Source organism: Roseomonas sp. OT10 (assembly GCF_020991085.1).
GTDB classification, from domain to species: domain Bacteria; phylum Pseudomonadota; class Alphaproteobacteria; order Acetobacterales; family Acetobacteraceae; genus Roseomonas; species Roseomonas cutis.
This window is the reverse complement of sequence record NZ_CP087719.1, coordinates 277,002-332,477: the sequence shown is the minus strand read 5'-3', so window position 1 is coordinate 332,477 and position 55,476 is coordinate 277,002. Positions and strand designations below refer to the sequence as shown.

At 72.6% G+C, this 55,476-nt stretch carries 51 protein-coding genes and 1 pseudogene (2 of these 52 running past the window's edge); 19 read left to right on the top strand and 33 right to left on the bottom strand.

What is annotated here, in order from left to right:
* Positions 1-59, bottom strand: partial view of a 2-isopropylmalate synthase gene (locus LPC08_RS01670; RefSeq protein ID WP_230451002.1) — the 5' end (the start) only. Its footprint begins 1,543 nt before the window's first position; 59 of the gene's 1,602 nt are visible here — the first part of the coding sequence; it begins with the start codon at positions 57-59; the stop codon falls past the left edge of the window.
* Between the two features lie 301 nt (positions 60-360).
* On the opposite strand from LPC08_RS01670, the gene LPC08_RS01665 reads away from it, so the two are divergent.
* Positions 361-1,287 (top strand): TraB/GumN family protein, encoded by a 927-nt coding sequence (locus LPC08_RS01665; RefSeq protein WP_230451001.1) that lies wholly within the window; start codon positions 361-363, stop codon positions 1,285-1,287.
* Between the two features lie 367 nt (positions 1,288-1,654).
* On the opposite strand, the gene LPC08_RS26055 is transcribed toward LPC08_RS01665, so the two are convergent.
* The 6 genes from LPC08_RS26055 to LPC08_RS01640 are packed head-to-tail and all read right to left on the bottom strand — an operon-like array spanning position 1,655 to position 7,389.
* Positions 1,655-1,780, bottom strand: coding sequence for a hypothetical protein (locus tag LPC08_RS26055; RefSeq protein WP_255702295.1), 126 nt, complete (start codon positions 1,778-1,780; stop codon positions 1,655-1,657).
* On the bottom strand, positions 1,777-2,823 hold the full coding sequence (locus tag LPC08_RS01660) for an ABC transporter ATP-binding protein (RefSeq protein ID WP_230451000.1): 1,047 nt from the start codon (positions 2,821-2,823) through the stop codon (positions 1,777-1,779). The genes LPC08_RS26055 and LPC08_RS01660 overlap by 4 nt, the downstream gene beginning before the upstream one ends.
* On the bottom strand, positions 2,820-3,875 hold the full coding sequence (locus LPC08_RS01655; RefSeq protein ID WP_230450999.1) for an ABC transporter ATP-binding protein: 1,056 nt from the start codon (positions 3,873-3,875) through the stop codon (positions 2,820-2,822). The genes LPC08_RS01660 and LPC08_RS01655 overlap by 4 nt, the downstream gene beginning before the upstream one ends.
* Positions 3,872-4,816, bottom strand: coding sequence for an ABC transporter permease (locus LPC08_RS01650; RefSeq protein ID WP_230450998.1), 945 nt, complete (start codon positions 4,814-4,816; stop codon positions 3,872-3,874). The genes LPC08_RS01655 and LPC08_RS01650 overlap by 4 nt, the downstream gene beginning before the upstream one ends.
* A 1-nt stretch (position 4,817) precedes the next feature.
* Positions 4,818-5,789 (bottom strand): ABC transporter permease, encoded by a 972-nt coding sequence (locus tag LPC08_RS01645; protein ID WP_230450997.1) that lies wholly within the window; start codon positions 5,787-5,789, stop codon positions 4,818-4,820.
* A 4-nt stretch (positions 5,790-5,793) separates the two neighbouring features.
* Complete coding sequence (locus LPC08_RS01640) at positions 5,794-7,389, bottom strand: ABC transporter substrate-binding protein (protein WP_230450996.1); 1,596 nt, start codon at positions 7,387-7,389, stop codon at positions 5,794-5,796.
* A 114-nt stretch (positions 7,390-7,503) separates the two neighbouring features.
* Here LPC08_RS01640 and LPC08_RS01635 point away from each other — a divergent pair, with 114 nt between their 5' ends.
* Positions 7,504-9,117 (top strand): ABC transporter substrate-binding protein, encoded by a 1,614-nt coding sequence (locus LPC08_RS01635; protein ID WP_230450995.1) that lies wholly within the window; start codon positions 7,504-7,506, stop codon positions 9,115-9,117.
* Positions 9,118-9,186: 69 nt separating this feature from the next.
* Here LPC08_RS01635 and LPC08_RS01630 read toward each other — a convergent pair whose 3' ends face one another.
* From LPC08_RS01630 to LPC08_RS01620, 3 genes are all read right to left on the bottom strand, one after another.
* Positions 9,187-9,651, bottom strand: coding sequence for an Lrp/AsnC family transcriptional regulator (locus tag LPC08_RS01630; protein WP_230450994.1), 465 nt, complete (start codon positions 9,649-9,651; stop codon positions 9,187-9,189).
* Between the two features lie 153 nt (positions 9,652-9,804).
* Positions 9,805-10,935, bottom strand: a complete 1,131-nt coding sequence (locus LPC08_RS01625; protein ID WP_230450993.1) for a type III PLP-dependent enzyme — start codon at positions 10,933-10,935, stop codon at positions 9,805-9,807.
* A 401-nt stretch (positions 10,936-11,336) separates the two neighbouring features.
* Complete coding sequence (locus LPC08_RS01620) at positions 11,337-12,008, bottom strand: TetR/AcrR family transcriptional regulator (protein ID WP_230450992.1); 672 nt, start codon at positions 12,006-12,008, stop codon at positions 11,337-11,339.
* A 132-nt stretch (positions 12,009-12,140) separates the two neighbouring features.
* Between LPC08_RS01620 and LPC08_RS01615 the strand changes: the two genes are divergently transcribed.
* From LPC08_RS01615 to LPC08_RS01605, 3 genes are all read left to right on the top strand, one after another.
* A complete protein-coding gene (locus tag LPC08_RS01615) occupies positions 12,141-13,298 on the top strand; it encodes an HlyD family secretion protein (RefSeq protein ID WP_230450991.1) in 1,158 nt (385 codons plus the stop codon).
* 11 nt (positions 13,299-13,309) lie between these two features.
* Positions 13,310-14,926: a DHA2 family efflux MFS transporter permease subunit gene (locus LPC08_RS01610; RefSeq protein WP_230450990.1), complete on the top strand. Its 1,617-nt coding sequence runs from the start codon at positions 13,310-13,312 to the stop codon at positions 14,924-14,926.
* A 151-nt stretch (positions 14,927-15,077) separates the two neighbouring features.
* Positions 15,078-15,836, top strand: a complete 759-nt coding sequence (locus tag LPC08_RS01605; RefSeq protein ID WP_230450989.1) for a hypothetical protein — start codon at positions 15,078-15,080, stop codon at positions 15,834-15,836.
* 496 nt (positions 15,837-16,332) lie between these two features.
* On the opposite strand, the gene LPC08_RS01600 is transcribed toward LPC08_RS01605, so the two are convergent.
* Both LPC08_RS01600 and LPC08_RS01595 read right to left on the bottom strand, forming a co-directional pair.
* Positions 16,333-17,592, bottom strand: a complete 1,260-nt coding sequence (locus tag LPC08_RS01600) for a CaiB/BaiF CoA transferase family protein (protein WP_230450988.1) — start codon at positions 17,590-17,592, stop codon at positions 16,333-16,335.
* Between the two features lie 16 nt (positions 17,593-17,608).
* Positions 17,609-18,583, bottom strand: coding sequence for a Bug family tripartite tricarboxylate transporter substrate binding protein (locus LPC08_RS01595; protein WP_230450987.1), 975 nt, complete (start codon positions 18,581-18,583; stop codon positions 17,609-17,611).
* Positions 18,584-18,817: 234 nt separating this feature from the next.
* Between LPC08_RS01595 and LPC08_RS01590 the strand changes: the two genes are divergently transcribed.
* Complete coding sequence (locus tag LPC08_RS01590; RefSeq protein WP_230450986.1) at positions 18,818-19,813, top strand: glycosyltransferase family 2 protein; 996 nt, start codon at positions 18,818-18,820, stop codon at positions 19,811-19,813.
* Positions 19,814-20,299: 486 nt separating this feature from the next.
* Here LPC08_RS01590 and LPC08_RS01585 read toward each other — a convergent pair whose 3' ends face one another.
* The 3 genes from LPC08_RS01585 to LPC08_RS01575 form a co-directional block, all read right to left on the bottom strand.
* On the bottom strand, positions 20,300-22,705 hold the full coding sequence (locus LPC08_RS01585; protein ID WP_230450985.1) for a glycosyltransferase: 2,406 nt from the start codon (positions 22,703-22,705) through the stop codon (positions 20,300-20,302).
* A 555-nt stretch (positions 22,706-23,260) separates the two neighbouring features.
* Positions 23,261-24,223 carry a bifunctional riboflavin kinase/FAD synthetase gene (locus LPC08_RS01580; RefSeq protein WP_230450984.1) on the bottom strand — a complete coding sequence of 321 codons (963 nt, stop codon included), beginning with the start codon at positions 24,221-24,223 and terminating at the stop codon, positions 23,261-23,263.
* A gap of 21 nt (positions 24,224-24,244) precedes the next feature.
* Positions 24,245-24,835 (bottom strand): LOG family protein, encoded by a 591-nt coding sequence (locus LPC08_RS01575; protein WP_441295823.1) that lies wholly within the window; start codon positions 24,833-24,835, stop codon positions 24,245-24,247.
* A gap of 214 nt (positions 24,836-25,049) precedes the next feature.
* Here LPC08_RS01575 and LPC08_RS01570 point away from each other — a divergent pair, with 214 nt between their 5' ends.
* The 4 genes from LPC08_RS01570 to LPC08_RS01555 all read left to right on the top strand — a co-directional run bounded on the left by LPC08_RS01570 (position 25,050) and on the right by LPC08_RS01555 (position 29,165).
* A complete protein-coding gene (locus tag LPC08_RS01570) occupies positions 25,050-26,003 on the top strand; it encodes a sugar-binding protein (RefSeq protein ID WP_230450983.1) in 954 nt (317 codons plus the stop codon).
* 8 nt (positions 26,004-26,011) lie between these two features.
* Entirely contained in the window at positions 26,012-27,592 is a 1,581-nt protein-coding gene (locus LPC08_RS01565) for a sugar ABC transporter ATP-binding protein (RefSeq protein WP_230450982.1), read from the top strand.
* The gene (locus LPC08_RS01560; protein ID WP_230450981.1) at positions 27,589-28,578 is read left to right on the top strand and encodes an ABC transporter permease; all 990 of its coding nucleotides are present in this window, start codon (positions 27,589-27,591) and stop codon (positions 28,576-28,578) included. The genes LPC08_RS01565 and LPC08_RS01560 overlap by 4 nt, the downstream gene beginning before the upstream one ends.
* A gap of 131 nt (positions 28,579-28,709) precedes the next feature.
* The gene (locus tag LPC08_RS01555; protein ID WP_230450980.1) at positions 28,710-29,165 is read left to right on the top strand and encodes a DoxX family protein; all 456 of its coding nucleotides are present in this window, start codon (positions 28,710-28,712) and stop codon (positions 29,163-29,165) included.
* A 93-nt stretch (positions 29,166-29,258) separates the two neighbouring features.
* On the opposite strand, the gene LPC08_RS01550 is transcribed toward LPC08_RS01555, so the two are convergent.
* Positions 29,259-29,954 carry an HAD family hydrolase gene (locus LPC08_RS01550; protein WP_230450979.1) on the bottom strand — a complete coding sequence of 232 codons (696 nt, stop codon included), beginning with the start codon at positions 29,952-29,954 and terminating at the stop codon, positions 29,259-29,261.
* Between the two features lie 150 nt (positions 29,955-30,104).
* Here LPC08_RS01550 and LPC08_RS01545 point away from each other — a divergent pair, with 150 nt between their 5' ends.
* A complete protein-coding gene (locus tag LPC08_RS01545; RefSeq protein WP_230450978.1) occupies positions 30,105-31,232 on the top strand; it encodes a M20 family metallopeptidase in 1,128 nt (375 codons plus the stop codon).
* A gap of 79 nt (positions 31,233-31,311) precedes the next feature.
* Complete coding sequence (locus LPC08_RS01540) at positions 31,312-32,178, top strand: MBL fold metallo-hydrolase (RefSeq protein ID WP_230450977.1); 867 nt, start codon at positions 31,312-31,314, stop codon at positions 32,176-32,178.
* Between the two features lie 7 nt (positions 32,179-32,185).
* Here LPC08_RS01540 and LPC08_RS01535 read toward each other — a convergent pair whose 3' ends face one another.
* The gene (locus LPC08_RS01535; RefSeq protein ID WP_230450976.1) at positions 32,186-32,971 is read right to left on the bottom strand and encodes a GntR family transcriptional regulator; all 786 of its coding nucleotides are present in this window, start codon (positions 32,969-32,971) and stop codon (positions 32,186-32,188) included.
* A 239-nt stretch (positions 32,972-33,210) separates the two neighbouring features.
* Here LPC08_RS01535 and LPC08_RS01530 point away from each other — a divergent pair, with 239 nt between their 5' ends.
* Both LPC08_RS01530 and LPC08_RS01525 read left to right on the top strand, forming a co-directional pair.
* The gene (locus LPC08_RS01530; protein WP_230450975.1) at positions 33,211-33,645 is read left to right on the top strand and encodes a type II 3-dehydroquinate dehydratase; all 435 of its coding nucleotides are present in this window, start codon (positions 33,211-33,213) and stop codon (positions 33,643-33,645) included.
* Between the two features lie 40 nt (positions 33,646-33,685).
* The gene (locus LPC08_RS01525) at positions 33,686-34,687 is read left to right on the top strand and encodes a Bug family tripartite tricarboxylate transporter substrate binding protein (protein ID WP_230450974.1); all 1,002 of its coding nucleotides are present in this window, start codon (positions 33,686-33,688) and stop codon (positions 34,685-34,687) included.
* A 53-nt stretch (positions 34,688-34,740) separates the two neighbouring features.
* On the opposite strand, the gene LPC08_RS01520 is transcribed toward LPC08_RS01525, so the two are convergent.
* Positions 34,741-35,895, bottom strand: coding sequence for an NHL repeat-containing protein (locus tag LPC08_RS01520; protein WP_230450973.1), 1,155 nt, complete (start codon positions 35,893-35,895; stop codon positions 34,741-34,743).
* Positions 35,896-36,066: 171 nt separating this feature from the next.
* Between LPC08_RS01520 and LPC08_RS01515 the strand changes: the two genes are divergently transcribed.
* On the top strand, positions 36,067-37,497 hold the full coding sequence (locus tag LPC08_RS01515) for a M20 family metallopeptidase (RefSeq protein WP_230450972.1): 1,431 nt from the start codon (positions 36,067-36,069) through the stop codon (positions 37,495-37,497).
* Between the two features lie 144 nt (positions 37,498-37,641).
* On the opposite strand, the gene ypfJ is transcribed toward LPC08_RS01515, so the two are convergent.
* Entirely contained in the window at positions 37,642-38,586 is a 945-nt protein-coding gene (gene ypfJ, locus LPC08_RS01510; RefSeq protein WP_230450971.1) for a KPN_02809 family neutral zinc metallopeptidase, read from the bottom strand.
* Positions 38,587-38,851: 265 nt separating this feature from the next.
* Positions 38,852-39,409, bottom strand: a pseudogene (locus LPC08_RS01505) (aspartate/glutamate racemase family protein); the annotation flags it as partial.
* A 130-nt stretch (positions 39,410-39,539) separates the two neighbouring features.
* On the opposite strand from LPC08_RS01505, the gene LPC08_RS01500 reads away from it, so the two are divergent.
* Positions 39,540-40,934 carry an amidase family protein gene (locus LPC08_RS01500; RefSeq protein ID WP_230450969.1) on the top strand — a complete coding sequence of 465 codons (1,395 nt, stop codon included), beginning with the start codon at positions 39,540-39,542 and terminating at the stop codon, positions 40,932-40,934.
* 83 nt (positions 40,935-41,017) lie between these two features.
* Complete coding sequence (locus LPC08_RS01495; protein ID WP_230450968.1) at positions 41,018-41,440, top strand: hypothetical protein; 423 nt, start codon at positions 41,018-41,020, stop codon at positions 41,438-41,440.
* A 539-nt stretch (positions 41,441-41,979) separates the two neighbouring features.
* Here the strand turns inward: LPC08_RS01495 and LPC08_RS01490 are convergent.
* The 3 genes from LPC08_RS01490 to LPC08_RS01480 form a co-directional block, all read right to left on the bottom strand.
* A complete protein-coding gene (locus LPC08_RS01490) occupies positions 41,980-42,504 on the bottom strand; it encodes a DUF3576 domain-containing protein (protein WP_230450967.1) in 525 nt (174 codons plus the stop codon).
* A 151-nt stretch (positions 42,505-42,655) separates the two neighbouring features.
* Entirely contained in the window at positions 42,656-44,047 is a 1,392-nt protein-coding gene (locus tag LPC08_RS01485; protein WP_230450966.1) for a porin, read from the bottom strand.
* Between the two features lie 130 nt (positions 44,048-44,177).
* Positions 44,178-44,771, bottom strand: a complete 594-nt coding sequence (locus LPC08_RS01480; RefSeq protein WP_230450965.1) for a thiamine phosphate synthase — start codon at positions 44,769-44,771, stop codon at positions 44,178-44,180.
* Positions 44,772-44,869: 98 nt separating this feature from the next.
* On the opposite strand from LPC08_RS01480, the gene LPC08_RS01475 reads away from it, so the two are divergent.
* On the top strand, positions 44,870-45,553 hold the full coding sequence (locus LPC08_RS01475) for a YggS family pyridoxal phosphate-dependent enzyme (RefSeq protein ID WP_230450964.1): 684 nt from the start codon (positions 44,870-44,872) through the stop codon (positions 45,551-45,553).
* Between the two features lie 452 nt (positions 45,554-46,005).
* Here the strand turns inward: LPC08_RS01475 and LPC08_RS01470 are convergent, their stop codons facing one another.
* Positions 46,006-46,374, bottom strand: coding sequence for a hypothetical protein (locus tag LPC08_RS01470; RefSeq protein WP_230450963.1), 369 nt, complete (start codon positions 46,372-46,374; stop codon positions 46,006-46,008).
* Between the two features lie 104 nt (positions 46,375-46,478).
* Here LPC08_RS01470 and LPC08_RS01465 point away from each other — a divergent pair, with 104 nt between their 5' ends.
* Positions 46,479-47,732, top strand: coding sequence for an aminopeptidase (locus LPC08_RS01465; protein ID WP_230450962.1), 1,254 nt, complete (start codon positions 46,479-46,481; stop codon positions 47,730-47,732).
* A 69-nt stretch (positions 47,733-47,801) separates the two neighbouring features.
* Here the strand turns inward: LPC08_RS01465 and LPC08_RS01460 are convergent, their stop codons facing one another.
* From LPC08_RS01460 to lpdA, 9 genes are all read right to left on the bottom strand, one after another.
* Positions 47,802-48,170 (bottom strand): HesB/IscA family protein, encoded by a 369-nt coding sequence (locus LPC08_RS01460; RefSeq protein WP_230450961.1) that lies wholly within the window; start codon positions 48,168-48,170, stop codon positions 47,802-47,804.
* A 12-nt stretch (positions 48,171-48,182) separates the two neighbouring features.
* Positions 48,183-48,494 carry an SUF system Fe-S cluster assembly protein gene (locus LPC08_RS01455; protein ID WP_230452953.1) on the bottom strand — a complete coding sequence of 104 codons (312 nt, stop codon included), beginning with the start codon at positions 48,492-48,494 and terminating at the stop codon, positions 48,183-48,185.
* A gap of 121 nt (positions 48,495-48,615) precedes the next feature.
* Positions 48,616-49,089 (bottom strand): Fe-S cluster assembly sulfur transfer protein SufU, encoded by a 474-nt coding sequence (gene sufU / locus LPC08_RS01450; RefSeq protein WP_230450960.1) that lies wholly within the window; start codon positions 49,087-49,089, stop codon positions 48,616-48,618.
* A 24-nt stretch (positions 49,090-49,113) separates the two neighbouring features.
* Positions 49,114-50,364: an aminotransferase class V-fold PLP-dependent enzyme gene (locus LPC08_RS01445; protein WP_230450959.1), complete on the bottom strand. Its 1,251-nt coding sequence runs from the start codon at positions 50,362-50,364 to the stop codon at positions 49,114-49,116.
* Entirely contained in the window at positions 50,364-51,665 is a 1,302-nt protein-coding gene (gene sufD, locus LPC08_RS01440; RefSeq protein WP_230450958.1) for a Fe-S cluster assembly protein SufD, read from the bottom strand. Before sufD ends, LPC08_RS01445 begins: the two co-directional genes overlap by 1 nt.
* Positions 51,662-52,411: a Fe-S cluster assembly ATPase SufC gene (sufC, locus tag LPC08_RS01435; protein ID WP_230450957.1), complete on the bottom strand. Its 750-nt coding sequence runs from the start codon at positions 52,409-52,411 to the stop codon at positions 51,662-51,664. Before sufC ends, sufD begins: the two co-directional genes overlap by 4 nt.
* 4 nt (positions 52,412-52,415) lie before the next feature.
* Positions 52,416-53,912: a Fe-S cluster assembly protein SufB gene (gene sufB / locus LPC08_RS01430; protein WP_230450956.1), complete on the bottom strand. Its 1,497-nt coding sequence runs from the start codon at positions 53,910-53,912 to the stop codon at positions 52,416-52,418.
* 10 nt (positions 53,913-53,922) lie between these two features.
* A complete protein-coding gene (locus LPC08_RS01425; RefSeq protein WP_370643279.1) occupies positions 53,923-54,435 on the bottom strand; it encodes an RrF2 family transcriptional regulator in 513 nt (170 codons plus the stop codon).
* 260 nt (positions 54,436-54,695) lie between these two features.
* Positions 54,696-55,476, bottom strand: the 3' portion of a protein-coding gene (gene lpdA, locus LPC08_RS01420) for a dihydrolipoyl dehydrogenase (protein ID WP_230450954.1). It continues 611 nt past the right edge of the window; the window shows 781 of its 1,392 coding nt (coding positions 612-1,392); the start codon falls outside the window, past its right edge; it ends in the stop codon at positions 54,696-54,698.

The window sequence follows — 55,476 nt, the reverse complement described above, 5'->3', positions numbered from 1 at the left end:
TCGAAGAAGATGATGCGGTCGTCCGGCAGGGTGCCGAAGGAAGGGTGCTGGATGGTCATGGGTCTTGTCCCGACTTGATCTGGCCGTGTGACGGGCCCGCGCGGCAGCGCGCGGGCGGAAGGGCTCAGTGTCCCCTGAACGCGACCGGCAGCGACGCCGGGGCTACGCCCAGGGGCCGATAAGTCGAAGGAGGAGGCGCGCGCCGCCAAGGCCCGGATGGGCCTGCGGAAGAGCAGCGAGGGTGCCGCGCGCGGTCATGTCGGCCTCGTAGCAGCCCCGGCCGACGGCCGCAACCGCTTCCTGGCGGATGTTTCCGGAACGGGGCGTGACCCGCCGTGCCCATGCTGTAGAGCATGGCGGATGCTGCCGCGCCGCGCCCTGCTCGCCCTCGCCGCCTCGCCTGTCCCGCTGGCCCGGGCCGCCGCGCCGGACGGCCTCGACGTCCGCGCCGGGGTGTTGGTCTTCCGCCTGACGCCGCCGGGCGGCCGCGGGACGCCCAGCCTGCTGTTCCCCTCCTCCCATGCGCCCGATCCGAGGCTGCTGCGGCTGTCCACGGAGTCGCTGCTCGGCGGGGCGCGGCGCGTGCTGATCGAGACGGATGCCGGGCCGGAGGGCATCCCGCGCGAATGGCTCACCCTGCCGCCCGGGGAGTTCCTGGACCTGCCCGCCCTGCTCGGCCCGGCCGGGCTGCGCCGGCTGCGGACGCAGCTTCTCTGCCTCGACGGGGCGCATCCGCCGGTCCGCGATCCCCTCCCCGGCGCCGCGCGGATGCGGGCCTTCCAGCTCGCCTCCCTCGCCATGCAGCCCTGCCCCGCCCCGCCGCAACGCCAGCCCGCCTCGCCCGAAGCCTGGCTGATGGGCTCGGCCCAGGCGCTGGGCATCCCCGTCTCCGCGCTGGAGACGGTGGAGGAGGCGTTCGGCGCCCTCCTCGCCCTGCCCGACGCCCTGTGGCTCGCCGGCCTCCAGGCCGCGATCCTGGACCCCGCGCGGCAGGCGGCGATCGAGCAGGCGTCGCAGCGGGCCTACGAGGCGGGCGACCTCGACGTGCTGCGCCAGCTCACCGCCGCCGCCGTCACCCCCTCGCCCGAAGGCCAGGCGATGTTCGACGCGGAGGTCATCGTCGCCCGCAATGCCCGGATCGCACCGCGGCTGGCCGAGCGGGCGCGCGCGGGAAAGGTCGTCGCCGTGCTGGGCGCGGCCCACCTGCCCGGGCCGGATGGCGTGGCCGAGCGGCTGCGGTCAGACGGGTTCGGGGTGGAGACGGTGCGGTTCCGCGGGGTGGGGTGAGGCGGGGGCGCCCGTGGCCCGGGGGAGGCTCCGCCTCGCCCCGATACCCCCTCCGCCGGGGGCGAGCCGGCCCCCGGACCCCGGCAGGCGTTTGGCGCTGCGTGGCGAAGGGGTGGCCTGGGGGCTGATAGCACGGAACGCGTGGCCAGGCGGGGCCTGAAGAAGACTCGAAAGACGCTGTCAGCAAACGAGGCGGCCGATCCCGCCGGAGGTCATCGACCTCTGGCGACGCGACCCCGGCGCAGACAGCCGCGCGGCAGTGCCCCCTGGGTCCAGGGCCTCCAAAGGGGATCAGCGGGTCCTGGCGGATGGGGGGTATCGGGGATCGACGCACTGCGTCGATGGCAGCGCCTTCCCCCCGGGTCATTCAGCGCAGGTTCACCCCGACATTCCCGCCGACATAGCCGCCCACCTGCGGCGTCAGCCCGCCATCCCGCCCCCGCTCCGCGCAGGCCGCGAAGAGGAGGGCGGCGATGACCAGCGCCACCCTCACGCGCGCGGGCCGTCGTTCAGGTGGCAGCGCGACATGTGCCCCGGCGCGATCTCCTTCAGCGCCGGCACCTCGACCCGGCAGCGGTCGAAGGCGTGCGGGCAGCGCGGGTTGAAGTGGCAGCCCGAAGGCGGGTTCAGCGGCGAGGGAATCTCGCCCTGCACCGTCACGAAGGCCTTCTTGCGCGCCTCGATGCGCGGCACGGCGCCCAGCAGCGACTGGGTGTAGGGGTGGTTCGGGCGGGCGAAGACCTCCTCGGAGGGGGCGGATTCCACCACCCGGCCGAGATACATGATCACCACCCGGTCGGAGAGGTGCTCCACCACGCCCAGGTCGTGGCTGATGAAGAGGTAGGTGAGGTCCAGCTCCTGCCGCAGCCGCATGAACAGGTTCAGCACCTGCGCCTGGATGGAGACGTCCAGCGCGGCCACGGATTCGTCACAGACCAGGAATTCCGGCTGCACCGCCAGCGCGCGGGCGATGCCGATGCGCTGCCGCTGCCCGCCCGAGAACTGGTGCGGGTAGCGCCGCTTGAAGGAGGGGTCGAGCCCGGCGCGCCGCATCTGCTCGTCCACATAGCCGTCCAGCTCGCCGCGCTTCGCGAGGCCATGCACCAGCGGCGCCTCGCCCACGATGTCCGCGACCCGCAGGCGCGGGTTCAGCGAGGACATCGGGTCCTGGAAGATCATCTGCGCCTGGAGCTTGGCGGCGCGGGCTTCCCGGCCGGAGAGGCTGGCGCGGTCCTGCCCCTTCCACAGGATGTCGCCCTCGCTCTGCGGCAGGATGCCCGCCACCATGCGGCCCAGCGTGGACTTGCCGCAGCCGGATTCGCCGACCAGCCCGACCACCTCGCCCTTGCGGACGGTGAGGTCCACCTTGTCGACCGCGTGCACCACCTCCTCGCGCACCGGGGCGCCGAGCTTCTTCGCGATCCTGCCCGCGAAGTCGAGCGTCTTGGCGAAGCGGCGCGACACCCCGCGCAGCTCCACCATCGGCGTGCCCTGGCGCGCCGGGGACGGGACAGGGCGTTCGAGCGTGGCGCTCATGCGGCATACTCCGCCTGGCCGGATTGGGGACGGCTGAAATCCGGCGCTTCCAGGTGCGGGAAGAAGCAGCGCGCCCACTGGCCGGGGCGCTTCTCCTCCATCGGCGGGTCCTCTTGGCACTCCGCCCGCGCCCGCGGGCAGCGCGCCTGGAAGGGGCAGCCGGGCGGCAGCGACAGCAGGGAGGGCGTCATGCCCGGGATCTGGCGCAGCGGCTCGCCGCGCTTGTTGCGGCTGGGCACGGAGCCGAGCAGCCCGACCGTGTAGGGATGCAGCGGCAGATCGAGCACGGGGCCGACCTCCCCCTGCTCCACGATGCGGCCGGCGTACATCACCGCGATCTCGTCGGCGAGGCCGGCGACCACGGAGAGGTCGTGGGTGATCCAGATCAGCGAGGTGCCGGTGGTGGCCGCCAGCTTCTGCACCTCGGCCAGGATCTGGCCCTGGATGGTGACGTCGAGCGCCGTGGTGGGCTCGTCCGCCACGATCAGCTCCGGCCGGTGCAGCAGGGCGATGGCGATCGCCACGCGCTGGCGCATGCCGCCCGAGAACTGGTGCGGATAGGCCAGCAGCCGCTCGTCCGGGCTGGGGATGCCCACCATGCCCAGCGTGTCGCGGGCGCGCTGCCGCGCCGCCTCGCGCGAGACCTTCTCGTGCGCCTGCACCGTCTCGATCATCTGGGTGTCGATGCGCAGCACGGGGTTCAGCGTCATCATCGGGTCCTGGAAGATCATCGCGATCTTCGAGCCCCGGAGCTGGCGCATCTCCTCCTCGGACAGCTTCGCGAGGTCGCGGCCCTGGAACAGGATCGAGCCGCCCACGATGCGCCCCGGCGCGTCCACCAGCCGCATCACGGAGAAGCCGGTGACCGACTTGCCGGAGCCGGATTCGCCGACGAGGCCCATGACGTGGCCGCGCTTCACGGTGAAGGAGACGTCGTCCACCGCCTTCACCACGCCCGCGCGGGTGAAGAAGTGGGTCCGGAGGTTGCGCACCTCCAGCGTCGGCGCCGCGGCGGTGGCGGCCATGGCGGGTGCCGTCATCGTCGCGCTCATTTCTGGAGCCTCGGGTTCAGCACGTCGCGGAGCTGGTCGCCCACCAGGTTGATGGAGACGATGGTGATCAGCAGGGCGATGCCCGGGTAGAAGGAGATCCAGTACTTGCCCGAGAGCATGTACTCGTAGCCGTTGGAGATCAGCAGCCCCAGCGAGGGCTCCGTGATCGGCACGCCCAGGCCGAGGAAGGAGAGCGTCGCCTCCAGCGCGATAGCGCGCGCCACCTGCATGGTGCCGACCACGATCAGCGGCGGCAGGCAGTTGGGCAGCAGGTGGCGGAAGATGATGCGGTGCGTCGGCAGGGCGAGGCACTGCGCCGCCTCGATGTATTCCCGCCGCCGCTCCACCAGCGCGGTGCCGCGCACGGTGCGGGCGTAGTAGGCCCATTCCACCACGACGAGGGCGATGACGACGTTCATGATGCCCTTGCCGAGGAAGGCCAGGATCATCAGCGCCGCCAGGATCGCGGGGAAGGAGAGCTGGAGGTCGACGAGCCGCATGATGACCGTGTCGGTCCTGCCCCCGGCATAGGCGGCGAGCATGCCGAGCGAGGCGCCGACCAGGGCGGCGACGATGGCCGAGCCGGCGCCCACGATGAGCGAGATTCGCAGCCCGTAGAGGATGCCGGAGAGCATGTCGCGCCCCTGGTCGTCCGTCCCCAGCCAGTAGGTCATGCTGCCGTCGCCGCTCTGCGAGCCCGGCTCCAGCCGGCCGTCCATGATGTCGAGCTGGGCGAGGTCGTAGGGGTTCTGCGGCGCGATCAGGGGCGCGAAGATGGCGAGCAGGGCGATGATCACGAAGACCACGAGCCCGAACATCGCCAGCTTGCTGGCGGCGAAGTCGGCGACGAAGCGGCGCAGCGGCGTCTCGACCTTCGGCGCCTTCTTCGGGGCCCCCTGGGCGGCGGGGACGGGTGCCCCGCCGGCGGTGGTGACGCTCATCTCACTTGCCCTCCAGCCGGACGCGGGGATCGAGCACCGAGTAGAGCAGGTCGACCGTCAGGTTGATGATGATGAACATGAAGACGATGATCATCAGGTAGGCGACGATCACCGGCCGGTCGAGCACGTTGATGCTGTCGATGATCAGCTTGCCCATGCCCGGCCAGGCGAAGACGCTCTCCGTCACCACGGAGAAGGCGATGGTCGAGCCCAGCTCCAGCCCGACCACGGTGACGACCGGGATCAGGATGTTCTTGAAGACGTGCACGCCGATGACGCGCTGGGGCGTGAGGCCCTTGGCGCGGGCGAACTTCACGAAGTCCATCAGCATCGTCTCGCGCACGCCCGCGCGGGTCAGGCGGATGACGAGGCTGATCTTGAACAGCGCGAGGTTCAGCGCCGGCATGGCGAGGTGGGCCAGCCCGTCGCGGGTGAGGAAGGACCAGCGCATCCCCAGGATGCTGGCCGTCTCGCCCCGCCCGGTGGAGGGCAGCCAGCCGAGCTGCACGGCGAAGACCATGATCAGCATCAGCCCGACCCAGAAGGTCGGCAGCGAGAAGCCCAGGATGGAGCCCGCCATGATCGCCTGGCTGAGCTTCCCGTTCGGCTTCAGCCCGGCATAGAGGCCGAGCGGGATGCCGACCAGCAGCGCCAGGAAGGTCGCGCCGAGCGCCAGCTCCAGCGTCGCGGGCATGCGCTGCAGGATGAGCTGGAGCGCCGGTTCGTTGAAGACGAAGCTGCGGCCGAGGTCGCCGCGCAGCGCGTTGCCGAGGAAGTAAGCGTATTGCTGCCACAGCGGCAGGTCGAGGCCGAGCGCCCGGATGGCGCGCTCGCGCTCCGCCTGGTCGGCGTCCGGGGAGATCAGGATCTCCACCGGGTCGCCGATGGCATAGACGCCGATGAAGACGATCACGGACATGGCCAGCATGACCAGCGCCGCCTGGATCAGGCGGCGCAGCAGGTAGACGGCCACGCGCTCAGCCCCCGGCCGCCGCCGGGCGGACGTCCTGGGCGCGGGTCAGCTCGTCCGCCCGTGCCTCGTGGGCCAGGCCGCGGCGCATCGCCCAGATGTTCTTCTGGATGTGGATCGGGATGATCGCCACGTCCTCCAGCGCGAGGCGGCTCGCCTCCTGGAGGATGCGCTCGCGCTGGGCGTCGTCGAGCGTGCGCAGCGCCTCGCCCAGCTTCGCGTCCACCGCCGGGTTGGCGTAGCGGCCGCGGTTGGAGCCGCCCCAGCCGCGCTCGGTGGAATAGGTGGCGATCAGGGCGCGCAGCGGCGAGGTCGCCTCGCCCGAGGAGATGCCCCAGCCCAGCAGGAAGGCGCTGAACTCCTGTCGCCCGGCGCGGGCGACGTAGGCAGCCCAGGGCTGGCCCTCCACCTGGGTGCGGACCCCCGCGCGGGTCCACATCTGCCCGATCGCCTGGATGATCCGGGCGTCGTTCATGTAACGGTCGTTGGGGCCGTGCAGGGTGATGCGGAAGCCATTGGGGAAGCCCGCCTCGGCCAGCAGCGCCTTAGCCCGGTTCGCGTCGGGCCGCAGCGCCGGCATGTCGGGCAGGCTGCTGTAGGAGCCGATGGAGAGGAACTGCGCGGTGGGCGAGGCGGCGCCCTCCATCACCCGCTCGGCGATGGCCGGCCGGTCGACGGCGAGGTTCAGCGCCTGCCGCACCCGCAGGTCGCGCAGGGGGTTGCGGGCGATCGGCTTGCCGTCGTTGTCCGTGACGAATGGCGTGGCGCCGTCGCGCGAATGGTCGAGTGCGAGGAAGATCAGCCGCAGCCCGTCCGCCTCGCTCAACGTCACCCGGTTCTCGCGGCGCAGCTTGGCGATGTCGCTGGTCGGCACCTGGTCGATGAAGTCCACGTCGCCCGCCAGCAGCGCCGCGGTGCGCCCGGCGTCGTTGGTGATCATGCGGTAGTTCACCCGCTCCCAGGCGGGCCTGTCGCCGAAGTAGCTGTCGTTGCGGGCGTATTCGATGCGGTCGCCGTTGCGGTGCGAGATCATGCGGAAGGGGCCGGTGCCGATCGCGACCTTGCCGCTGTTGAAGTCCTCGGTCGCCGCGCCGCGGTGGATCTTCGCGCTCAGCATCTGGACCTGGGCGAGGTCGGTGGCCAGCAGCGGATAGGGGCCGTCCGTGTGCAGGCGGACCGTCAGCGGATCGACGATCTCCACCCGCTTCACCGCGCGCGTGTAGATCCCGTAGGAGGAGGGGCTGTTCGGGACGGTGGGCACACGCTCGATGGTGAAGGCCACGTCCTCGGCGGTGAAGGGCGTGCCGTCGTGGAAGGTGACGTTGGGGCGGAGCTTGAACTCCCACACGCTCTCCGAGATCGGCCGCCAGCTCTCCGCCAGCCGCGGCTGCAGGCGCGCCTTGGCGTCGAAGGTGGTCAGGCTGTCGAACAGCATGTCCGCCACGGCGTAGTTGGGCGAGAGCGCGTGGTAGTGCGGGTCCAGCGAGGTGACGGGTGCGCCGACGGCCAGATTCAGCGTCTGCGCCACCGCCGGGCTGCCCCCGGGAATGGCAAATGCCGAAAAAGCGGCCAGCGCAGCCGCGATGGCACGGGAGAGATGCATGGTCCGGAGCCCCTTACAGCCGCTTCTGCGGTCTTTCGACGTCCGTCTTCTAGCAGCCGGCATGCCGAATCGCTAGCTTTCGGGCCAATGCAAGGCAAAAGGGAGCCGGGAGCCATGACTGTTACTCAAGCCAAACCAACCCACCGAGCGGGGCTGGCCCTGCGGCTGCTGGGCGGCGCCGCCCTGGCCGTCCCGCTGGCGGCAACACCCGCCACGGCGCAGACGGTCACCATCGCCATCGGCGGCTCGGTCACCTCGCTCGACCCGCATTTCTACAACGCCTCGCCGAACCACAGCGTGGCGGCGCATTTCTTCGACAAGCTCGTGGAATTCACCGGCCGCACCCAGATGGTGCCGCAGCTCGCGGAATCCTGGCGCCCGATCTCGGACACGGTCTGGGAGTTCAAGCTGCGGCCCGGCGTGAAGTGGCACGACGGGCGTGACTTCACCGCCGAGGACGTGGCCTTCACCATCCAGCGCGCGCCGGACGTGCCCAACAGCCCCGGCGGCTTCGGCTCCTTCGTCCGCGCCATCCAGAAGGTGGAGATCGTCGACCCGCTGACGATCCGCTTCCACACCCCGGGGCCCTACCCGCTGCTGCCGACGGACTTCACCTCCGTCTACGTCATCTCGCGCCATGCGGGCACCGGCGCCAGCACGGAGGACTACAACAGCGGCAAGGCGGTGGTCGGCACCGGCCCCTACCGCTTCGGCAGCTACTCCCCCGGCACGCGCGTGCAGATGACGCGCAACGACGCCTACTGGGAGGGCAGGCCGTCCTGGGAGCGGGTGGACTTCCGCATCATCTCCTCGCCCCCCGCCCGCACCGCGGCCATCCTCTCGGGCGACGTGGACATCATCGACACCGTCCCCTCCTCCGACCTCGCGCGGCTGCGCGGCGACCAGCGGGTGCGGCTCTCCTCCATCCAGGGGCTGCGGCTGATCTACATGGCGCCGGACCGCTCCCGCACGGCGGACCCGATCTTCGTCACCGACAACGACGGCAAGCCGCTGGCGCAGAACCCGTTCAACGACCTGCGGGTGCGCCAGGCGCTCAACATCGCCATCGACCGCCAGGCCATCACCCAGCGCGTCATGGAGGGTACGGCCACGCCGAACGGGCAGTGGCTGCCGCCGGGGACCTATTCCTACAACCCCGACGTGCAGCCGCCGGCCTATGACCCGAACCGCGCCAAGGCGCTGCTGGCCGAGGCGGGCTTCCCCAACGGCTTCCGCATGACGCTGCACACGCCCAACGACCGCTATCCCAACGATGCCCGCACCGCCCAGGCGGTGGCGCAGATGTGGACGCGCGTCGGCGTGCAGACCCAGGTGGAGGCGCTGCCCTGGAGCGCCTTCTCCGTCCGCAGCGCGCGGCAGGAGTTCGGGATGCGGCTGCTCGGCTGGGGCTCGCCCACCGGCGAGGCCTCCTACGCGCTGGTGGGCATCCTCAACACCTTCGATGCCGCGAAGCGCACCGGCCCCAACAACACCGGCCGCTATTCCAACCCGCAGCTCGACGCCCTGACCGAGCGCGCCACCGCGACGCTGGACGACGGCGCGCGCGAGGCGCTGTTGCGCCAGGCGGTGAAGATGGCCATGGACGACGTGGCGATCATCCCGCTGCACCAGCTCACCAACACCTGGGCGGTGCGCGGCGGGCTGCAGCACGAGCCGCGCGCCGACGAGCGGACCCGGGCGATGGACCTGAAGCCGGGCAACAGCTAGCGCGGCGCCACCGGGAGGGAAGCCGCTTCCCTCCCGGACCCTGCCCCGGGCCCCCAGGCCCGGGGCCGACTATTCCTCGTCCGCCTCGGCCACCGGCAGGATCGAGGTCTCCTTGGCCGAGGCGATGGCCAGGATGGTTTCCGTCCGTTCCACCCCCGGCTGGCCGCGCACCTCGGCGGCGACGAAGCGTTCCAGCGTGGCGAGGTCCGGCAGGCGCAGCTTGAGCAGGCAGGACCAGGGGCCGGTGACGGCGTGGCACTCCAGCACGGGCTCCATGCGGTTCATCGCCTTGCGGAAGGCGGCGTCGTCGCGGCCGGGGCGAAGCTGCACGAAGACGAAGGCCAGCAGGGGGCAGCCGATGGCGGCCGGGTCCAGGTCCGCGCGCCAGCCGCGGATGGTGCCGCGCTCCTCCAGCCGCTTCACCCGCTCCGCCGTCGCCGAGACGGAGAGCCCCGCCACCTTCGCCAGGTCCGCCAGCCCCGCCGCCCCGTCCTGCTGGAGGGCGATCAGGATGTTGCGGTCGATCTCGTCCATGGGCGGAGAGTAGGGCGGGACCGGCCGATCCGGAAACCGTCACGATGCGCCCGCGGCGCGCGGCGACGGACCCACGAAAGCGAACGGCCCGGCGCGGGGTCCGCGCCGGGCCGTTCCGGAAGGCCGCCGGGGGGCTGTCCCCGGCGTCCTGCCTTAGACGTAATGCTCGGCCAGCGGGGCGAAGCCGTTGAAGCGCTGGCTGGCGTAGGTGGTCACATAGGCCCCCGTCGCCAGCAGCTCGATCCGGTCGCCCGAGTCCAGCGCCAGCGGCAGGCGGTAGTTGGACTTCTCGTACAGCGTGTCGGTGCTGTCGCAGGTGGGGCCCGCGATGGTCACCGGACCCTCCGCCTCGCCGTCATGCGGCGTGCGGAAGGCGTACTTGATCGACTCGCCCTCGGTCTCCGCCAGCCCGCCGAAGCGGCCGATGTCGAGGTAGACCCAGCGCACCGGATCCTCCTCGCCCTTGCGGGAGACCAGCACCACCTCGGAGGAGACGACGCCGGCATCGCCCACGATGAAGCGGCCCGGCTCGATCACCATCTCCGGCAGCGCGTTGCCGAAGGCCCGCGCCATGGCGCCCATGATGGCGTCGCCGATCTCGTCGATCTGCGGCACCTCGGAGCGGTAGCGCACGGGGTAGCCGCCGCCCAGGTTGACCATGCGCAGCTTCACCCCCGCCTCCTGGAGGTCGGTGAACAGCATGCCGACCTTGGCGATCGCCGCCTCGTAGGCCGCGGTGCGGGTCTGCTGGCTGCCGACGTGGAAGGAGATGCCGTAGGGGTCGAGGCCCAGCTCGCCCGCCTGCACCATCAGCTTCGCCGCCATCTCGACCTCGCAGCCGAACTTGCGGCTGAGCGGCCATTCGGCGCCGTCATTGCCCACCAGGATGCGGCAGTAGACGCGCGCGCCCGGCGCCGAGCGGGCGAGCTTCCGCAGCTCCCCCTCGGAGTCGAAGGCGAACATCCGCACGCCGTGGCCGAAGGCGGCCCTGATGGCGCTCTCCTTCTTCACGGTGTTGCCGAAGGAGATGGACTCCGCGCGCGCACCGGCGGCGAGGCACATCTCCACCTCCTCCAGCGAGGCGGCGTCGAAGGCGGAGTCGAGCCCGACCAGCCGCTCCAGGATCGGCGCGGCGGGATTGGCCTTCACGGCGTAGTAGATGCGGGCGAGCGGCAGCGCGGCCGACAGGCGCCGGTAGTTCTCCTCGACCCGGTCCACGTCCAGGACCAGGCAGGGGGTGGCCGGCTCGGCCTCGCGAAGGAAACGGGCGATCTTGGGGGTCATGGTGCCACCCTCCGAAGATGCGACAAGGCATCCCTTTGGAGGGGACGGCCCTGTCAGTGTTGACGAACGGTCGAACGAACCAGCGACCAGAGGTTGCCAGAACGCTTGACGTCGTTGCCTAACCACCCAGGGCCAGAGGCACGTGCGTACTGCGTCTTGGCGGTGCAGATAGCGTCCCGTCCCGGCCGGGACAAGGGCTTTCTGCCCCCTGCCCGGGATTTTTTTCGCCACCCTCGCGAATGCCCGGAAACCTCCGGGATGACCCACCCCTGGAAGCGGCTTTTTCACCGGCCGAAGTCGGATTTGGCCGGGAGTATTCCGGCGCGGGTGGGCTGCCATGCGGGGGTCGGGGATCACCCGGCCCCTCTCCTCCGCAGGGCGGGGCGGCGCGCCCGGACCGCTCAGCCCGCCGCGGCCGGGGTGCCGTAGGCGCGCAGGAACAGGTCCACGGCCGCCAGCACGGCCGCCTCGATCGCCGCCTCCATCTCGTCCGGCGGGAAGCCCAGCGCCACGTCCAGGTAGAGCTCGCCACGCAGCAGGGCGCCGAACTGGCCGGCCATGGCCTTCGGATCGGCCTCCGCCAGCAGCTCGCCACGCTGCTGGGCCAGGGCCATCCAGCCGGCGAGCCAGACGCGGCCGCGCTTCGGCCCCGCCTCGTGGAAGGCGCGGGCGAGGTCGGGAAAGCGCCCGCCCTCCGCCATCACCACCCGGTGGATGGCCATGGAGGCGGGGCGCAGGATGAAGCCCAGCCAGGAGCGCCCGACCTCGCACAACGCCTGGCGGATCGGCAGGGCGGGGTCGACCAGGGCGTTGGTCTGCTCGGCCATGGCGACGCAGCGCTCGCCGACGATGGCTCCGAACAGCGCATCCTTGCCGGCGAAATGCGCGTAGAGCGTGGCCTTGGACACGCCGGCGGCCCGCGCCACCGCATCCATCGACACCGCCGCGTAGCCCTGGTCCATGAAGAGCTTGCCCGCCGCATCGAGGATGGCACGGCGCTTGGGCGACGTCTCGGCGGCCTCGCTCGGCGCGGTGGGCTCCGGGTCGGTCAGGGGCAGCAGGGCGGCGGACATGGGCGGCAATCTGGCGGCGTCACCTCACGCAAACAAGACGGAAACGGCACTGAACTGAACGGTTCAGTTTGTCGTTGACGGGGGCAGTCCGCGACCCTATCTCGCCGCCGCACTGAACGGTTCAGTCCAGCCATGAACGCACAGACCCCCAGCCGCCCCGAGACGGCCGACCAGGCCACCGCCACGCCCCCCGCGGAGAGCGCGAAGCGCCGCGTCTGGCGTCGCGTGCGGCCCGTCCTGGCCGTGCTCGTCCTGTCCGGGGCCGCCCTGGGCGGGAACTGGTGGTGGCAGGTCGGCCGTTTCCAGCAGAGCACGGACAACGCCTACGTGCAGGCGGACATCGCCGTCCTGTCCTCCCGCATCGACGGCGAGGTCGCGCAGATCCTGGTGGAGGACAACCAGGCGGTCACCGCCGGCCAGGCGCTGATCCGGATCGACGACCGCGACTGGCGGGCCCGGCGCGATTCGGCCGCCGCCGACCTCGCCCAGGCGGAGGCCGCCATCGCCACCGTCCAGGCCCAGCTCGAGCAGCAGCGGGCGCAGATCGCCGCCGCGGACGCGCAGGTCGCCCAGGCGGAGGCGGAGCGGGTCCGCGCCGTCGCCAATGCCGACCGCGCCGGCTCGCTGGTGCGCAGCGGCTACACCAGCCGCGAGGCGGGGGACCAGGCCGTCGCCGACCGCCGCAAGGCGGAGGCCGCGGTGAGCGCCGCCCAGGCCAACCTCGCCGCCGCCCGCGCCGCCCTGCCGGTGCTGGAGGCGCAGGGCCGCTCCGCCGAGGCGCGCCGCGATGCCGCCCGGGCCGGGCTGGACCTGGCCGAGAGCAACCTCGCCCATGCGGTCATCCGCGCGCCCTTCGACGGGATGGTGGGCAACCGCGCCGCCCAGCTCGGCCAGCATGTCGGGGTGGGGCAGTCGCTGATCGCCGTCGCCCCGCCGCCGTCGCGGCAATACGTGGTCGCCAACTTCAAGGAGACCCAGGTGAAGCGCATGCGCCCCGGCATGCCCGTGACGCTCTCCCTGGACGTGGGCACGGAGCTGCACGGGGTGGTGGCCAGCCTGGCCCCGGCCACCGGCTCCCAGTTCAGCCTGCTGCCGCCGGAGAACGCCACGGGCAACTTCACCAAGGTCGTGCAGCGCGTCCCGGTGCGCATCGCCATCGCACCGGGGCAGGACACCGCCCTGTTGCGCCCGGGCCTGTCGGTCGAGGCGGAGGTGGACACGCGCGCCGACCCGCATGCCCCGCGCGGCGTCCTGGCCGCCGCCGCGGCCAGCCTGCACCTGGCGCGCTAGGGCCTTCCGCCATGTCCGCCAGCGCGGGCACCGCCCCGGCCCCCCGTGCCGCCGCGCCGCAGGCCCCCGCCCATCAGGGCATGGCCAACCAGGGCCTGACCACCCGCCAGTGGCTCGGCTTCATGAGCATGGTGCTGGGCATGTTCATGGCGATCCTGGACATCCAGATCGTCTCGGCCAGCATGGCGGAAATCCAGGCCGGGCTCTCGGCGAGCCCGGACGAGGCCTCCTGGGTCCAGACCTCCTACCTGATCGCGGAGATCGTGATGATCCCGCTCTCGGGCTTCCTTTCCCGCCTGCTCTCCACCCGGGTGCTGTTCACCGCCTCGGCCGTGGGCTTCACCATCGCCTCGCTGGCCTGCGCCTTCGCTACCTCCCTGCCGGTGATGGCGATGCTGCGCGCGGTGCAGGGCTTCGTCGGCGGCGCGATGATCCCGACCGTCTTCGCCACCACCTTCCTGCTCTTCCCCGGCAACCGGCGCACCCAGGCCAGCGTGCTGATCGGCCTGACCGCGACGCTCGCCCCCACGGTCGGCCCGACCCTGGGCGGGATGCTGACGGACGCGCTGTCCTGGCACTGGCTGTTCCTGATCAACGTGCCGGTGGGCGCGCTGGTCGCCTTCTCCGTCTGGCGCACCATCGACATCGACCGCGGCGACCGCCGGCTGCTTGCCCATTTCGACTGGTGGGGGCTGATCGCCATGGCGGCCTTCCTCGGCTGCCTGGAATACGCGCTGGAGGAGGGGCCGCGCTGGGACTGGCTGGACGACCCCACCGTCGCCGCCTGCGCCGCCATCGCCGTGGTGGCGGGGGCGCTGTTCTTCCACCGCGCCCTGACCCGGCCGGAGCCGATCGTCGACCTGCGCGCCTATACCGACCGCAACTTCGCCATCGGCAGCCTCTTCGCCTTCCTGGTCGGCATCGCGCTCTATGGCGCCGTCTACCTGATCCCGCTCTTCCTGGGCCGGATCCGCGGCTACAACGCCATGCAGATCGGCGAGACCATGTTCGTCACCGGGCTCGCCATGTTCTTCGCCTCCCCCATCATCGGGCGCCTGGTCCGGGCCTTCGACATCCGGGTCATCCTGGCCGCCGGCATGGGGATCATGGCGGTCTCGCTCTGGCTGACCGCGCGGCTCACGGCGGATTCCGCCCTGCCGACCCTCTGGTTCCCGCTGGCCCTGCGCGGCGTCGGGACGATGATGGTGATGGTGCCGGTCAACCAGGTGGCGCTGGGCACCCTGCCGCCGCAGCGCGTGAAGAACGCCGCCGGGCTGTACAACCTGATGCGCAACCTCGGCGGCGCCTTCGGCCTCGCCTTCATCAACACGCTGGTGATCGACCGCGGCGCCTTCCACCGCCAGCACCTGGCCGAGGCCGCCGGCTGGGGCAACGACGCCGCCGTGCAGTGGCTGGACAAGGTGGCCCAGGGCATGGCCGCCCACATGGACACGGCGGCGGCCCATGCCGCCGCGCTGAAGCGCCTGTCCAACCTGGTGATGCGCGAGGGGCTGGTGCTGGCCTACAACGACGTGCTGGTGCTGATGGCGGCCCTGTTCCTGCTGGCGGCCCCGCTGGTGCTGCTGCTGCGGCGCCCGAAGCCCGGCGGTGGCGGCGGGGCGCACTGAGCGCCCCGTCGGCATGGGCCTGCCGGCATGGAGCCGCCGGCATGGGCCCATCGGCATGGAACAGCCCGGCGGCCGTCGCGGACCGGGGCCGGCGGACCGCCTCGCCCCCTTGCGGGCGGGCCCGCCCGTCCCCAAGCGAGGCATGGCCGTCATGAGGAAGCCCCCCCTGCCCTCCCCATCCCGCCGGCACCTGCCGGCCCTTCTCCTGCTCGCCGCGCTGCTGCCGGGCACCGTCCTGGCGCAGGACGCGCCATCCCGGCCCCAGCAGGCCCCGCCCCCGGGCGACCGCCCCGGAGCCGACCGCACGCCGGCCCAGCGCGCGCCGGCGCTCCTGGCCTTCGAGCAGCGCCTGCCGGCCGAGCTGGGGCAGATGCGCCGGGTGAACCCGCCGGACCTGCCGCCGCCGACCAACCCCAACCTGCTGACGGCCCATTACGATGGGCCCATCGGCGGCGCCACGGTGCAGATCTGGAGCCCCGCGCCGAACATGGAGCCGTGGGAGCAGGTGGAAGCCACGCTGCGCCTGGCCATGGAGGTCGACATCCGCACCGGCGCCAACTCCCTGGGCCCCGGCACCTGGACGGGCCAGCCGCAGCGCCAGACGGTGGAGATCGACCAGGGCCCCGGCCTCGCCTGCCTGGCCGTGGAACGCCGGCAGCGGCAGCAATCCTCCTTCCCGCAGCAGATCCGGCTGATGAACCGGAAGTGCTACGCCGCGATCGCCGGGCACGTCGTCGGCATCCTGGTCTCCACACGCTTCCGCGAGCCGGTGGAGGAGCGCATGAACCGCGCCCAGCTGGACTTCGCCGCCGCGATGGCCAAGACCATCGCCGATGCCAGAACTCCCGCCACCCCGCCGGGGCCGGCGGTGCCGCAGCCCCGGCCCATCGCCTGGGACCGGGCGGGCTGATCCGCGCGGACCGCGCCCCCTGACGGGGCACCCGGACGATGCGGCGGGGCGCGCCGTGCCACGGGGCCCCCACCGGAGTCCGCGCTTCATACGGATGGCGCGATGCCCTGGTCCGTGCCGGCGTGGCGCCCGTTCCCCGGGGGCAAGGCTCCGCCTCGCCCCCGATACCCCCACTCCGCCAGGACCCTGCGGGCCCTGGACCCGATCGGCGCTGCCGCGGGACAACCTGATACGGGGTCACAGCGCCGAGGAGCCATGCTCCTCGGCGGGACCGGCCGCCGCCCTCGCTGACGCCTGTGATGCTTTTTCAGAGTCCCGCCTGTCCGCGCTCTGTCAGGGTTCAGCCCGCAGGCTGACGGCAGCCGCGTAGAGCCAACTCGCAGCGGGGTCCGGGGCCCGCTTGTGGCCCCGGCAGGGGAGGGTCTGGGAGGGGACGGCGTCCCCTCCCGGTCCACCGCCGGAACCCGCAGAACGACGGGTCATTCCGCCGGCCGGATCAGCCTTCCGGTCGGCCGAGGGCACCGCGGCGCCGCAGGTCGGCGATCCGTTCCGGCGGGTAGCCCAGCAGCCCGCCCAGCACGGCCTCCGCATCGGCGCCGATTTCCCGCCCGGTCCAGCGCACCGGGGCGGGGCCGCCATCCACGCGCGGCACCACGCCGGGGTGCAGGGTCCGGCCGATCAGCGGGTCCTCCACCTCCACCACCATGCCGCGATGGCGGAACTGCGGGTCGGCGGCGATATCGGCGGTGGTGTAGGAGCGGGTCGAGGGGATGTCGGCCGCCAGCAGCACCGCCTCCAGCGCCGCGGCATCGTGCCCGGCCGTCCATTCCCCGATGATCGCGTCCAGCACGCGGGCGTTGGCGACGCGCGACTGGTTGCCGAGGAAGCGCGGGTCCTCCGCCAGCTCCGGCTGTCCCATGGCGGCGGCCAGACGGCGGAACAGCGGGTCGGAGTTCGCCGCGATCAGCACCCAGATGCCGTCGCGCGAGCGATAGGCGTTGGACGGCGCGGCGGTGGCGATGGCGCCGCCCGCCGGCTGCCGTACCGTGCCCAGCGTGCCGTATTCCGGCAGGCTGCCCTCCAGCAGGCTCAGCACCGACTCCGTCAGCGCCACGTCGATGCTGGCGCCCTTCGCGCCCTGCCCTGCCGCGGCGGTCCGCTCGCGCCGCCACAGCGCGGCGACCACGCCCAGCGCCGCGTAGATCCCGGCGACCGAATCCCCCAGGCTGACCCCCACCCGCACCGGCGGCAGGTCCGATGTGCCGGGGGCGTGGTCCGTCAGGTGGCGGATGCCGCCGATCGCCTCGCCGATCACCCCGAAGGCGGCGCGGTCGCGATACGGCCCGTCCTGGCCATAGCCGGAGACATGCGCCACCACGAGGTCCGGCCGCACCGCGCGCAGCGCCTCCGGCCCCAGCCCCAGCTTCGTCAGGTGGCCGGGGCGGAAGTTCTCCACCACCGCGTCGCAATGGCGCACGAGGTCCAGCACGACGGCCTTCGCCTCGGGCCGCTTCAGGTCCAGGGCGAGGCTGCGCTTGTTGCGGCCATGCACGCTCCACCATGGCGCGTGCCCCTGCACCTTGGCCCCCCATTGCCGCACCGGGTCGCCCCCGGGCGGCTCCACCTTGATCACCTCGGCGCCCAGATCGGCCAGCAGCCGGGTGGCGAAGGGGGCGGCGATGAAATGCCCCAGCTCCAGCACCCGCAGCCCCTCCAGGGGCCCCACCGATCCCGCCGCGTCCGTCCCGTCTGTCATGCCTACTCCGCCTGGGCTACTCCGCCCGGATATCCGCCGCGCGCACCACGCGCGTCCACTCGTCCAGCTCCCGCTCCACGCGGCGCGACAGCTCGGCCGGCTCCATGTCGCGCACCAGCGCGCCCTGCTCCTCCGCCTTGCGCTTGAACTCCGGCGTCGCGACCACGGCGCGCACCGCCCCGCCCAGCCGCTCCAGCACCGGCCCCGGGGTGCCGGCGGGGGCGAAGACGGCGAACCAGGCGATGATGGTCAGGTCCGGCAGCCCGGATTCCGCCAGCGTCGGCACCTCCGGCAAGGCGGGATGGCGCGTGTCGGAGGTGATGGCCAGCGCCCGCAGCGAGCCATCGCGCACGAAGGGCATCAGCGGCGGCGGGGTGGTCATGAACAGCTCCACCCGGCCGGCGAGCAGGTCCTGGGTCACCGGCCCGGTGCCGCGATAGGGGACGTGGACGAGGTCGATCCCCGCGCGCTGCTTCAGCAGCTCCGTCCCCAGGTGCTGCATCGAGCCGTTGCCGGAGGAGGCGTAGTTCAGCTTGCCCGGATGGGCCTTGGCATAGGCGATCAGCTCGGCCAGCGTCCGCGCCGGCACGCGCGGGTTGGCGAAGAGGACCTGCGGGCTGTCCATCAGCAGCCCGACCGGGGCGAAGTCGCGCTTCACGTCGTAGCCCAGGTTCGGCACCACCGCCGGCGAGCCGACATGGTAGCCGGAATACTGCACCAGCAGGGTCAGCCCGTCCGGCTTCGCCCGCGCCACATGCCCGGTGCCGAGCGCCCCGTTGGCCCCGGCGCGGTTCTCCACCACCACCGGCTGGCCCAGGCGCTGGGACAGGGGCTCGGCCAGCAGCCGGGCCGCGAAGTCCGTGGTACCGGCCGGGGCGGTGGGCACGATCAGGGTGACGGGGCCGGCCCCCTGCGCCGCGGCGCGCCGGAGGGGCGCAGGGGCGAGGAGGGCCGGCAGCAGGGCGGCCAGCGGCCGGCGGCGGAGGGACATGGACGGGTCTCCCGGGCGGGTTGCCGGACCTTGCGGCCGGCGGCTTGGCGCCAGGATGGCGCAAGGCGGCGGCGGGGGCCATGCCGGGCGCGGCATGGCCCGGCGCCCGGGCAGACCCTCACGCCCGCCAAGCCCGGCGCCGGCCCCCATCCCCGCTCTGGCCCGCGGGGCGGGCATCCGTTATGGGGCAATCCGCGTCCCCGATTTCCGATTGCGGCCCGTCCCGTGCAGAACATGACCACACCCGGCACGGCCGGTGCGCGCGCCTCCGGGGCGGATGGCTCCCAGGCCCCCCGCGCCGCGCCGCGCGTCGCGGTGCTGATCCCCTGCTACAACGAGGTCGTGGCCATCCCGAAGGTCGTCGCGGATTTCCGCCGCGCCCTGCCGCAGGCATCCCTGCACGTCTACGACAACAACTCGCGCGACGGCACGGCGGAGGCGGCGCGGGCCGCGGGGGCCATCGTCCGGCGCGAGGCGCTGCAGGGCAAGGGCCACGTCATCCGCCGCATGTTCGCCGACGTGGAGGCGGACATCTACGTGCTGGTGGATGGCGACGACACCTACGACGCGGCGGATGCGCCGCGCATGGTCGCGCTGCTGCAGGAGGAGCAGCTGGACATGGTCAATGGCGTGCGCGTCACCGAGATCCAGGCCGCCTACCGCCCGGGCCACCGCCTCGGCAACGCGCTGCTGACCGGGATCGTCGCGCACATCTTCGGCAACCGCGTCAGCGACATGCTCTCCGGCTACCGCGTCTTCTCCCGCCGCTTCGTGAAGTCCTTCCCCGCCCTGGCCGCCGGCTTCGAGACGGAGACGGAGTTCACCGTGCATGCGCTGGAGCTGCGCATGGCCGTGGGCGAGGTGCCGACCGCCTATCGCGACCGCCCCGCGGGCTCCGCCTCCAAGCTGCGGACCTATGCGGACGGGCTGCGCATCCTGCGGACCATCATGGTGCTGGTGAAGGAGGAACGGCCGCTGCAGTTCTTCTTCGCCATGGGCGGGGGGCTGATGCTTCTCGCGCTGGCCATCGGTATCCCCGTGGTGCTGGAGTTCCTGCGCAGCGGCCTGGTGCCGCGACTGCCCAGCGCCGTGCTCTCCGCCTCGGTGATGCTGCTGGCCTTCCTGTCCTTCACCTGCGGCCTGATCCTCGACTCCGTGGCGCGGGGACGAAAGGAGATGAAGCGGCTGGCCTACCTCGCCGTGCCGGGCGTGCCGGCCGGCCAGGGCTGATGCCCGTCCGTGGGGGCCGGAATGCCCCGCCGCCTCCCCCGGCTTCCGCCAGGCCACGCCGGCCGGGTCGGATCATACGGCCGGTGGTCACGCCCGGCTGTCGCGCCCGGTGCTCCGGCGTCGGACCGGGTGGAGGCTCCGCCTCCCCCCGCACCCCCCTCCGCCGGGGCCACAAGCGGGCCCCGGTCCCCGCTGGGAGTCTGGTGCTGCGCGGCTGCCGGTAGCCTCCGGGCTGAACCCTGACGGAACGCGGACAGACGGGACTCCGAAGAAGCTCAGAAGGCGTCAGCGAGGGCGGCGGCCGGTCCCGCCGAGGAGCCATGCTCCTCGGCGCATTGACCCCGTCACAGTCATCCGCGCGGCAGCGCCCTTCGGGTCCAGGGCCCGCAGGGTCCTGGCGGAGTGGGGGTACGGGGGCGAGGCAGCGCCTTGCCCCCGGGCCACGGGCACCAGTCCGGCAGACGTCAGCGCATCACGCCAAGCGTATCAGCCCTCGGGATCGCAGAGCGCGGCCAGCCGCCGCTTCAGGGCGCGCTCATGCCGGGCGATCCATGTCTCGTCGGCGACATCCAGTGCCTGGTTGATCAGCTCGACGCAGCGCTCCCAGGAGAAGTTCCGCGTCACGAAATCGTAGCCCTCCTGCTGCAAGGCGTCCCAGAGGGCCGCATCCTTGTAGAGTCGCGCGACCTGCCGGGCGAAATCCCCGGCCTCGTCGGCGATGAGGGTCTCCCGCCCGCTGGTCAGCCCCATCCCCTCCGCGGCGATGGAGGTGATGACGGAGGGCGTGCCGCGCCGCAGGGTCTCGATGACCTTGCCCTTGATGCCCGCCCCGTAGCGCAGGGGCGCGACGAAGACGCGCGTGGCGTCGAAATACGGCTCCAGCTCGTCGGCATAGCCGACCACCACGATGCGTTCGCCGGCCATCGCCTGGATGGACGGCGGCGCCCCGGCCCCCACGATGACCAGCCGCGCCTCCGGCGGCAGCTGCGGCAGCAGCAGCGGCCAGATCTCGCCGACGAGGTACTCCACCGCGTCGACGTTCGGCACGTGCGCGAAGCCGCCCAGGAACATGATGTCGTGCCGGTCCGCGCGGCCGGAGCGCGTGGGGCTCAGCTCCGTGATCCAGGGGATCTCGACGATGTTGTCGACGGCCACCTCCTGCTTGATGATGGCCGTCTCCACCGGGGTATGGACGATCGTGCAGTCCACCTGGGCGATCAGCTCCAGCTCGGCGATCTTCGTCATCATGGCGGCGGCGCGGCCGCTGCGCCGCCGCCGCAGCCGGGCCTCGCGCTCCTGCCGGAGGTAGTGCAGGTCGACGTTGTTGAAGAGGATGCGGGCCTGGGGCAGCTCCCGCCGCAACGTGCCGTAGACCTGCTCGAGCACGTTGAAGCGGAAGGCGAAGACGATGTCGAAGGCCCCGTGGAAGGCGAGCGCCTCGTCGATGTTGCGGGCGAAGGGGCTGTGGATGCACTCGATCCCCTCGCGCTGGAGCGCGGCCGTGTAGTCCGGGTCGGGGAGGTAGTTGTGCTGCGGCACGAAGGCGACCTGGTAGCCGAGGCTCTGCAGGACACGCAGCATGCCGACCATCACCACGGAGCCGGCGTCACGGTCCGGCGTCGGCGTGATCGCGTCCAGCGCCAGCAGCCGCTCCTGCGCGTACCGCCCGGCCTCGGTATCCGGATTGCCGCCGCTCGGCCCATGGGTCGCGAGGACAGGCTTCCAGCGCCCGGCGAAGCGCTCCATCTCCGCCGCCTGCCGGGCCTCGCCATCCGCCGGGGCGTCGCGCCCATGCGGTTGGCCCCCGTAGTGCAGCACGGCGGCCAGGGGCTGCATCCACACCTCGTATCCCGCCTCCTGCAGCCGGAAGGCCAGGTCGGCATCCTCGCGCCGGGCTGGGGCGAAGGTGCCGTCGAACCCGCCCACGCGCCGCCAGGCCTCCGCCGGGACGGCGATGGCCGCGCCGGAGCAGTAGTCGGCCCGGCGTGCGAAGGAATACTTCGGATTGTCCGGATCCTGGCCCTGCCCGTATGGCTGGGCGTCGCCGTTGCGCCAGAGGATGCCTCCCGCCTCCTGCAGGGTCAGGCCCTCGTTCAGCAGCTTCGACCCGACCAGCCCGGCGCGGCGGAAGAGGCGGAAGCTGCCGATCAGCTCGTCCAGCCAGCCATCGGCGACGCGGGTGTCGCTGTGCAGGAAGACGAGGATGCGGCCCCGGGCGACGGCCGCCCCGCCGTTGCAGGCTTCGCCGAACCCGCCATGCCTGTCCTGGCGGAGGTAGCGGATCCAGGGGATCGTGCCGAGGCTTTCCGTCCGCATCTCCGCCGGCGGGGTGCCGTCGACGACGATGATCTCCGCCGGGTGCCGCGAGCGGTGGCCGGCCAGGCTGTCCAGGCAGTTCAGCACGGAGGGGAGCCGGCCGTGGACGGGGATGATGATCGACACCTCCGGCTCCAGCCGGTCCAGCGGGATCGCCGGGCTGCGGGCGATCAGGTCATCGACGGCCGCCCCGGCCCCCTCCCCCGGCGGCACGCCGCGGCGCCCGGAGAGGCCGAAGCGCCGGAAGAAGGCGCGCCCCTGCACCACCTCCCGCATCACGGCATTCGTCGTGGCCGAACGCCCGTTCTGCGGGGGCGCCAGCCTCCGGTCCTCCGCCATGCCGCAGAGGACGTAGTGCGTCAGCGGCTCGAAGCCCGCGGCGGCGACGTCCGGATTGGCGGCAAGGTAGGCCAGCGGATCGAAGGAGGGGTTGGGTCGGCGGCCCTCCAGATGGCCATGGGACAGGTAGTGCTCCAGCGGGTCCAGCTGGTTCGCGTCGATGTCGGGATAGACCGCGCGGTAGTACTCCACGTCGAACAGGCCGCTGGCGTTGATGGCCGCATGGGGGTCGGGCATCGGCGCAGGCTCCGGCACCTCCGCTTCCGGCACCGGCTCGGGGACGGGCGGCGCGGGCGGAAGGGCTGGCGATCCGCGGCCGTGGCAGATCCGGCGGAGAACCCGGGACAGCAACATGCGGGCGCTCCGTCAGGCCGTCTCGTCGGGCGCCGGCGACGCCGCGGCCGTGGCCTGGCGGCGCTTGGCCCCCCACCCCCTCAGCCGGGCGATGGTCCGGCCCCGGTCCTTCTCCCGGCCCGGCGACACGAGGAACGGCGATTCAGGACCGCCCGGCGCTATCGTCGTCATAGGCATTCCGTTACCACCTTGGAGAGGGGTGAGGCACCGCGCGCGATCCGCCCCGGCCGAGACCGGTTCTACCGGATGCTGCGTTGCAGGGCGACCGGCCGCCCGCGGAAAGCCTCGCCGACGCGGCGGCCGGAGCCGGACATTGCCGCGGACCGGCCCGCGGCCTTCCGGGCAGTTCCCTGTCTTCAGGCATGAAGCCGAGTGCCGGCGTCAGGCCGGCCGTCCCCCGGACGCCGCGGCCCCTCGCCGGCCCGGCACCGGCACGGCTCAGCGCTCCAGCAGCGCCCGCGCCTGCGCCGCATCGGCGGCAATGGCCGCCTTCAGCTCCTCCAGCCCGGAGAAGGTCGCATCCGGCCGCAGGAAGGAAAGCAGCCGGACCCGGATCTCCTGTCCGTAGAGGTCGCCGGACCAGTCGAAGAGATGGACCTCCAGCCGGGTCTGCGGGTCGCCCCCCAGGGTGGGGCGGCGGCCGATATTGGCCACGCCCCGGGCCTCGCCCCCGTCGGGCAGGCGGATGGTCACGGCATAGACCCCGCGCGCCGGCTCCAGGTGCCGCCCCAGCCACAGGTTCGCGGTCGGCCAGCCCAGCACCCGGCCGAGCTTGTCGCCATGCACCACCTCGCCCCGGATCTCCCAGGGCCGGCCCAGGTCGCGCGCCGCCCGCTCCGGGTAGCCATCCTGCAGGGCGCGGCGAATCCGGGTGGAGGAGATCGTCCCCTCCGCATCCGCGACGGCGGGGACGATGCTCAGCCCGATCCCCCGCGCCTCGGCCAGCCGCGCCAGCACCGCCACGTCGCCGCCGCGCCGGTGGCCGAAGGCGAAGTCGGCGCCGCAGGCCAGGTGCCGCGCGCCGATCCCCCGGTGCAGCACCGCCTCCACGAACTCCTCCGCCGGCATCGCCGCCAGCTCCGCCCCGAAGGGCAGCGCGTAGACGAGGGCGCAGCCCGCCTCGGCCAGCGCCTCCCGCTTGGCCGGGAAGGGGGTGAGCCGGAAGGGCGGGTCGTCCGGACGGAAATGCTCGCGTGGATGCGGCTCGAAGGTCAGGGCGGCGAGCGGCAGGTCGGGCCGCGCCGCATGGGCGGCGCGCAGCACGGCGCGATGGCCGTGGTGCACCCCGTCGAGATTGCCCAGCGCCACCGTGGCGCCGCGCTGCCCGGGGGGGAGGTCGCGCCAGCTCCCGACCGCGAGGCCCGCGGCCGGCAGCGGTCCGGGGGGCAGGAGGCCGCTCATGTCGGAATCGTCATGGGGCGATCAGGCCTGGGCCGGGCTTTCGATCCACTTCGTCACCGGTGGCGGGCGGAAGGCGGCCAGCATGTCCAGCGCCTGCCCGGGGTCCTCCGCCCGCATCGCCAGCAGCCGGTGCTCGGGCTTCAGGAAGCCCTCCCGCTGCATCGCGTCCAGCGTCCGCAGCAGCCCGTCCCAGTAGCCCGCGATGTCCAGGAAGACGGCGCCCTTCTCGTGCAGGCCGAGCTGCGACCAGGTCAGCACCTCGAACACCTCCTCCAGCGTGCCGAAGCCCCCGGGGAGGATCACGAAGCCGTCCGACAGCTCCGCCATCATCGCCTTGCGCTCGTGCATCGACTGGACGACGTGCAGCCGGGTGACCGAGCCATGCCCGACCTCGCGCTGCATCAGCGCCTCGGGGATGATGCCGTCCACCTCCGCCCCCGCAGCCAGGGCGGCGTCGGCCACGAGGCCCATCAGCCCGACCTTGCCGCCGCCATAGACCAGCCCCATCCCGCGTGCGGCGATGGCCTGGCCCAGGGCACGGGCGGCCTCGGCATATTCGGCGCGGTTGCCGGCATTGGCACCGCAGAAGACACAGATCCGTTCCATGGTCATGGCCCTGATGTAGCCTTCCGCCGGATCGCGCGCGAGGGCCGGGGCCGCACCGCCCATCGGGATGGGGGCAAGCCCCGCCACCGGCGCGGGCATTAAGTCTCCATCATGTCCTTTCCGCGGGCAGCGGGAGGCTGTTAGGCTCGCCGGAAGGACGCGGTGAACCGCGCCGGGGCCCGCTCACCGGGCCGTGAGGAAGCGTACAGGAGCATCACGCATGCAGCGGCGCACGTTCATCGCCCTTCCCGCGGCCGCCGTCCTGGCGGCCCCGCACGTCGCACGGGCCCAGGCCAAGCGGCAACTCGTCTTCGTGGTCAACGTCTCGGCCGATTTCTGGACCATCTGCCGGCGCGGGGTGGAGAAGGCCAACCGCGAACACCCCGACTACGACATGTCGCTCCTCGTCCCCGGCCAGGCCAGCGCGGCCGAGCAGCGGCGCATCATCGACGAGCTGCTGGCGCGCAAGGTCGCGGGCATCGCCATCTCGCCGATCGACCCCGCCTCCTCGACCGAGGTGCTGAACCGCGCCGCCTCCCAGGCGGTGCTCTTCACCTCCGACAGCGACGCGCCGCAGAGCAACCGGCTGGTCTATATCGGGACCGACAACGTCGCGGCCGGGCGCGAGGCCGGCGCCCAGATGAAGCGCGCCCTGCCCGAGGGCGGCAAGGCGCTGCTCTTCGTCGGCACCATGGACGCGGCCAACGCGCGGGAGCGCGTGCAGGGCATCCGCGAGGCGCTGGCCGGCTCGAACATCGAGATCGCCGACATCCGCACCGACGAATCCGACATCGCCCGCGCCAAGCGCAACGTCGAGGACGCGCTGACCCGCTCGCCCGACGTGAAGCTGCTGGTCGGGCTCTGGGCCTACAACACGCCGCAGATCGTCCAGGCGGTGAAGGCCGCCGGCAAGGAGGGCAGCGTCAAGGTGGTGGGCTTCGACGAGGACGGGCTGACCCTGCGCGGCGTGGCCGAGGGCGTCGTCACCTCCACCGTGGTGCAGCAGCCCTTCGAGTTCGGCTACCAGTCGATGATCGGCATGGTGAAGGTGCTGAACGGCGACAGGTCCTTCATCCCCGCCAACAAGCAGATCATCATCCCCACCCGGATCATCGACAAGGCGAACGTGGCCGACTTCCAGGGCCAGATGCGGCAACTCCTCTCGGGACGCTGATCGCCACCATGGACGGGCCCTCCCCGGCCCGCCCCTCCCCTGCTGCGGTGGGACCGGCTCCGGCGGGCCCTCTGCTGGAGCTGGAGGGAATCCGGAAGTCCTACCCCGGCGTGCGCGCGCTGGACGGGGTGGGGCTGACCCTGGCCGCCGGCGAGGTCGTGGCGCTGCTGGGCGAGAACGGTGCCGGCAAGTCCACCCTGATGAAGGTGCTGGGCGGCGTGGTCGCGCCCGATGCGGGGGTGATCCGCATCGGCGGCCGCGAGCACGCCGCGCTGACGGTGGCGGCGGCGCAGCGCGCCGGCATCGCCTTCGTCCATCAGGAGCTGAACCTCTTCGACAACCTCGACGTGGCGGCGAACGTGCTGTTCGGGCGGGAGCCGCTGCGCGGCGGCCCGTTGCGCCTCATCGACCGGGGGGCGATGCGGGAGACGGTGGCGCCGCTGCTGCGCCGGCTCGGCGCCGATTTCGGTCCCGACGCGCCGGTCGCCGCCCTCTCCATCGCCCAGCGCCAGCTCGTCGAGATCGCCAAGGCCCTGGCCGCGGACGCGCGGGTGCTGATACTGGACGAGCCCACCTCCTCCCTGACGCTGAGCGAGACGGACCGCCTCCTCACCCTGGTCGGCGAGCTGCGCGCGGCGGGGACGGGCATCGTCTACATCACCCACCGGCTGGGCGAGGTGGTGCGCTGCGCCGACCGCGTGGTCTGCCTGCGCGACGGGCGGCTGGCGGGCACGCTGGCGCGGGAGGAGATCGACCACGCGGCGATGATCCGGCTGATGATCGGCCGCGACCTGCGCTCGCTCTACATCCCGCCGGGACGCGCCCCCGGCGAGGGTGGGCTGGTGCTGGAAGGGCTGGTCACGCCCTTCTTCCCCGATCGCGCCATCGACCTGCATGCGCGTCCGGGCGAGATCCTGGGTCTCGCCGGGCTGGTGGGGTCGGGGCGGACCTCGCTCGCCCGCACCGTCTTCGGGGTGGACCCGGCGCTGGCCGGCGCCATCCGGCTGGACGGCAAGGCGCTTCCCATCCGCAGCCCGCGCGACGCCATCGCCGCCGGGGTCTATCTGGCGCCCGAGGATCGCAAGCGCGCCGGACTGGTGCTGGAGATGCCCGTGCGGGACAACGTCACCCTCGCCGGCCTGCCCTTCTATGCGAGGCTGGGGCTGGTGGACCGGGGGCGGGAGACGGCGGCGGCCGAGGAACAGCGCCGGTCCCTGCGCATCAAGGTGCCGGAGGTGGCGACGCGGGCGGGCGCGCTCTCGGGCGGCAACCAGCAGAAGGTCGTGCTGGGCAAGTGGCTCAGCATGGCACCGCGGGCGATCCTGTTCGACGAGCCGACGCGCGGCATCGACGTGGGCGCGCGCGGCGAGATCTACGCGCTGATGCGCGGCCTCGCCGACCGGGGCGTGGTGGTGCTGATGATCTCCTCCGACATGGAGGAGGTGATCGGCGTCAGCGACCGCATCGCCGTGATGCATGAGGGGCGCGTCAGCGGCACGCTGGAGCGGCCGCAATTCAGCGAGGCCGCCGTGCTGCGCCTCGCCATCGGCCAGCACGAGAGCGAAGCCAGGGATCCGGTGCACGCATGAGCAAGAAGGAACTGGTGCTGGCGGTGCTGCTGGTGGTGATCGGCGGCATCACGGCGGCGCTGAACCCGCTCTTCCTGTCCAGCACGAACCTGCTGAACATGGCCAACCTGATCGGGCTGTTCGGCATCTTCTCGATCGGCCAGGGGCTGATCATCATCACCGGCGGCATCGACCTGTCCGTGGGCTCGATGTTCGCCCTGCTCGGCATCATCCTCGTCGACCTGCTGGCGAATTACGAGGTCGCCTGGCCGCTGGCGGTGCTGGCCGTCCTCGCCGCCGGGCTGCTGCTGGGGCTGCTGCACGGCTTGCTGGTGACGCGGATGAAGCTGCAGCCCTTCGTGGTCACGCTCTGCGGACTGCTGATCTACCGCGGCGCCGCGCGCTACTACTCGAACGACGGCACGATGGGCTTCGGCTACGCCACGGGGATCGACACGCTGACCTGGCTGGCGGCGGGGCGCTCCTTCGGCATCCCCAACCCCTTCCTCATCCTCATCGTGGTCTCCCTGGTCATGGCGGTGGTGCTGCACCGCTCCGTCTTCGGGCGCTACCTCTACGCCGTGGGGCGCAACGAGGAGGCGGCGCGGCATTCGGGCATCGACACGGACCGGGTGATCACCGGCGCCTATGTGGTGGGCGGGCTGCTGGCCGGGCTCTCCACCGTGCTGCTGGTCTTCTACACCTCCTCCGTCTCGCCCTCCTCCTTCGGCAATTTCTACGAGCTCTACGCCATCGCGGCGGCGGTGCTGGGCGGCTGTTCCCTGCGCGGGGGCGAGGGGTCGATCCTGGGCATCGTGCTGGGCACGGTGCTGCTCCAGATCCTGCAGAACCTGGTGAACATCCTGGGCATCCCCTCCTCGCTGAACTTCGCGGTGATGGGCAGCGTCATCCTGCTCGGCGCCATCGCCGACCAGCAGATCTCCCGGCGGCGGCAGGCGTCGCTGGCCGGGACCGCGCCGAAGCTCGCGGGGGTGCCGGCGGAGTAGCGGCGCATCGGCCCGGCCGCTTGATTCAGGTCAAGGCGGCGGGCGGAAAGCGGAGCTCTCCTGTCCTCATCGGGGCGGCCATCGGGGTTTGCCCCGGAAAGGAGTCCGGCGCAGGCGCCGGGACAGCGGCCATGTCCGACATCGCCCTCCATGCCAATGCCGTCCAGGCCCGGGCCCAGGCACGGCCGGGAGTCCCGGCCATGACCATGCTCCGGGTCCTGCTCGGCCTGTTCTACCTGCCGCACTTCTATTCCAAGGTGGTGGGCTTCGAGAGCACCAGCGTCTTCTTCGCCAAGGCCGGCTTCCATCCGCCCGGGTTCTTCGTCGCCTTCTCGGCGGCGGCGGAGCTGGCGGTGGCCGTGGCGCTCATCCTCGGCCTCTTCACCCGCTACGCGGCGCTGGTCTCCTTCGTCCTGATGGTCGTGGCGGCCTATGCGATCATCCAGGTCAAGGGCCTCGGCTGGTACTGGTCGGGCGGCGGCATCGAGTACCTGGTGATGTGGGGGCTCGCCTCGCTCGTGGTCTTCGTCCACGCCTGGCGCGAGGAACCGGGGCTGCTCGGCTTCGGCCGGAACATCCGGCTCTGAGGCACCGTGCCGCGGAGGCCATCGCCTCCGTGGCACGCGGAACCCCCGGCGGGCCTCCCGCCGGGGGTTCCGCCATGCCCGGGATGGCCCGGGTCAGTCCACGCCGTGGCCCCAGCTCGCCAGCACCATCCCGCGGACGGCATGCAGGTCGCCGGCGACGTGCCGGCACAACCCGCGCATCTCCTCCGTCGCCTCCAGCAGGTCGGGAACCATCACCGTCATCATCCCGGCCGAGGCAGCGGAGCGCACCCCGTTATGGGAATCCTCCAGCGCCAGGCAACGCTCCGGCGCCAGGCCCAGCCGGGCGGCGGCGGCCAGGAAGGGGTCGGGCGCCGGCTTGCTCCGGGCATAGTCGCCCTGGGCGACCACCGCGTGGAAGCGCCCCGTCAGCCCGTGCGCGGCCAGATGGTGCGAGACGCTGGCATGGCGGGAGGAGGTGGCGATGGCGCGCGGCAGGCCGAGCGCATCCAGCGTGTCCAGCAGCTCCACCACCCCGGCCTTGAGGCAGAGGCCGGTCTCCAGCAGCGCCTCGAACCGCCCGGTCCAGACGGTGCGGAAGGCCGCGACCGCCGCCTCCGACCCCAGATGGGCCACGAGCTGGCCCTGGATCACCGGCCAGGGGCAGCCCAGCATGGCGCGGTGGACCTCGTCCGTCATCGGGTGCCCCATCTCCTCGGCGGCGGCGAAGAGGGAGGCGCGGTAGAGCGTCTCCGTGTCGAACAGCAGGCCGTCCATGTCGAAGACGACCGCCTCGGGCCGTTGCGGGAGCGGCATGGGCGAGAGGGGCATGGGCGGGGTGATAGCGCCGGCCGCGCCCGGCCGGGAGCGGGAAGCGGGCATGGCCGCCCTGCCCCGTGCCGTGCCGGGCCGGGCCGCCCGATGGACAGGCGGCGCCCGCGGCGCGACACCGGGGTACAGGACGTGACGGAGGCGCACCCCATGACGGCGACGGAGATCGGCACCAGCGAGCGGCTGCTGGCGGAGCTGAAGAGCTGGGTGGAGATCGAGACCCCCACCACCGATGCGGCGGCGGTGAACCGGCTGCTGGACCTGGCGCAATCGGGCCTGGCGGAGGCCGGCGCCGCCCTCACCCGCATCCCCGGGCGCGACGGCTATGGCGACACGCTGATCGCCCGCACCCCCGGCGAGGGCAAGCCGGTGGTGATCTCCGGCCACCTCGACACGGTCTGGGACCACGGCACGCTGGCGGGGCCGATGCCCTGGAAGGTCGAGGGCGACAAGGCGCACGGGCCGGGCATCTACGACATGAAGTCCGGCTCCTTCCTGGCCTTCCACGCGGTGCGCGAGATCCTGCGCCAGAAGGTGAAGACCCGCCGGCCCATCGTGCTGCTGCTGACGCCGGACGAGGAGGTGGGCTCCCCCACCTCGCGCGAGCCGATCGAGCAGGCGGCGGCCGAGGCCATCGCCGTGCTGATCCCCGAGCCGGCGGGCGCGCCGCAGGGCGCCTGCGTCACCGCGCGCAAGGGGGTGGGGCGCTTCGTGGTGCGGATCGACGGCGTCTCCGCCCATGCCGGCGGCAACTGGACCGACGGGCGCAGCGCGGTGGTGGCGCTGGCGGGGCTGATCCAGACGGTCCACGGGATGACCGACCTGCCGCGCGGGGTCACCACCAACGTCGCCCCCGTCTGGGGCGGCACGCGGCCCAACGTCGTCCCGCCCGAGGCGGGGTGCGAGATCGACCTGCGGGTCTCCTCCATCGAGGACGGGCTGGCGATGGAGGCGGCCATCCTCGGCCTCGCGGGCGAGCGGGACGGCATCCGCATCGCCGTGACCGGTGGCATGAACCGCCCGCCGATGGTGGAGACGCCGGAGACGCTGCAGCTCTACGCCCTCGCCCGGGATCTCGCGAAGGAGGCGGGCTACGACCTGCCGAAGCAGCATCGCGGCGGCGGGTCGGACGGCAACTTCACCGCGGCGCTGGGCATCCCCACGCTGGACGGGCTGGGCTGCACCGGGGCCGGGGCGCATGCGCCCTTCGAGCACATCCTGTGGCGCGACCTGGCGCCGCGCGGCCGGGTGATCGCGGGGCTGCTGGAGACGCTGTGACGCGGGGCGCGGCCGGCGCTAGGCTGGCGGCCGGAGGCCGGGGCCAGGGCCCTCCCCCGGCCGGAAGGAGGACCATGCCATGGACCCCGCCATCCGCGGCTTCCACGACCCGGCCAGCGGCACCGTCACCTACCTCGCCTGGTGCCCCGCGACGAAGCAGGCCGCCATCATCGACCCGGTGCTGGACTATGACCACAGGACCGGGGAGGCCGGGACGGATTCCGCCGCCGCCGTGCTGGGGGCGGCGCGGGCCGAGGGGCTGACGGTCGCGCGCATCCTGGAAACCCACGTCCATGCCGACCACCTGACCGCCGCCCCCTGGATCAAGGCCCGCACGGGGGCGCGCATCGGCATCGGCGCGCATATCCGCGACGTGCAGCGCATCTTCCGGCCGATCTTCGGGCTGAACGACATCCCCGCCGGCGGCGACTTCGACGAGCTGTACGAGGATGGCGACCGCTTCCCCCTGGGCAAGCTGACGGTCGAGGTGCTGCACGTCCCCGGCCATACCCCCGCCTGCATCGCCTATCGCATCGGCGACACCTGCTTCGTCGGCGATACGCTGTTCATGCCCGATGCCGGCACGGCCCGCGCCGATTTCCCGGGCGGCGACGCACGGACGCTGTACCGCTCCATCCGCCGGCTGCTCGACCTGCCGCCGGAGACGCGGCTGTTCATCTGCCACGACTACAAGGCGCCGGGACGCGACGCCGTGGCCTGGGAGACGACGGTCGCCGAGGAGCGCGCCCGCAACCCCCATGTCCGCGACGGCATGACCGAGGAAGAGTACGTCGCCCTGCGCCAGGCACGGGATGCCACGCTGGCACCGCCGGTGCTGCTGCTGCCCTCGATCCAGGTGAACATGCAGGCGGGACGCTTCCCGGAGGCGGAGGCCAACGGCGTCCGCTATCTGCGCATCCCGGTCACGCTGCGCGAGCGCGCCTGAGCGGCGCTCAGCCCGCCGCCTTCCCGCCCCTCTCCCGTCGCTTCGCCGTGCCCCGGCCGGGCGCGGGCTCGGCACCCGGGCGCCGCCGGCGGGCCGCCGCCCGGCCGGCCGCCGCGACGGGGGGGCGGGAGCGGAAGGCGTCCAGCGCCCCGGTCTCCAGCACCTGGGCGACGCAGCCATGGATATGGTCCGCCAGCAGGCTCCGGGCGGCGGCGACGTCCCGCGCCAGGGCGGCGTCGAGCAGCCGGCGGTGCTCCTCCGCCGCCACGGCGCCGCGGAAGACGGCCGCGACCATCTGGTAGCGGAGGTAGCGGTCGTAGATCGCCGCATGCGCCTGCAGCAGCACCTGCGAGCCGCAGGCCGCCACCAGCGCGTGGTGGAACTCCCAGTCGTAGCGCTTCCAGCGTTCCGCCTCGCTGGCCTCGCCGGCGAGCAGCAGCCGCTCCATCGCCGCCAGCCGGTGGTGCGCGGCGACCACGCCGCTCTCCCATTCCAGCCCGCCTGCGGCGAAGGACTGCTCCAGCGCATGCGTCTCCAGCAGCAGGCGCAGGGCCGCGATCTCGCGCAGCTCGGCGGCGGAGACCGGGGCGACCTCGAAGCCGCGCTGGCCCTCGGCCGTCACCAGCCCCTCCGAGGAGAGGCGGCTCAGCAGCTCGCGCAGGGTGCTGACCCCCGCCCCGTAGGCGGCGCGCATCCCCTCCAGCCCCAGGCGCTGGCCGGGCGCGAGGCGCCCGAAGACGATGTCCGCCCTGATCCGGCGATAGGCGACCTCGCCGACCGAAACCTCCTCCACGCCGCCTCCTGTCGAATGCGCGCCGGTCCGGGACCGGCCTGGCGACCATGCCCGGAAACGCCGTGCCATGGCAGTCCCCGGAAACGCCGCCGAATTCCATTATATCACATGAACGTCGAATCATCTGTTGATTGTCGTTCCATCGCATGACAACTTGCCGCCCGACGGCCGCGAAGGGTCGCGGCGGGAGGAGACGGGGTGCGCAGCATGCGAGCCGAACGACGCGGCGGGACGGGCCGGTGAGCCGGGTGATCCACGTCCTGAACGGGCCGAACCTGAACCGGCTGGGCAAGCGCGAGCCGGAGATCTACGGCCGCACCACCCTGGCCGAGGTCGAGGCGCTGTGCCGCGAGGCGGCCGGCGGGGCGGACGTCGTCTTCCGCCAGACCAACTACGAGGGGCAGCTCGTGGAGTGGATCCACGACGCGATCGACGCCCCGGCGGATGGCATCGTCATCAACCCGGCGGGCCTGACCTTCACCTCCGTCCCGGTGATCGATGCGCTGAAGATGTTCCCCGGGCCGGTGGTGGAGCTGCACATCACCAACATCCACAAGCGCGAGGCGATCTATCACCGCTCGCTCGTCTCCACCGTCGCCACCGCCGTGATCGCGGGGCTGGGGGCGAAGGGCTACGCGACCGCCATGCGCGCGGTGCAGGACCTGCTCGCCTGACAACGGGCGAGCCCGGCAACGAAACACGAGGACAACGTCGATGAACGATCTTTCCCGCCGCACCCTGCTGCGCGGCACCGCCGCGCTCGGCCTGGGCGCCGCCGCCCCGACGCTGCTGCGGCCGGCCCTGGCGCAGCAGCCCGCCTATCCGACCCGGCCGGTGACCATCATCGTGCCCTTCGCGCCCGGCGGCTCCACCGACTTCGTCGCGCGGCTGCTGGCGCAGCAGCTCGCCGCCAGCCTCGGCGGCTCCTTCGTGGTGGAGAACCGGGCGGGGGCCAGCGGCACGGTCGGGCACGGCGCAGTGGCCCGGGCGCGGCCGGATGGCTACACGCTGGACGTGGCGCCGACGGGCACCTTCGCCATCGCGCCCACCCTGTTCAGCCCCCTGCCCTACGACAACGACAAGGCCTTCACGCCGATCAGCCTGCTGGCCGGCAACGCCATGTTCGTCATGGTGCATTCCTCCAGCCCGATCCGGACCATCGCCGACCTGATCGCGGCGGCGAAGCGCGATCCCGGCAAGCTGACCTATGCCTCGCCGGGCTCGGGCACGGTCGGGCAGCTCGCGCCGGAGCTGATGCTGGACATGGCGGGGATCGACATTCTGCACGTCTCCTACCGCGGCGGCGCGCCGGCCTTGCAGGCGCTCCTCACCAAGGAGGCGACCATGGGCTTCGTGGACACGGTCAGCGCCCTGCCCTACCTGCAGTCGGGCGAGCTGCGCGCCCTGGCCGTCACCGGCCGCCAGCGCGACCCCAAGGCGCCGGACGTGCCCACCCTCGCCGAGAGCGGCCTCGCCGGCTACCACGCCACCAACGACTTCGGCTTCTTCGCCCCGGCCGGCACGCCCGACGCGATCGTGCAGCGCCTGGCCACCGCCGCGCGGGAGGCGCTGAACAACCCGGAGGTGAAGGCCAAGCTGGAGGCCGCCTCGATCGACGTGATCGGCGGCAGCGCCGAGGCCTTCCCGGCCTACCTCGCCGAGGAAGGCCGGCGCTGGGGCGAGCTCATCCGCAAGCGCAACATCAAGGCGGAGTAGCGCGCCGGGCCGTCGGGCATGGGGGCGGGAACGACGCCCGCCCCCGCAGGGTCCTACCTCGTCGGTGCGGCAGGCAGCGGCGAGGTCAGGCGGAAGCGCTGGGCGCGTTTCCCGGTATCCACCTCGGTGGTGTAGACGTTGCCGCGCGAATCCGTGGCGATGTTGTGCACCCAGTGGAATTCGCCGGCCATGCGCCCGTTCCGCCCGAAGCGGCCGCGGATCTCGCCGGTGTCCGAGACCAGCCAGACGACATTGTTCGACCCGTCCGCGATGACGAAGAGCGGCGGGCTGCTGTTCGGAATCATGTCGAGGTCCCAGACGGAGCCAGGGCCCAGCGTCGCGGGGGCGATGAAGAACTCGCGCACGAAGCTGCCGTCCTTGCGGAAGACCTGCACCCGGTCGTTGCGCCGGTCGGCGACGTAGAGCAGCCCGTCGCTCGCGATGCGCACGCTGTGCACGGGGCTGCCGAAGCTGCGCGAGGGCGGCTGCTGGTTGGGCCGGTAGGCCGGCAGCGGGTCGTCGTGCGGCCGCTCGCCATAGGCGCCCCAGTGCCGCTTGTAGGCGCCGGTCTGCGCATCGAAGACGATGACGCGCCGGTTGCCGTAGCCGTCGGCGATGTAGACCTCGTTCGCCGCCTCGTCGACGAAGATGTCCGCCGGCAGGCCCAGCCGGGCCGTGTCGTTGCTGCCGCCCGTCTCGCGCGGGACGCCCAGGCGCAGCAGGAAGCGGCCGTCGCGGTCGAACTTCAGCACCACATGGTCGGTCGGCGCGTTGCCGGCGAGCCAGACGTTGTCCTGGGCGTCCACGTAGATGCCGTGCTCGCGCTCCGACCAGTCCGGGTGGTGGCCGGGCCCGCCCCAGGCCCGCAGCAGGTTGCCGTCGGTGTCGAAGGCCATCACCGAGGGCGCCGGCACGCAGCATTCGGAGAGCGGCGGGCTGGCGGTGGCGCCGCGCTCGTCCGCCGTCATCGAGGCGGGGCGGTGGATGATCCAGACATGGTCTCGCCGGTCCACCGCGACCCCGGCCGCCTGGCCGATGCCCCACTGGTTCGGCAAGGGCTTCGGCCAGAACGGATCGACCTGGTACTGCGGGGCCGCGGTCGCCGCGGGCGGGGCGGGAGGAGACTGCGCCGATGACGGGGCGGGCAGCAGCAGGGCCGCGAGCAATGGCAGCACGGCCGCGCGCAAGGTGGCGGGATGGGATTTCATCCGGGCGTTTCCTCATCCGCCCGGCCGTCGTCCCGGACGCCGTTGCGGTTGCGCAAGCGTTCGCCGATGCACCCGCCCTGTCAAGGCGGATGCGGCGAGGCTGGCCCTGGCGGCGGCAGCGGCGCTAGAAACGCGGGCAACCCCCGCCCCCAGCCAGGAGACCCAGCCGAGATGAGGAACACCGAGGAAATCTGGCGCCTGGTGGACCAGCGCCGCGACGACTACGTCGCCCTGTCCGACCGGATCTGGGACATGCCGGAGCTGGCCTATGGCGAGCACCGTTCCTGCGCCGAGCACACGAAGCAGTTGGAGGCGGAGGGCTTCCGCGTGACCACCAACGTCGCGGGCATCCCGACGGCGGTGATGGGCGAGGCCGGCGAGGGCGGGCCCGTCATTGCCATCCTGGGCGAGTACGACGCCCTGCCAGGGCTGAGCCAGGAGGCGGGCATCGCCGAGCACAAGCCCCTGCCCGGCGACGGCGTCGGCCATGGCTGCGGCCACAACCTGCTCGGCTCCGCCTCGCTGCTGGCGGCGGCGGCGGTCAAGGATTGGCTGGCCGCGAACAACCTCCCGGGCCGCGTGCGCTACTACGGCTGCCCGGCCGAGGAGGGCGGCGCCGCCAAGGGCTTCATGGTGCGCGACGGCGCCTTCGACGACGTGGACGTCGCCATCTGCTGGCATCCCGCGCCGCTCTCGGGCGTGAACGAGGCGGTCAGCCTCGCCAACACCCGCATCGACTTCCAGTTCCACGGCCGCTCCAGCCACGCCGCCGCCGCGCCCGACCTGGGCCGCTCCGCCCTGGACGCGGTGGAGCTGATGAGCGTGGGCGTGAACTACATGCGCGAGCACATGCCGGATCATGCGCGCATCCACTACGCCTATCTCGACGCCGGCGGCATCGCCCCGAACGTGGTGCAGGCCAGCGCGCGCGTGCGCTACCTGATCCGCGCGGCGAATCTGGTGGAGCTGAACGCGCTTGTCGCCCGGGTGCGCAAGATCGCCGACGGTGCCGCGCTGATGACGGAGACGACGGTGACGACGAAGGTGGTCAGCGCCGTCTCCAACCTGCTCGGCAACGCGCCGCTGGAACAGGCGATGTACGACAACTTCCAGCGCCTCGGCCCGCCGGAGTTCGACGAGGCGGACCGCGCCTATGCGCGCGAGATCCGCGCCACCCTGTCGGACGAGGACATCGCCGCCGCCTTCCGCCGCCACGGCGTGCCGCTGGAGAAGGACAAGCCCCTCTGCGACTTCGTCGTCCCGCTCGACGCCCGCGGCAAGGGCGGCATCGGCTCCACCGACGTGGGCGACGTCTCCTGGGTGGTGCCGACCGTGCAGGCGCGTGGCGCGACCTATGCCATCGGCACGCCGGGCCATTCCTGGCAGCTCACGGCCCAGGGCAAGTCGGGCATCGCCCACAAGGGGATGATGCACGTGGCCAAGGTGATGGCCGGCACGGCGGTGGACGCGCTTCGCGACCCGGCGCTGGTGGAGAAGGCCAAGGCGGACCTCGCCGCGCGCACGGCGGATTCGCCCTATGCCTGCCCGCTCCCGGCCGACCTCGCCCCGCCCATCGCGCAGATGAGCAAGGGCGCGGCCTGACGCCGCCGGCCCGCCGGGAGGCTGCCCAGGGCAGCTCTCCCGCGGGCCCGGATCGCTGCTACGCCCGTGGCGCCGGCACCGCCCGGGGTGCCCGCCTGCGCCTGCTCGGGATTGGCCGGACGGCCACCGCCGTCCGGCTTCCCGTCAGAGCTGCTGCGCCCCGAAGGTATCGCAGGCGCTGATGTTGCCGTTCTGGAAGCCGCGCCGGAACCAGCGCACCCGCTGGGCCGAGGAGCCATGGGTGAAGCTCTCCGGCTGCACCGTGCCGCGCGCCTGGCGCTGCAGCCGGTCGTCGCCCACGGCGGCCGCCGCGTTCAGCCCCTCCTCCAGGTCGCCCTCCTCGAGGATGTTGCGCTCGCGGTTGGCGTGATACGCCCAGACGCCGGCGAGGCAGTCGGCCTGCAGCTCGACGCGCACCTGGATCTGGTTCGCCTCCACCCCGCCGCCGTAGCGCTGCTGCGCCTCGCGCGCACGCTGCAGGACGCCGAGCTGGTTCTGCACGTGATGCCCGACCTCGTGCGCGATGATGTAGGCGGCGGCGAAGTCGCCCTGCGCCCCCAGGCGGCGCTGGAGCTGCGCCATGAAGTCCAGGTCGATGTACACCTTCTGGTCGAGCGGGCAGTAGAACGGCCCCGTCTGCGCCTCCGCGTCGCCGCAGCCCGACCGGGTGTAGTTGGAGAACAGCACCAGCGTCGGCTCCTGGTAGGTCCGGCCCGCCCGGGCGAACTGGTCGCGCCAGACCTGCTCCGTCTCGCCCAGCACCTGCCCGACGAAGCGCCGCCCGGCATCCTGCGAGGGGTTGCGGGCATCGCCCGGATTCGCCGTCTGGCCAGGGTCGATCCGCCGCTCCTGCGGCGCCGGCTGGACGGAAGGATCGTCGCCGCCCACCAGGCCGGTGAGGTCGACGCCCAGGAACAGGGCGATCAGCAGGATGGCGATGCCGCCCAGGCCGCCGCCGACACGGATGCCGCCACCGCCCCCCGTCGGAATGGGGATGCGGAAGCCGCGCCCCCCCGTGCCGCCGCCGAAGCCACCGCCCTGGCCGCGCCGGTCCTCCACATTCTGGCTTTCCGGACCATCGAGACGCATGCGGTATCCCTCCTCTGCGGCCGGCAACGTAGCCCGCCGGGCCGGGGTTGCCATGGCGGCCGCCACGGCCCGGGTGGGCTGGCCGCCGGCGTCAGCGGTTCAGCAGCGCCGCCAGGGCCGGCGACAGCCCCACCGAGGCACGGCCCGCGGGCGCTGCCATGCTGCCCTGGCCCGGCTTGCGCGGCGCCGCCCGCACCAGCGCCTCCGCCATGCGCACGCCGCAGGCGATTCCCTCCAGCAGCGGCAGCTCGACGCGGCCGCGCAGCCGCGGCTCCATGCCGGCCAGCGCGGCGCCGCCCAGCACCACCGCATCCGCCCCGGCCGCTGCCAGCCGTCCGATCCCGGCCGCCACCTTGTCCGCGACGCCCCCGGGATCGGCCAGCGCCTCGGCCGGGGTGGCCGCCACCCCCTCCACCCCGACGCAGCGGGTCGTCAGGCCGTGGCGGGCGATCAGTTCGCCATACATCGCGCCGTTGCCGAAGGTGACCAGCCCGAAGCGGGTGCCGAGCAGGCAGGCGGTGAAGCAGGCGGCCTCGGTCATGCCGACCACCGGGCAGGGCATGAGCTGCCGCGCCGCATCCAGCGCCGTGTCGTGCGAGACGGCCAGCACCACCGCGTCCACCTGCCCGGCATGCTCCGCCAGCAGATCCAGCACGGCATGGCCGGCGATGGCATTCTCCGCCCGGCTGGAGATCACCGCCGGGCCGAAGCGCGGCGTGGCGGGAAGGATCTCCGTCCCCGGCGCGGCGGCGGCGCGGGCCGCCTCGGCGCAGAGGTCGGTGATGGCCTGGGTGGTGTTGGCATTGGCGAGGAGGAGCTTCATCGCGGCCACCATCGCCAGCCGCGCCGCGCCGGGTCAATCGCCTTGGCACGCCTCTGCGGCGGGCCGCGGCTTGCCCCGGCGGCGTGCCGGGGCTCCCATGCGGCGGACGGAACCTGGCTGGACCCGACCCATGACCGAATCCTGGCGCCTGACCGCCACCGACCTCGCCGCCCGGGTGAGGGCCCGCGACATCTCGGCCGAGGAGGTGGCACGCGACGCCCTCGCCCGGCTGGACTCGGCCAATCCGGCGATCAACGCGGTGGTGGAGCACCGGCCGGAGGAGGTCCTGGCGGCGGCCCGGGCCGTGGATGCCGCCCTGGGCCGGGGCGAGGACCCCGGCCCGCTGGCCGGCGTGCCGGTGACGATCAAGGTCAATGTCGACCAGGCGGGCTACCCCACCACCAACGGGCTGCGGTTGCAGCGCGCGCTGCTGGCGAAGGAGGACAGCCCGGTGGTGGGCAACCTGCGCCGGGCCGGCGCGGTGGTGCTGGGACGGACCAACACCCCCGCCTTCTCGCTGCGCTGGTTCACCCGCAACAGCCTGCACGGCCACACCCGCAACCCGCGCGACCCGGGCCTGACGCCGGGCGGCTCCTCCGGCGGGGCGGCCGCGGCCACGGCGGCGGGGATCGGGGCGATCGGACACGGGACGGATATCGGCGGCTCCATCCGCTACCCCGCCTATGCCTGCGGCATCCATGGGCTGCGGCCGACGCTGGGGCGCGTCGCAGCCTTCAACGCCTCGGGCCCGGAGCGGGCGATCGGGGCGCAGTTGATGGCGGTCTCCGGCCCGCTGGCGCGCTCCATCCCGGACATCCGCGCCGCGCTCGCCGCCATGGCCGCGCCCGATGCCCGCGACCCCTGGTGGGTGCCGGCCCCGCTGGAGGGGCCGCCCGCCCCGCGGCGCGCGGCGCTCTGCGTGCGGCCCGAGGGGCTGGCCACCACGCCCGAGGTGGAGAAGGCGCTGCGCGCCGCCGCCCTGGCCCTGCAGGAATCCGGCTGGACGGTGGTGGAGACCCCCTGCCCGCCGCTGCGCGAGCCGGCGCGGCTGCAGGCCATGCTCTGGCTGGCCGAGTCCCGGCGCGGGCTGAACAAGGCGCTGGTGGAGGAGGCGGACCCGGATGCCAGCTTCGTCTTCCGCTGCATGGAGTCGCTCTGCCCCGCGCCGGACCTGAACCTCTTCCAGGACGGGCTCCAGGCCCGGGCGGGCTTCCTGCGACAGTGGAGCCTGTTCCTGGAGCGCTATCCGGTGGTCCTGCTGCCCGTGTCCGCCGAGCCGCCCTTCCCGGACCAGCTCGACGTGGAGAGCGAGTCGGCCTTCGCGCGGGTGATGGAGGCGCAGCTGGTCCAGGTCGGCCTGCCGCTGATGGGCCTGCCGGGGCTGAGCGTCGCCACCAGCGGCGACTCCGCGGCGCCGATGGGGGTGCAGCTCATCGCCGGGCGCTACCGCGAGGACCTGCTGCTGGCGGCCGGAGAGGTGATCGCGCCACGGCCGATCACCCCGGTGGAGCCGGTCACGCTTTGACACGCTTCGCGCCGGCCGCTCCACACCGGCGCCTCGATTCCGCCACGGCGCGTGCCCACCTTCCCCCCATCGAGGATATGGACATGCGCACCCTCCGGATTGCCGCCATCGCCGCCACCGCCCTGCTGGGCACCGCCGCCGCACTGCCCGCCCAGGCCCAGCGCGGCCCCTGGGGCGGCCCCGGCTGGGGCGGGCCCGGCTACTACCATCATCACCGCGGTTCCGATGCAGGCGCCGCCGCAGCCATCGGCCTGGGCGTCGGCGTGCTCGGCGCGCTGGCCCTGGGCGCAGCCCTGGCGCCGCCTCCGGCCGCCTATGCACCGCCGCCGGTGGTCTACGCGCCCCCACCCGTGGTCTACGCCCCGCCCCCGCCCGTGATGTACCAGCCCCCGCCGGTGGTCTATCAGCCGCCGCCCGTGGTCTACCGGCCGGACGCTTGGCACCGCGCGCCGCCGGCAGCCTATGACTACGGCTACGGGACGACGATCGGTTCCATGAAGGACTGATCCCGACGGCGGGATGGGGCTGACCCTTCGTGCTGTGGTGTTCGGGCGGTGGACCGGGAGGGGACGCCGTCCCCTCCCAGACCCTCCCCTGCCGGGGCCACAAGCGGGCCCCGGTCCCCGCTGGGAGTTGGCTCTACGCGGCTGCCGTCAGCCTGCGGTCTGAACCCTGACAGAGCGCGGACAGGCGGGACTCCGAAAAAGCTTCAGAGGGCGTCAGCGAGGGCTGAGGCCGTCCCCGCCGAGGAGCATGGCTCCTCGGCGCCGTGACCCCGTCGCAGGCTGTCCCGCGGCAGCGCCAATCGGGTCCAGGGCCCGCAGGGTCCTGGCGGAGTGGGGGTACGGGGGCGAGGCAGAGCCTTGCCCCCGGGCCACGGAAGCACCCCGCGCCGGCACGAACCGGCGCAACACGCCATCCGTATGAGGCAGGCCGTTGCTGCCAGGGAGGCCCGCTTGGAGGGGGTTGCCGCCGAAGGGCCGCAGCTCTCGTGCCGTGTCCGGCCCCGGGGCTCCGGCGGCGGCATACCCCCGGGGCCGGAGGATCAGTTCGAGGCGGTCTGGCTACGCAGTTCGCGGGCGCGGGCGAGGACCTTGTCCTCCAGCTCCGTCGCTGTCGCTGCGGCCACCGGGGCATCCTGCCAGGTGCTGCCCCGCAGTTCCTGCTTGAAGACGGAGATTCGCACGCCGTCCGAGCGGAGCTGGCGGCCCAGGATATAGGCCGTGGCGCGGAAACGCTCACCCTGGGCGGAGGGCGGCGAGTACCAGTCGGTAATGATCACGCCGCCGAAGGGATCGGCGGAGGCCAGCGGCATGAAGGACAGGGTGTCGAGGCTGGCGCGCCAGAGATAGGCGTTGACGCCGAGGCCCGCCCCCGCATCCCCGGCGGCGTTCCGGTTGGACCGGTCCGTCCCGAAGAGCAGGATGCCATCCGACCCGCCCAGACGGCCCGCCACGCGGGAGCGTCCGCTGTTGTCACCGTATTCGTCATTGCCGACCTGGCGCGTCTGCCCGCAACCGATCAGCAGGGCCGGAAGCAGCGCCAGGGCTGCGAGGCGGGGATATGTCATGGCGGCGGCACAGTATGCAGCGGCGCGCCCGGCGCAAGGGGCCGTGCGGCGCCGGTCACAAGAAACCGCAAGGCGCCATGATGAAAAGCGGGAAAGAAGAAGGGCGGCAGGTTGCCCTGCCGCCCTTCCCCGTTCCGGTCCGGTCGCCCGATCAGAAGGCGATGCGGGTGCCGACGATGACGACCTGGGCGTCCACCTTGTTGTTGGCGGAGCCGGAGGAGCCGGCCAGGAAGTCGAAGCCGCTCTCCCGGCGCTGGGCGTTGGTGTAGTCGGCCACCAGCTCCAGGCCCGGCGCGACGCGGTAGGTGGCGCCCACCGACCACGCGCTCTCGCGGCGGCCGCCGAGGACCGACTGCGAACCGGCGGTCAGCAGGTTGTAGTAGTTCGCGCCGACCGTGATGTCGCCGAAGGTGTAGGACGCGCCGACGAAGTACTCGCTCAGGTCACGGGTATCGACGATCGAGCCGCCGGCGTTCTGCAGCGGGGTGCCGCCGTTCGCCGGGCCCCAGCGGTACCAGCCGCCGACCAGCGCGCCGAAGGCGGAGACCTGCGCGCCGGCTTCGTAGACGCGGTAGGACATGGCGCTGTTCGTCGCGGCCAGGCCCGGAACCGCCGGCATGACCTTGGTCGGGTCGGCCAGGATCGCACCGCCGGTCACGGCGATGCCGACGCCGCCGAAGGACCCGCGCCAGCGGGCGGCGAGCTGCGTCTCGTTGCGGCGGCGCGGCGTGCCGAAGAACTGGTTCGCGCGGCCCGTGCCGGAGAACTGGTTCGCGCGGTCGCAGTTCGCGGTCGCGTAGATCAGGACGCAGCCCGTGTCCTCGCCCTCGCCGTTGTTGAAGGCGAAGCTGGCGCCGACGTCGAAGCCGAAGAACTGCGGCGACAGGTAGATGATCTTGGTGTTGTCGCCGACGTCGCCGGCGAAGAAGGTGCTGTTGCGGACGCCCACGATCACGCTGTCGAACCAGTCGCCGTCGACGCCGCCGGTGGCGAAGTTGGTGACGTGACCGGAGTTCATCAGGCCGCCCAGCGGGCCGTCCTCGTCGCCGAAGCGCAGCTGGCCGTAGGTGCCGGCCACGAACATCCACATCTCGTCCGTGTCGACGGTGGTCTTGCTGCCGCCGTTGGTGCGGGTGCCGGCCACGCCGGCGCCGTCGTTCTGGTCGACCTGCAGCTCGATCGCGCCACCGTAGCGGAGGCCGTTGGCGGCCTTGCCGTTCGCGGTGATGTGGATCTCGGCGTCGGACGAGAAGTCAGACTTGCCGGTGTTGGCGGAATGGCGGCCGGCCGTCGGGGTCAGCGCCGTGACCGGCGCGGCGCCGGCGGGGACCGGCAGGGCCGTGCCGTTGGAGCCCGAGCCGTCCTGGTCCGTGAAGCTGTAGTTGAAGCGGAAATAGCCGCCCACGCGAACCTCAAGGGCGCGCTGGGACATCATCGGCGGGCCCGGCGGCAGGAAGGGGTCGGCCGCCTGCGCCAGCGCGTCCTGCGGCGCGAACAGCGCCGCGGCGGCCACCGCGGTCGATCCCAGCAAAAGCTTGCGCATCCCAAATCCTCCTCACGCACCAGGCCCATGGCCCGGCTGTTCCCTCGACCCGCCTGCCCCCCTGGCAGAATGCCCCCTGACGAAGCATCACGGATGCGCTCGGCGGGGCCAGGTCCGGGCGGACTATGGGTCAGCCCGTTCGCGGGGGGCAATGGTTGCCGGACCCACCCCGCGACTTCTGCGAGACAGTGTGGCGAGGCCGACACAACCCGGCGAGCGCCGCCACCCCGCCGGCCCGCCGCGGCAGGCGTCGCGTTCCGCGGGCCGTCATCCCGCCCAGGGCGATGGCCGGCCGTCCCGCCCGCCGCGCCAGCGCCGCCCAGCGCAGCGGCCCCAGGGCCGGTGCCCCGGGATGGCTCGCCGTCGGGAAGACGGGCGAGAGCAGCACGACGTCCGCCCCCAGCCGCCTGGCCCGCGCCAGCCCCCGGCGGCCATGGGCGGCGGCGCTGAGCAGCGGCCGCGCCGGGCCACGCCGGCCGCGCCGGGCCAGCAGCCAGGGCAGCAGCCCCGCGACTCCGCGCCGGTCGGGCAGGTGCAGCCCGGCCCGGTGCGCCAGCGCCGCGCGGCCGTCGCCGCTGACCACCAGGGCCAGCCGGTGCCGGCGGCAGAGCGGTGCCAGGCGGCGCAGCATCGCCGCCGGCAGGTCGCGCGCCAGGACCGCCGAGCCCGGCGGCAGGGCGGCGGCGGCGGCCAGCGGGTCGGGCAGGCGCCGCGAATCGGTCACCAGCCACAGCCGCGGCGCGCGCGAGCCGGGCGGGGGGCGCAGGCGACGGACCGCGCCGTCTATCGTCGCGATGCCCAGGCCGTTATCTCCCTCTCCCCATGGATCAGCCGCAGGATATCGCCGCCGCCCTCGACCGCGTCCGCGCCAGGATCGCCAGGGCCTGCGAACGGGCCGGCCGGCCGCGGGACTCGGTGCAGCTGGTGGCCGTGTCGAAGACCCATCCCGCCGGGAGCGTGGCGCAGGCGCTGGCGGCCGGCCAGGAGGCCTTCGGCGAGAACCGGGTGCAGGAGGCGATGGCCAAGTTCCCGCCGCTCCGCCCGGCGCATCCGGCCCTGCGGCTGCACCTGATCGGCGCGCTGCAGACCAACAAGGCCCGCGATGCCGTGCGCATCGCCGATGTCATCGAAAGCCTGGACCGCCCGAAGCTGGCCGCCGCCCTGGCCGAGGCCATCGCCAAGGAGGGACGGGCGCCCCGCCTGCTGGTCCAGGTGAACACCGGCGAGGAGCCGCAGAAGGCCGGGGTACCGAAGGCCGGGGCGGCCGCCTTCCTGCGCGCCTGCCGCGACGAGTACGGGCTCGCCATCGACGGGCTGATGTGCATCCCGCCCGCCGACGAGGACCCGGCGCCGCATTTCGCCTGGCTGGCCGGGCTGGCGGCGCGCGAGGGACTGCGCACCCTGTCCATGGGGATGAGCGGCGATTTCGAGGCCGCCATCGCCCAGGGCGCCACCCATGTCCGCGTGGGCAGCGCCATCTTTGGTTCCCGCCCCTACCCGGCCTGACCCGGCGCAGGGCCATACCGAGGCCACGGCCTCATACGCGCGGCGTGATGCGCTGACGTCTGCCGGACTGGCGCCCGTGGCCCGGGGGCAAGGCGCTGCCTCGCCCCCGTACCCCCACTCCGCCAGGACCCTGCGGGCCCTGGACCCGGTGGGCGCTGCCGCGGGACAGCCTGCGACGGGGTCGAGGCGCCGAGGAGCATGGCTCCTCGGCGGGCACGGACGCAGCCCTCGCGGGCGCCTTCTGAAGCTTTATCCAGCGTTCCGCCTGTCCGCGCTCCGTCAGGGTTCAGCCCGGAGGCTGACGCCTACTGCGTAGAGCCACCAACTCGCAGCGGGGACCGGGGCCCGCTTGTGGCCCCGGCAGGGAAGGGTCCGGGAGGGGACGGCGTCCCCTCCCAGTCCGACGCCGGAACACGACGGCACGACGGGTCAGCCCCATCCCGCCGTTGGGATCAGAGCCGGTTCAGCGGCCAGCGCTGTGGCTCCACGGCCGGGACCGGCGGCGCATCTGCCACGGGGCGCGGTGGCGGCAGGCCTGGCGGCGGGGAGGACCAGCAGTCGATGCCACCCAGGCTTCGCGTGCAATAGGAGGCGGCGGACGGCAGCGGGTCGGCGCGGCAGTAGCGTGTCTCCCCCGCGTCGATATGGGCGATCGAGCAGTCGCGTCCCGTCACCGCGGACACCACGAGGTCCGGCACGGTGCGCCCGACCGTGGTGAGCGACACCACGTTGACCGCCGCCCCCCAGCCCAGGAAGGCGTCGCAGCCGGCGAGGAGCAGGCTCAGCGGCAGCAGGAGGCAGGCGGGGTTCTTCGGTCGCACCCTGGCAACCTAGGGGCGCAGGGCTTAACGGGCGGTGCAAGGAGACTCCCCTTGCCTGGGGCGGCGAACGGGTCTTCTGATCCCCGTCCGCCTGGAGAGACCCCATGACCGACGCCCTTCCCGAAGCCGCCGCCTTCGCCGCCCGGCTGGACCGCCTCGCCGAGGTGGCGGTGAAGGTCGGGCTGGGCCTGGCCCCGGGGCAGGAGCTGGTGATGACCGCCCCGCTCGACGCCCTGCCGCTGGCCCGGCGGATCACCGAGCACGCCTACCGCGCCGGCGCCGCGCTGGTGACGGCCCTCTATACGGACGAGGAGGCGACGCTGATGCGCTTCCGCCACGCGCCGGAGGAGAGCTTCGACCGCGCCACCGGCTGGCTGTTCGACGGCATGGCCGCCGCCTATCGCGACGGTGCCGCGCGGCTGGCGATCAGCGGCGAGGACCCCTCGCTGCTGGCGAAGGAGGACCCGGAGAAGGTCGCCCGCGCCAACCGCGCCCGCTCCAAGGCCTATCTGCCGGCGCTGGAGCGAATCGTGAACTTCGACATCAACTGGAACATCACCTCCTTCGCCTCACCCGCCTGGGCGCGCGCTGTCTTCCCGGGCGAGCCGGAGGCACAGGCGGTGGCGAAGCTGTGGGACGCGATCTTCGCCGCCTCCCGCGTCGATGCGCCCGATCCCATTGCCGCCTGGGCCGCGCACAACGCAGCCCTGCACGGGCGCCGGAAGCGGCTGACCGGCCGGGACTACGCCGCCCTGCGCTTCCGCGGGCCGGGGACGGACCTGACCGTGGGGCTGGCCGAGGGCCATGCCTGGATGGGCGGGGCGGAGACGGCCCGCAACGGCCTGGTCTGCAACCCCAACATCCCCACCGAGGAGGTCTTCACCACCCCGCACGCCGCGCGGGTGGAGGGGCATGTCCGCAGCACCAAGCCGCTCTCCTACCAGGGCACGCTGATCCGGGACATCGCCGTGCGCTTCGAGGGAGGGCGGATCGTCGAGGCCACGGCGCGCACCGGGGCGGAGGTGCTGAACAAGGTGCTGGACACGGACGAGGGCGCGCGGCGGCTGGGCGAGGTGGCGCTGGTGCCGCATTCCTCGCCCATCTCGAAGAGCGGGCTGCTGTTCTTCAACACGCTCTACGACGAGAACGCCGCGAGCCACATCGCCCTCGGCCAGGCCTACAAGACCTGCTTCCGCGACGCCGCCAGCCTGACGCCGGAGGGCTTCACGGCCCGGGGCGGCAATTCCAGCCTGATCCACATCGACTGGATGATCGGCTCCGGCGAGGTGGACGTGGACGGCATCACCGCCGAGGGCGCGGCCGAGCCGGTGATGCGCGGCGGGGAATGGGCGGACTGACGCCGCCCGGCCCGAGGGGCCGGGGCGGAGGCCGCCGGCCAGGGACCATCGCCCGGCGTCAGGCCGGGATCACACGTGGAAGCTCTCGCCGCAGCCGCAGCGGCCCTTCTCGTTCGGGTTGGTGAAGACGAAGCCCGCGGACATCGCCTTCACCTCGTAGTCCATGGTGGTGCCGATCAGGTAGAGCGTCGCCTTGCGGTCGACCAGCAGCGTCACGCCCTTGTCCGTCACCACCTCGTCGTTCGGCCCCGCCGCGTCGACCCAGGACAGGTCGTAGGACAGGCCGGAGCAGCCCTTGGCGCGCACGGCGACGCGCAGCAGCTTCGAGCCCTCGGCGCGTTCGTACATGGCGCGCAGCCGGTCGGCTGCGGCGTCGGACAGGTTCATCAGCGGCGGCAGGGCACGCTTCGGCCTCGGGGCGGTGGTGGTGGTGCTCATCGCGTCCCCCTTTCAGTACATGTTGAGCGCGAGGCGGGCATCCTCGCTCATGCGCGACTGGTCCCAGGGGGGGTCCCAGACGACCTCCACCTTCACGTCCGTCACGCCGTCCACCAAGCGGATCGCCTCCTCCACCTGGCTCGGCAGCTCCTGTGCCGAGGGGCAGGAGGGGGTGGTCAGGGTCATCTCGACCTTGACCTTGCCGTCATCCTCGATGTCGATCGCGTAGATCAGCCCCAGCTCGTAGATATCCACCGGGATCTCGGGGTCGAAGACGGTCTTGCACATGGACAGGACCTTTTCCTCGTCCACCTTCGGCCGCACCTCGCCCTCCGGCGTCCAGACGCCGTGGCGCTCCGCCGTGACGGGCGCGGGGTCCGGCGCCCGGTTCGGGGCCGAGGGCGGCGGGCCGAAGGGACGCTCCACGCGCGGCTCGGAGGATCCGTCACTCACTGCTCGCCTCCTTCGTCTCGCCCGGCCGGCTGTCCAGCGCGGCGTTCAGCGTGTGCCAGGCGAGCGTCGCGCACTTCACCCGGGAGGGGAATTCCGCCACGCCGCCCAGCACCTGCAGGCGCTCCATCTCGTCGGCCAGCGCCGGCCCGCAATCCGGGCAGGTGCCGGTCATCGCCAGCTCGCGGAACTTCGCCGCCAGCTCATGCGCCTCGGCCTCCGTCTTGCCGCGCACCGTCTCCGTCATCAGCGAGGCGCTGGCCATGGAGATGGCGCAGCCCTTGCCCTCGAAGGCGACGTCGGCAAGCCGGTCGCCGTCCAGCTTCACCCAGAGCGTCATCCGGTCGCCGCACATCGGGTTGTCGCCGCGCGCGGTGCGGTCGGCATCGTCGAGCCGGCGGAAGTTCCGTGGCTTGCGCCCGTGGTCGAGGATGACCTCCTGGTAGAGGTCGCGCAGGTCGTCGAACATCAGCGTCCCGCCTTCATCGCCCGCTCATCGAAAAAACTCCCGTGCCTGGGCCAGCGCCTCGGCGAGCGTGTCGATCTCCTCCGTCGTCGTGTACAGGCCGAAGGAGGCACGGCAGGTGCTGTCCACGCCGAAGCGCGCATGCAGCGGCTCGGCGCAGTGCCGGCCCGAGCGCACGCAGATGCCGACGCGGTCGAGCAGGGTCGCCAGGTCGTGGCTGTGCGCGTTGTCCAGCGCGAAGGCGAAGACCCCGCCGCGGTCCTGCGCCCGGCCCAGCAGGGTCACGCCGTCGAGGTCGGAGAGCCTCGCCATGGCGTGGTCCACCAGCGCGCGCTCATGCGCCTCGATGGCCTCCATGCCGATCGCCTCGACATAGTCGATCGCGGCATGCAGCCCGATCGCCTCGACGATCGGCGGCGTGCCCGCCTCGAAGCGCAGCGGCGGCGGGGCGTAGAGCGAGCGCTCCAGCGAGACCTCGGTGATCATGTCGCCGCCGCCCATGAAGGGCGGCATCCGCTCCAACAGCTCCAGCTTCCCGTACAGCACGCCCAGCCCGGTCGGTCCGTACAGCTTGTGGCTGGTGAAGACGTAGAAATCCGCCCCCATCGCCTGCACGTCCACCTTGCGGTGCACCGCACCCTGGCTGCCGTCGAACAGCACCTTCGCGCCATGGGCATGGGCGAGGGCCGCGATGCGTTCCACCGGCGTCACCGTGCCCAGCACGTTGGACATGTGGGTGACGGCGACCAGCCCGACCTTGCCGTCGGCGAGCTTCGCCTCCAGATCGGCCATGTCCAGCTCGCCCGCATCGGTCACGCGGGCGATGCGCAGCTCGATCCCCCGCTCGTCGCGCAGCATCTGCCAGGGGACGAGGTTGGCGTGGTGCTCCATCTCGGACACCAGCACCGCCTGCCCCGGGCGCATCACCTTGCCGTAGCAATGCGCGACGAGGTTGATCGCCTGGGTGGAGCCCGTGCCGGTCAGCACGATCTCCCGCTCGTCGGCCGCGTTGACGAAGCGCGCGGCGGCGCGGCGCGCGGCCTCGTAGGCCTCGGTCGCCGCCTCGCTCAGGTGGTAGGCGCCGCGATGGACGTTGGCATAGGCCGTCTCCATCATCCGCACCATCGCCTCGATCACCACACGCGGCTTCTGCGCCGAGGCGCCGGAATCCAGGAAGACCAGCGGCTTGCCGCGATGCGTCGTGGACAGGATCGGGAAATCCTGTCGGATGCGCGCCACGTCGAAGCCGGGCCGCACGGGGGTGACGAGGCCGTCCATCACGCGGCCTCCGCCACCGTCTCGTGCGCGGCCCACCAGGACTCCACCGCCTCCTCCAGCGCGGCGCGGCCGGGCTCGCTGGCCACCGTCTCGATCGCCTCGGCCAGGAAGGCGCGCACCAGCATGGCCCGGGCCGGGGCGGCCGGAATGCCGCGCGAGCGCAGGTAGAAGAGCTGCCCCTCGTCCAGCGCGCCCACGGTCGCGCCGTGGCTGCACTTCACGTCGTCGGCGTAGATCTCCAGCTGCGGCTTGCTGTCCATCTCCGCCTGCTCGGAAAGCAGCAGAGCCTGGTTCATCTGGTAGCCGTCCGTCTTCTGCGCCGGGCGACGGACCAGGATCTTCCCCTGGAACACGCCGCGCGCCCGGCCGGCCAGCACGGTCTTCACCGTCTGCCGGCTGTCGCAGTTCGGATGCGCGTGGTCGATGCCGCTGGTGATGTCGGCGACCTGCTCGCCCGCCGCGAGCTGCGCGCCGTTGAGATGCGCCTGGGCGTGGTCGCCCGCGAAGGCGAGGCGCATCTCGCTCCGTGCCACCCGGGCGCCGGCGTTCAGCGAGAAGCTGTCATAAGTGCCGCGCGCGCCCACGCCGACGCTGACATGGCCCAGGTGGAAGGCCGTCGCCGGCTCGCGCTGGATGCGGACATGGACCATGTGCGCCTCCTCCGCGACGTGGATGTCGAAGGCGGGGTTGGCCAGGTGCCGGCTGCCCTCGGGACCGGTGGAGGTCTCGATCAGGGTCAGCGAGGCGCCCTTGGCCAGACGCACGACGTGGCGCGGGTGGAAGGCGACGGCCGCGCCCTGACCGGAAACGGCGTGCCCGGAGGCAAGCGAGAGCAGCTCCACTTCCCCGCCCTGCACGCCCTCGCCGAGGTCGAGCACCAGCCCGTCCTCAAACAGCAGGGCGTTCAGCGCCTCGGTCGGGCGCAGTGGGCCAGGCGCGGCCAGCAGCGGCGCCACCTCGGCCAGGCGGTCCGCCAGCGTCGCGGCGAAGCCCGGCAGCCCCTCGGACAGCTCCGGCTGGAAGCGGCCGTCCACGAAGACCGCGCGTGCGGCGCAGCGGGCGGGTGGCAGGACCGGGAACTCCTCGGCCAGCGACAGCGGCTCGCGGAAGGCTTCCCGCGCCACGGGGCCGAGATCGGTGTAGCGCCAAGCCTCCACCCGCCGCGTCGGCAGGCCGGCGGCACCGAAGGCCTCGGCCGCCGCCTCGCGCAGCGCGGCGATGGCGGGGATGCGGGCGCCGGGCAGCCGGTCCTTCAGCCCGTCGTAGCGGGCGAGAAAGCCCGCGCCGGGGATCGCGCTCACGCGGCCTCCTCCAGCACGCCGGCATAGCCCTCGGCCTCCAGCCGGTGCGCCAACTCGGGGCCGCCGGAGGTGACGATGCGGCCATGGGCCAGCACATGCACGCGGTCGGGCACGATATGGTCCAGCAGGCGCTGGTAGTGGGTGATGACGAGGGCGGAGAAGTCCGGGCCGCGCGCGGCGTTCACCCCCTCGGCCACGATCTTCAGCGCGTCGATGTCCAGGCCGGAATCCGTCTCGTCCAGGATGGCGAGCTTCGGGCGCAGCAGGGCCATCTGCAGCACCTCGTTGCGCTTCTTCTCGCCGCCGGAGAAGCCGACATTGACGCCACGCTTCAGCATGTCCTCGGGCATGGAGAGGGCGCGCATGCGCTCGCGCGCCAGCTTGAGGAACTGCATCGCGTCCAGCTCCGGCTCGCCGCGGCCGCGGCGCAGCGCGTTCAGCGCGGTGCGCAGGAAGTTGGCGTTGCCCACGCCCGGCAGCTCCACCGGGTACTGGAAGGCCAGGAACAGCCCGGCCGCCGCGCGCTCCTCCGGCTCCATCGCCAGGATGTCGACGCCGTCGAAGGTGGCGGTGCCGCCCGTGACCTCGTAGCCCTCGCGTCCGGCGAGGACGTAGGAGAGGGTGGACTTGCCGGAGCCGTTCGGCCCCATCACCGCATGCACCTCGCCGGTCGGCACCTCCAGGTCGATCCCCTTGAGGATCTCCTTGCCGTCGATCTCGGCGGTCAGTCCTTCGATACGCAGCATGGTCTTAGCCGACGCTCCCTTCGAGCGAGATCTGCAACAGCTTCTGGGCCTCCACCGCGAACTCCATCGGCAGCTCCTTCAGCACCTCGCGGCAGAAGCCGTTGACGATCAGGCCGACGGCATCCTCCTGGCTGAGGCCGCGCTGGCGGCAGTAGAAGAGCTGGTCCTCGGCGATGCGGCTGGTCGTCGCCTCGTGCTCCACCTTGGCGGTCAGGCTGCGGTTCTCGATGTAGGGCACGGTGTGCGCCCCGCAGCGGTCGCCGATCAGCAGGCTGTCGCATTGGGTAAAGTTGCGGGCGTTCCGCGCCTTCGGGCTGATCTTCACCAGGCCGCGATAGGTGTTCTGCCCCTGACCCGCGCTGATGCCCTTGGAGACGATGGTGGACTTCGTGTTGGCGCCCAGATGGATCATCTTGGTGCCGGTATCGGCCTGCTGCCAGTTGTTGGTGATGGCGACCGAATAGAACTCGCCCACGCTGTCGTCGCCCTGCAGGATGCAGGAGGGGTACTTCCAGGTGATGGCGGAACCCGTCTCCACCTGGGTCCAGGACACCTTGGACCGCTTGCCGCGGCAGGCGGCGCGCTTGGTGACGAAGTTGTAGATGCCGCCCTTGCCGTTCTCATCGCCCGGGTACCAGTTCTGCACCGTGCTATACTTGATGCTGGCGTCATCCAGAGCGACCAGCTCCACCACCGCGGCGTGCAGCTGGTTCTCGTCGCGCTGCGGCGCGGTGCAGCCCTCCAGGTAGGAGACGGTGCTGCCCTCCTCGGCGATGATCAGCGTCCGCTCGAACTGGCCGGTGCTCTTGGCGTTGATGCGGAAGTAGGTGGACAGCTCCATCGGGCAGCGGACGCCCTTGGGGATGTAGACGAAGCTGCCATCGGTGAAGACCGCGCTGTTGAGGGCAGCGAAGAAGTTGTCGCCCTGCGGCACCACGCTGCCCAGGTACTGGCGCACCAACTCCGGGTGCTCCTGCACCGCCTCGGAGATGGCGCAGAAGATGATGCCCTCCTTCGCCAGCCGCTCCTTGTAGGAGGTGGCGACGGAGACGCTGTCGAACACCGCATCCACCGCGACGGGCATGCGCGCCTCGGCCGGGCTCTCGCCCGCGCCCTCGACGCCGGCCAGGATGGCCTGCTCCTTCAGCGGGATGCCCAGCTTCGCATAGGTCTTCAGCAGCTCGGGATCGACCTCGTCGAGCGACTTCGGTCCCTGCTTCTGCTTCGGCGCAGCGTAGTAGTAGGCGTCCTGGTAGTCGATCGGCGGATAGCTCACCGCCGGCCAGCGCGGCTCCTCCATGGTCTGCCACAGGCGGAAGGCCTTCAGGCGCCATTCGAGCAGCCATTCCGGCTCGTTCTTCTTCGCGCTGATGAAGCGGACGATATCCTCGTTCAGCCCCTTCGGGGCCATCTCCATCTCGATATCCGTCTCGAAGCCCCACTTGTAGGTGCTCTGGGTGACGGACTGGACGGCGTCGATCGTCTCGGCGACGGCGGGCATGCGGGGTCCTCTACTCGGCGGCCGCGACGGCCGGCGCGCGGGCCGGGACGACGGCCTCCGCGACAGGGGCGGCGGCGTGATGGGCGTGACAGGTCGGGCCGGACAGGTCGGCCAGGGTGATGCCGGACAGGGCGTGGCGGATGGCGTCGTTCACCGGGTCCCAGCGGCCGCGCACGGGGCACAGCGCCTCCGCGTCGCAGGCGCCGCTGGCGCCATCGACGCAGGCGGTGAGCGCGATGGGGCCGTCCATGGCGACGATCACCTCCGCCACCGCGATCCGGTCCAGCGGGCGGGTCAGGCGATAGCCGCCGCGGGCGCCGCGCAGCCCCTCGACCAGGCAGGCCTGGGAGAGCATCTTGAGGATCTTGGCGACGGTCGGCTCGCCCAGGCCCGTGGCGGCGGCGAGGTCCGGGGCCGTGCGGAGCGCGTCCTGCCTCTCGCCGGACCGGCTTTCCCCCGCCTGGCCGTCCCCCGGGCGGGCCTCTCCCAAGCGGGCCAGGACGGCGACCGCGTAATCGGTCATTTTCGACAGGCGCAGCACGGCGGCGAGGTCCCCCGGGGCTGGAAGCGCTAAACCGGACCAGCGCGGTCCGGTATCGTCCAGATGCGGAGGCGGCCCCGTCTTGTCAAGCGCGATACGGCCGCGCTTGTCGAAGGCTTCCAATAGGTTGCGAACGGTTCGCAGACATTGGGGCAGAGGCCAGCCCCGGAATTCCAGGCGATTCCATCGCCCGCCGCAACGGCGCCGGCGGGACGGGGCGGCCGCCCCGCCGGCGTGGCGCGTCAGATATGCAGGGCGCGCCCGTCCACGGCCAGCGCCGCCTCCTTCACCGCCTCGTTCAGCGAGGGGTGGGCGTGGCAGGTGCGAGCGACATCCTCGGCCGAGGCGCCGAACTCGATCGCCATCACCAGCTCGGCGATCAGCGTGCCGGCATCCGGGCCGATGATGTGCGCGCCCAGGACCCGGTCCGTCTCCTTGTCGGCCAGGATCTTCACGAAGCCGTCCGTGGAGCCCATGGCGCGGGCGCGGCCGTTGGCGGTGAAGGGGAACTTGCCGACCTTGTAGGCCTGCCCGCGCTCCTTCAGCTGCTCCTCCGTCTCGCCGACCGAGGCGACCTCCGGCCAAGTGTAGACCACGCCCGGGATGGCGCCGTAGTTCACGTGGCCATGCTGCCCGGCCAGGATCTCGGCCACCGCGACGCCCTCCTCCTCGGCCTTGTGGGCCAGCATCGGGCCGGCGATCACGTCGCCGATGGCGTAGATGCCGGGGACGTTGGTGGCGTAGTGGCCGTCCACCTTGACCCGGCCGCGCTCGTCCAGCGCCACGCCCGCCGCGTCCAGCCCCAGCCCCTCGACATAGGGGCGGCGGCCGATGGCCAGCAGGACGATGTCCGCCTTCAGCTCCTCGGCCGCGCCGCCGGCGGCGGGCTCGACCGTCAGGGTCACGCCCTCGGCGGACTTGGTCGCGCCGGTGACCTTGGACTTCAGCCGGAACTTGATCCCCTGCTTGGACAGCACGCGCTCGGACTGCTTGGCGATCTCGCCATCCATGCCGGGGACGAGG

Coding starts and splice junctions, on each gene's coding strand:
- LPC08_RS01665 (WP_230451001.1), top strand. CDS start 361: ATGCTGCCGCGCCGCGCCCTGCTCGCCCTCGCCGCCTCGCCTGTCCCG.
- LPC08_RS01615 (WP_230450991.1), top strand. CDS start 12,141: ATGAACGCACAGACCCCCAGCCGCCCCGAGACGGCCGACCAGGCCACC.
- LPC08_RS01650 (WP_230450998.1), bottom strand. CDS start 4,816: ATGAGCGTCACCACCGCCGGCGGGGCACCCGTCCCCGCCGCCCAGGGG.
- LPC08_RS01605 (WP_230450989.1), top strand. CDS start 15,078: ATGAGGAAGCCCCCCCTGCCCTCCCCATCCCGCCGGCACCTGCCGGCC.
- LPC08_RS01460 (WP_230450961.1), bottom strand. CDS start 48,170: ATGAGCACCACCACCACCGCCCCGAGGCCGAAGCGTGCCCTGCCGCCG.
- sufU (WP_230450960.1), bottom strand. CDS start 49,089: ATGTTCGACGACCTGCGCGACCTCTACCAGGAGGTCATCCTCGACCAC.
- LPC08_RS01465 (WP_230450962.1), top strand. CDS start 46,479: ATGACCGACGCCCTTCCCGAAGCCGCCGCCTTCGCCGCCCGGCTGGAC.
- LPC08_RS01630 (WP_230450994.1), bottom strand. CDS start 9,651: ATGGACGAGATCGACCGCAACATCCTGATCGCCCTCCAGCAGGACGGG.
- sufB (WP_230450956.1), bottom strand. CDS start 53,912: ATGCCCGCCGTCGCCGAGACGATCGACGCCGTCCAGTCCGTCACCCAG.
- LPC08_RS01640 (WP_230450996.1), bottom strand. CDS start 7,389: ATGCATCTCTCCCGTGCCATCGCGGCTGCGCTGGCCGCTTTTTCGGCA.
- LPC08_RS01595 (WP_230450987.1), bottom strand. CDS start 18,583: ATGTCCCTCCGCCGCCGGCCGCTGGCCGCCCTGCTGCCGGCCCTCCTC.
- LPC08_RS01575 (WP_441295823.1), bottom strand. CDS start 24,835: ATGACCATGGAACGGATCTGTGTCTTCTGCGGTGCCAATGCCGGCAAC.
- ypfJ (WP_230450971.1), bottom strand. CDS start 38,586: ATGCGTCTCGATGGTCCGGAAAGCCAGAATGTGGAGGACCGGCGCGGC.
- LPC08_RS01655 (WP_230450999.1), bottom strand. CDS start 3,875: ATGAGCGCGACGATGACGGCACCCGCCATGGCCGCCACCGCCGCGGCG.
- LPC08_RS01495 (WP_230450968.1), top strand. CDS start 41,018: ATGCGCACCCTCCGGATTGCCGCCATCGCCGCCACCGCCCTGCTGGGC.
- LPC08_RS01610 (WP_230450990.1), top strand. CDS start 13,310: ATGTCCGCCAGCGCGGGCACCGCCCCGGCCCCCCGTGCCGCCGCGCCG.
- LPC08_RS01525 (WP_230450974.1), top strand. CDS start 33,686: ATGAACGATCTTTCCCGCCGCACCCTGCTGCGCGGCACCGCCGCGCTC.
- LPC08_RS01445 (WP_230450959.1), bottom strand. CDS start 50,364: ATGGACGGCCTCGTCACCCCCGTGCGGCCCGGCTTCGACGTGGCGCGC.
- sufC (WP_230450957.1), bottom strand. CDS start 52,411: ATGCTGCGTATCGAAGGACTGACCGCCGAGATCGACGGCAAGGAGATC.
- LPC08_RS01555 (WP_230450980.1), top strand. CDS start 28,710: ATGTCCGACATCGCCCTCCATGCCAATGCCGTCCAGGCCCGGGCCCAG.
- LPC08_RS01550 (WP_230450979.1), bottom strand. CDS start 29,954: ATGCCCCTCTCGCCCATGCCGCTCCCGCAACGGCCCGAGGCGGTCGTC.
- LPC08_RS01425 (WP_370643279.1), bottom strand. CDS start 54,435: ATGACCGATTACGCGGTCGCCGTCCTGGCCCGCTTGGGAGAGGCCCGC.
- LPC08_RS01635 (WP_230450995.1), top strand. CDS start 7,504: ATGACTGTTACTCAAGCCAAACCAACCCACCGAGCGGGGCTGGCCCTG.
- LPC08_RS01540 (WP_230450977.1), top strand. CDS start 31,312: ATGGACCCCGCCATCCGCGGCTTCCACGACCCGGCCAGCGGCACCGTC.
- LPC08_RS01620 (WP_230450992.1), bottom strand. CDS start 12,008: ATGTCCGCCGCCCTGCTGCCCCTGACCGACCCGGAGCCCACCGCGCCG.
- LPC08_RS01600 (WP_230450988.1), bottom strand. CDS start 17,592: ATGACAGACGGGACGGACGCGGCGGGATCGGTGGGGCCCCTGGAGGGG.
- LPC08_RS01520 (WP_230450973.1), bottom strand. CDS start 35,895: ATGAAATCCCATCCCGCCACCTTGCGCGCGGCCGTGCTGCCATTGCTC.
- LPC08_RS01485 (WP_230450966.1), bottom strand. CDS start 44,047: ATGCGCAAGCTTTTGCTGGGATCGACCGCGGTGGCCGCCGCGGCGCTG.
- LPC08_RS01580 (WP_230450984.1), bottom strand. CDS start 24,223: ATGAGCGGCCTCCTGCCCCCCGGACCGCTGCCGGCCGCGGGCCTCGCG.
- LPC08_RS01565 (WP_230450982.1), top strand. CDS start 26,012: ATGGACGGGCCCTCCCCGGCCCGCCCCTCCCCTGCTGCGGTGGGACCG.
- LPC08_RS01660 (WP_230451000.1), bottom strand. CDS start 2,823: ATGAGCGCCACGCTCGAACGCCCTGTCCCGTCCCCGGCGCGCCAGGGC.
- LPC08_RS01590 (WP_230450986.1), top strand. CDS start 18,818: ATGACCACACCCGGCACGGCCGGTGCGCGCGCCTCCGGGGCGGATGGC.
- LPC08_RS01560 (WP_230450981.1), top strand. CDS start 27,589: ATGAGCAAGAAGGAACTGGTGCTGGCGGTGCTGCTGGTGGTGATCGGC.
- LPC08_RS01625 (WP_230450993.1), bottom strand. CDS start 10,935: ATGACCCCCAAGATCGCCCGTTTCCTTCGCGAGGCCGAGCCGGCCACC.
- LPC08_RS01585 (WP_230450985.1), bottom strand. CDS start 22,705: ATGCCCGACCCCCATGCGGCCATCAACGCCAGCGGCCTGTTCGACGTG.
- LPC08_RS01515 (WP_230450972.1), top strand. CDS start 36,067: ATGAGGAACACCGAGGAAATCTGGCGCCTGGTGGACCAGCGCCGCGAC.
- LPC08_RS01500 (WP_230450969.1), top strand. CDS start 39,540: ATGACCGAATCCTGGCGCCTGACCGCCACCGACCTCGCCGCCCGGGTG.
- LPC08_RS01475 (WP_230450964.1), top strand. CDS start 44,870: ATGGATCAGCCGCAGGATATCGCCGCCGCCCTCGACCGCGTCCGCGCC.
- LPC08_RS01545 (WP_230450978.1), top strand. CDS start 30,105: ATGACGGCGACGGAGATCGGCACCAGCGAGCGGCTGCTGGCGGAGCTG.
- LPC08_RS01570 (WP_230450983.1), top strand. CDS start 25,050: ATGCAGCGGCGCACGTTCATCGCCCTTCCCGCGGCCGCCGTCCTGGCG.
- LPC08_RS01490 (WP_230450967.1), bottom strand. CDS start 42,504: ATGACATATCCCCGCCTCGCAGCCCTGGCGCTGCTTCCGGCCCTGCTG.